At 61.7% G+C, this 57671-nt stretch carries 45 protein-coding genes (2 of these 45 cut by a window edge); 10 read left to right on the top strand and 35 right to left on the bottom strand.

Annotated elements, in window-relative coordinates:
- The 16 genes from SALLO_RS0111955 to SALLO_RS16930 all read right to left on the bottom strand — a co-directional run.
- Positions 1-358, bottom strand: the start of a protein-coding gene (locus tag SALLO_RS0111955) for a glycosyltransferase family 4 protein (protein WP_022836542.1). The gene continues 806 nt to the left of window position 1, outside the view; the window shows 358 of its 1164 coding nt (coding positions 1-358); its start codon is at positions 356-358; its stop codon lies beyond the left edge, outside the window.
- Between the two features lie 69 nt (positions 359-427).
- Entirely contained in the window at positions 428-1351 is a 924-nt protein-coding gene (locus SALLO_RS0111950) for a glycosyltransferase family 2 protein (RefSeq protein WP_022836541.1), read from the bottom strand.
- Between the two features lie 16 nt (positions 1352-1367).
- Positions 1368-2090: a hypothetical protein gene (locus tag SALLO_RS18500; protein ID WP_157621436.1), complete on the bottom strand. Its 723-nt coding sequence runs from the start codon at positions 2088-2090 to the stop codon at positions 1368-1370.
- A 319-nt stretch (positions 2091-2409) separates the two neighbouring features.
- Positions 2410-2826, bottom strand: coding sequence for a hypothetical protein (locus SALLO_RS0111940; RefSeq protein WP_228702811.1), 417 nt, complete (start codon positions 2824-2826; stop codon positions 2410-2412).
- A 375-nt stretch (positions 2827-3201) separates the two neighbouring features.
- On the bottom strand, positions 3202-4407 hold the full coding sequence (locus SALLO_RS0111935; protein WP_022836538.1) for a hypothetical protein: 1206 nt from the start codon (positions 4405-4407) through the stop codon (positions 3202-3204).
- Positions 4408-4409: 2 nt separating this feature from the next.
- Complete coding sequence (locus SALLO_RS18290) at positions 4410-5426, bottom strand: glycosyltransferase family protein (RefSeq protein ID WP_169577928.1); 1017 nt, start codon at positions 5424-5426, stop codon at positions 4410-4412.
- 311 nt (positions 5427-5737) lie between these two features.
- The gene (locus tag SALLO_RS0111925; protein ID WP_022836536.1) at positions 5738-6766 is read right to left on the bottom strand and encodes a glycosyltransferase; all 1029 of its coding nucleotides are present in this window, start codon (positions 6764-6766) and stop codon (positions 5738-5740) included.
- 66 nt (positions 6767-6832) lie between these two features.
- Positions 6833-7705 (bottom strand): sulfotransferase family protein, encoded by an 873-nt coding sequence (locus SALLO_RS0111920; protein WP_084696284.1) that lies wholly within the window; start codon positions 7703-7705, stop codon positions 6833-6835.
- Positions 7702-9174: an MOP flippase family protein gene (locus SALLO_RS16940; protein ID WP_022836534.1), complete on the bottom strand. Its 1473-nt coding sequence runs from the start codon at positions 9172-9174 to the stop codon at positions 7702-7704. Before SALLO_RS16940 ends, SALLO_RS0111920 begins: the two co-directional genes overlap by 4 nt.
- A 201-nt stretch (positions 9175-9375) precedes the next feature.
- Complete coding sequence (gene rfbD, locus SALLO_RS0111910) at positions 9376-10257, bottom strand: dTDP-4-dehydrorhamnose reductase (protein ID WP_022836533.1); 882 nt, start codon at positions 10255-10257, stop codon at positions 9376-9378.
- A 3-nt stretch (positions 10258-10260) separates the two neighbouring features.
- Positions 10261-10812 carry a dTDP-4-dehydrorhamnose 3,5-epimerase gene (rfbC, locus tag SALLO_RS0111905; RefSeq protein ID WP_022836532.1) on the bottom strand — a complete coding sequence of 184 codons (552 nt, stop codon included), beginning with the start codon at positions 10810-10812 and terminating at the stop codon, positions 10261-10263.
- Entirely contained in the window at positions 10809-11711 is a 903-nt protein-coding gene (gene rfbA / locus SALLO_RS0111900) for a glucose-1-phosphate thymidylyltransferase RfbA (RefSeq protein ID WP_022836531.1), read from the bottom strand. Before rfbA ends, rfbC begins: the two co-directional genes overlap by 4 nt.
- 45 nt (positions 11712-11756) lie before the next feature.
- Positions 11757-12809 (bottom strand): dTDP-glucose 4,6-dehydratase, encoded by a 1053-nt coding sequence (rfbB, locus tag SALLO_RS0111895; protein WP_022836530.1) that lies wholly within the window; start codon positions 12807-12809, stop codon positions 11757-11759.
- Complete coding sequence (gene gmd, locus SALLO_RS0111890) at positions 12802-13938, bottom strand: GDP-mannose 4,6-dehydratase (RefSeq protein WP_022836529.1); 1137 nt, start codon at positions 13936-13938, stop codon at positions 12802-12804. Before gmd ends, rfbB begins: the two co-directional genes overlap by 8 nt.
- 397 nt (positions 13939-14335) lie before the next feature.
- Positions 14336-14716 (bottom strand): HEPN domain-containing protein, encoded by a 381-nt coding sequence (locus tag SALLO_RS17910; protein WP_022836528.1) that lies wholly within the window; start codon positions 14714-14716, stop codon positions 14336-14338.
- Positions 14713-15060 carry a nucleotidyltransferase domain-containing protein gene (locus SALLO_RS16930; protein WP_022836527.1) on the bottom strand — a complete coding sequence of 116 codons (348 nt, stop codon included), beginning with the start codon at positions 15058-15060 and terminating at the stop codon, positions 14713-14715. The genes SALLO_RS17910 and SALLO_RS16930 overlap by 4 nt, the downstream gene beginning before the upstream one ends.
- Positions 15061-15543: 483 nt before the next feature.
- Between SALLO_RS16930 and ispG the strand changes: the two genes are divergently transcribed.
- Positions 15544-16704 (top strand): flavodoxin-dependent (E)-4-hydroxy-3-methylbut-2-enyl-diphosphate synthase, encoded by a 1161-nt coding sequence (gene ispG, locus SALLO_RS0111875; RefSeq protein ID WP_022836526.1) that lies wholly within the window; start codon positions 15544-15546, stop codon positions 16702-16704.
- A gap of 298 nt (positions 16705-17002) precedes the next feature.
- Here the strand turns inward: ispG and SALLO_RS0111870 are convergent, their stop codons facing one another.
- The 6 genes from SALLO_RS0111870 to SALLO_RS0111845 form a co-directional block, all read right to left on the bottom strand.
- Positions 17003-19480, bottom strand: coding sequence for a TonB-dependent receptor (locus tag SALLO_RS0111870; RefSeq protein WP_022836525.1), 2478 nt, complete (start codon positions 19478-19480; stop codon positions 17003-17005).
- A 138-nt stretch (positions 19481-19618) separates the two neighbouring features.
- Positions 19619-21706 (bottom strand): WD40 repeat domain-containing serine/threonine protein kinase, encoded by a 2088-nt coding sequence (locus SALLO_RS0111865; RefSeq protein ID WP_084696282.1) that lies wholly within the window; start codon positions 21704-21706, stop codon positions 19619-19621.
- 358 nt (positions 21707-22064) lie between these two features.
- Positions 22065-23105, bottom strand: coding sequence for an FHA domain-containing protein (locus tag SALLO_RS0111860; protein WP_022836523.1), 1041 nt, complete (start codon positions 23103-23105; stop codon positions 22065-22067).
- Positions 23106-23213: 108 nt separating this feature from the next.
- On the bottom strand, positions 23214-24635 hold the full coding sequence (locus SALLO_RS0111855; RefSeq protein ID WP_028567202.1) for a hypothetical protein: 1422 nt from the start codon (positions 24633-24635) through the stop codon (positions 23214-23216).
- A gap of 231 nt (positions 24636-24866) precedes the next feature.
- On the bottom strand, positions 24867-25700 hold the full coding sequence (locus SALLO_RS0111850) for a protein phosphatase 2C domain-containing protein (RefSeq protein ID WP_028567201.1): 834 nt from the start codon (positions 25698-25700) through the stop codon (positions 24867-24869).
- Positions 25701-25838: 138 nt separating this feature from the next.
- Positions 25839-26531, bottom strand: a complete 693-nt coding sequence (locus SALLO_RS0111845) for an HAD family hydrolase (RefSeq protein ID WP_022836520.1) — start codon at positions 26529-26531, stop codon at positions 25839-25841.
- A 144-nt stretch (positions 26532-26675) separates the two neighbouring features.
- Between SALLO_RS0111845 and polA the strand changes: the two genes are divergently transcribed.
- Entirely contained in the window at positions 26676-29450 is a 2775-nt protein-coding gene (gene polA / locus SALLO_RS0111840) for a DNA polymerase I (RefSeq protein ID WP_022836519.1), read from the top strand.
- 21 nt (positions 29451-29471) lie between these two features.
- Here the strand turns inward: polA and SALLO_RS0111835 are convergent, their stop codons facing one another.
- From SALLO_RS0111835 to SALLO_RS0111800, 8 genes are all read right to left on the bottom strand, one after another.
- Positions 29472-30239, bottom strand: coding sequence for an SDR family NAD(P)-dependent oxidoreductase (locus SALLO_RS0111835; protein ID WP_022836518.1), 768 nt, complete (start codon positions 30237-30239; stop codon positions 29472-29474).
- Between the two features lie 12 nt (positions 30240-30251).
- The gene (locus SALLO_RS18495; RefSeq protein WP_022836517.1) at positions 30252-30422 is read right to left on the bottom strand and encodes a hypothetical protein; all 171 of its coding nucleotides are present in this window, start codon (positions 30420-30422) and stop codon (positions 30252-30254) included.
- Positions 30423-30966: 544 nt separating this feature from the next.
- Positions 30967-31950: a Gfo/Idh/MocA family protein gene (locus SALLO_RS0111825; protein ID WP_022836516.1), complete on the bottom strand. Its 984-nt coding sequence runs from the start codon at positions 31948-31950 to the stop codon at positions 30967-30969.
- 45 nt (positions 31951-31995) lie between these two features.
- The gene (gene aat, locus SALLO_RS16925; protein ID WP_228702810.1) at positions 31996-32616 is read right to left on the bottom strand and encodes a leucyl/phenylalanyl-tRNA--protein transferase; all 621 of its coding nucleotides are present in this window, start codon (positions 32614-32616) and stop codon (positions 31996-31998) included.
- Positions 32617-32637: 21 nt separating this feature from the next.
- Positions 32638-32826: a zinc-ribbon domain-containing protein gene (locus SALLO_RS0111815; RefSeq protein ID WP_022836514.1), complete on the bottom strand. Its 189-nt coding sequence runs from the start codon at positions 32824-32826 to the stop codon at positions 32638-32640.
- Positions 32827-32841: 15 nt separating this feature from the next.
- Positions 32842-33024: a hypothetical protein gene (locus SALLO_RS0111810; RefSeq protein WP_022836513.1), complete on the bottom strand. Its 183-nt coding sequence runs from the start codon at positions 33022-33024 to the stop codon at positions 32842-32844.
- A 72-nt stretch (positions 33025-33096) separates the two neighbouring features.
- Positions 33097-33549 carry a hypothetical protein gene (locus tag SALLO_RS0111805; protein ID WP_022836512.1) on the bottom strand — a complete coding sequence of 151 codons (453 nt, stop codon included), beginning with the start codon at positions 33547-33549 and terminating at the stop codon, positions 33097-33099.
- A gap of 259 nt (positions 33550-33808) precedes the next feature.
- Positions 33809-34438: a porin family protein gene (locus tag SALLO_RS0111800; RefSeq protein ID WP_022836511.1), complete on the bottom strand. Its 630-nt coding sequence runs from the start codon at positions 34436-34438 to the stop codon at positions 33809-33811.
- A 594-nt stretch (positions 34439-35032) separates the two neighbouring features.
- Here SALLO_RS0111800 and SALLO_RS0111795 point away from each other — a divergent pair.
- From SALLO_RS0111795 to SALLO_RS0111785, 3 genes are all read left to right on the top strand, one after another.
- Entirely contained in the window at positions 35033-36316 is a 1284-nt protein-coding gene (locus tag SALLO_RS0111795; RefSeq protein WP_022836510.1) for an adenosylhomocysteinase, read from the top strand.
- Between the two features lie 97 nt (positions 36317-36413).
- Positions 36414-37109 carry a ribose-5-phosphate isomerase RpiA gene (gene rpiA, locus SALLO_RS0111790; protein ID WP_022836509.1) on the top strand — a complete coding sequence of 232 codons (696 nt, stop codon included), beginning with the start codon at positions 36414-36416 and terminating at the stop codon, positions 37107-37109.
- Positions 37110-37206: 97 nt separating this feature from the next.
- Complete coding sequence (locus SALLO_RS0111785; protein WP_022836508.1) at positions 37207-37575, top strand: Mth938-like domain-containing protein; 369 nt, start codon at positions 37207-37209, stop codon at positions 37573-37575.
- On the opposite strand, the gene SALLO_RS0111780 is transcribed toward SALLO_RS0111785, so the two are convergent.
- From SALLO_RS0111780 to hisC, 4 genes are all read right to left on the bottom strand, one after another.
- A complete protein-coding gene (locus SALLO_RS0111780; RefSeq protein ID WP_022836507.1) occupies positions 37560-38234 on the bottom strand; it encodes an HD domain-containing protein in 675 nt (224 codons plus the stop codon). The two genes, SALLO_RS0111785 and SALLO_RS0111780, sit on opposite strands and share 16 nt — an antisense overlap.
- Positions 38235-38244: 10 nt before the next feature.
- Positions 38245-39891 (bottom strand): bacillithiol biosynthesis cysteine-adding enzyme BshC, encoded by a 1647-nt coding sequence (gene bshC / locus SALLO_RS0111775; protein ID WP_028567198.1) that lies wholly within the window; start codon positions 39889-39891, stop codon positions 38245-38247.
- Positions 39892-39962: 71 nt separating this feature from the next.
- Positions 39963-40565, bottom strand: a complete 603-nt coding sequence (locus SALLO_RS0111770) for a bifunctional nuclease family protein (protein WP_022836505.1) — start codon at positions 40563-40565, stop codon at positions 39963-39965.
- Positions 40566-40622: 57 nt separating this feature from the next.
- Positions 40623-41735, bottom strand: coding sequence for a histidinol-phosphate transaminase (hisC, locus tag SALLO_RS0111765; protein WP_028567197.1), 1113 nt, complete (start codon positions 41733-41735; stop codon positions 40623-40625).
- Between the two features lie 316 nt (positions 41736-42051).
- Between hisC and SALLO_RS0111760 the strand changes: the two genes are divergently transcribed.
- Positions 42052-47751: an Ig-like domain-containing alpha-2-macroglobulin family protein gene (locus SALLO_RS0111760; protein WP_022836503.1), complete on the top strand. Its 5700-nt coding sequence runs from the start codon at positions 42052-42054 to the stop codon at positions 47749-47751.
- Between the two features lie 78 nt (positions 47752-47829).
- Positions 47830-51561, top strand: coding sequence for an excinuclease ABC subunit UvrB (uvrB, locus tag SALLO_RS18830; protein WP_022836502.1), 3732 nt, complete (start codon positions 47830-47832; stop codon positions 51559-51561).
- A 22-nt stretch (positions 51562-51583) separates the two neighbouring features.
- On the opposite strand, the gene SALLO_RS16915 is transcribed toward uvrB, so the two are convergent.
- A complete protein-coding gene (locus SALLO_RS16915) occupies positions 51584-54001 on the bottom strand; it encodes a DUF5686 and carboxypeptidase-like regulatory domain-containing protein (protein ID WP_169577927.1) in 2418 nt (805 codons plus the stop codon).
- Positions 54002-54330: 329 nt separating this feature from the next.
- Between SALLO_RS16915 and clpX the strand changes: the two genes are divergently transcribed.
- The 3 genes in view from clpX to SALLO_RS0111735 are tightly spaced (each overlapping or abutting the next) and all read left to right on the top strand, a layout consistent with a single transcriptional unit that may run on beyond the window.
- Complete coding sequence (gene clpX / locus SALLO_RS0111745) at positions 54331-55608, top strand: ATP-dependent Clp protease ATP-binding subunit ClpX (protein WP_022836500.1); 1278 nt, start codon at positions 54331-54333, stop codon at positions 55606-55608.
- Positions 55605-56696 (top strand): YihY/virulence factor BrkB family protein, encoded by a 1092-nt coding sequence (locus SALLO_RS16910; protein ID WP_022836499.1) that lies wholly within the window; start codon positions 55605-55607, stop codon positions 56694-56696. Before clpX ends, SALLO_RS16910 begins: the two co-directional genes overlap by 4 nt.
- Positions 56693-57671, top strand: the 5' end (the start) of a protein-coding gene (locus tag SALLO_RS0111735) for a BamA/OMP85 family outer membrane protein (protein WP_022836498.1). It continues 1253 nt past the right edge of the window; the window shows 979 of its 2232 coding nt (coding positions 1-979); the start codon lies at positions 56693-56695; the stop codon falls past the right edge of the window. The genes SALLO_RS16910 and SALLO_RS0111735 overlap by 4 nt, the downstream gene beginning before the upstream one ends.

Raw genomic sequence — 57671 nt, 5'->3', positions numbered from 1 at the left:
TGAGAAGTTGCGGAGGCTCTTCCCACACACCTCGCCACGTATTTATCTGTGCGGCGAGCGCTCCGTAAAGATTGGGCTTAATCGTGTCATGATGGATGAGATCGGGAGATTCCTGTTCGTAAATTTGTGCCAGCTTCCAGATGGCGTTCAGCTCCGCAAACAGGTTCAGGCTACGTCGCTCAAGCGGCCATTCAATCCATCGAAAGCCGTCTGCTTCCAATTCGTCGACATATTTACCATAGGGAGAGATGAGTGTAACATCGTATCCTTGCTGCTTAAGGGAAGCAGCTAATGCCATCCGAAAATTATAAATTACCCAGTCCCAGTTGGCGACTAAAAGTACGTTCTTAGTATTCATTCAAACATTCTATACTATATAGAGTAGAACAAAACTGTGATACAATAAAATCATGTCAAATTGTACATATTAATAACGATTCATGATGATCATGAAGCGGAGAATCAAATTATCAACCAGACGATTACGCTGAACATCGGGTTTAAGGGAGTAAAAGAAACGGGACAGCGATCCCTCCTTAGACCTCACAAACCGCTCCACTAACTGACAATCCACTGTATCTAACTCACTTCTAAAACATGACAAGAACTCTTCCGCCTGGTCGCGTGGGCGAAAGACATCATTTTTCCAGTTTCGGGTCAGAAAACGCTTGAACCGTCTCCGAAGCCGCTCAATTACGCTCGCTGTCGCCCCTAAGGTGTTGTTGCCATGTTGACGGTACTTCATCGTGGGTTCAGAGTCGTATATCACTCGTCCCATAGCCGCTACGGTCAGATAAATCCACCAGTCATGCATGATTGCATATTCGGGCTGGTGACGGTTCACGAGATCACGCGCACTCCGATTAATCACCGTTGTGCATCCAATTGCTACATTTTGAACAAGTGCATTTTTTAGACCAATGTAACGGGGTGTATCAGAGTAGCCGATTGTGGCGAGCTCTTCATCCACGTACTCCTGCTTGGCAAAGTATAAAAGGGGCTCGTCGTTCGTGCCTTTCATATCTTCCAAATATCTTACTGCACGACTAATTTTATTTGACTTCCATATATCGTCCTGATCACTGAAGGCGTAATAATCAACTTCGTCGGCAGTTTTTAACAGTTGGAAAAAGCTATCAACAACACCTAAGTTTTTTCCATTAATTAACTCAATGTTTTCGTGCTCAGATGTATACTCGCGCAGAATTGATATCGTGTTGTCACTCGATCCGTCATCACGAATCAAGAGGCGCACATCGGAATGATCTTGTGCCAGGATGCTTTCGATTTGCTCGCCTACGTACTTTTCGCCGTTGTACGTTGACATCAGTACTTGAACAGAATGACTCATAACTATTCAATTGATTTTAGCCAGTTGGTGTAGATTGATGGAACAGATCTTTAATCTGCCTGAATTGCCCAACAGCTTCCTTGTAAATGTCAAGTGACTTGATCGCTTCCAAAGCCCGCCTTTTTGCAACCTCTCGGTCTTCGTTCGGGAGCGGAATATCGCGTCGGTTGAACAGTGCGTCTCGCGAATCAGACCACTGCTCTTTCATCCGGCTCTGTACCCTCTCTTTGAGTGTACCGATCTCGCCAATTTCAAACTGGAGGTCAGTCGCTAACCTCACACGATGAACAACGCGGTCGACGTGTGAGGTCACCTCCTCAAAGCTAGCGAGCAGAACTTGGTCGGCGACCGTGCAAATGTACTGGTAGAACCGGACGTATCGAAGAACCGCTTCCCGCGGGTCCTTATCAAAGCGCGAGAGATAAGACGGAATCGCGTCCTCAGGATCTCGAAATACGACCACAGATGGAATTCCGTAGTAAAGAGACCGCTTGACGTTAGCAACGCTATGCGTGTGGTGACCAACGTCCAGGGATTGATTCGCACACTCTTTGAAGACAAAATACAGGTAACTATTTGCACAGGCTGGATAGCCCTCGATGCATAGATCCGTATCTGATGTACAAAATGCTTGACTGTGAATTTGCCCAAGCGCCTTTTGAAACGAACGAACCTGAGGATAGAGCCAGGGTCGCTCCGTAACCCACAAACGCAATTTTGACCAAGTAGTAGAGTTCATTTGCCACATTGTTTTAGCTATATTTTCCCGAAAGACCGTAATAATAACATTACTATTCCGCCGATATGTCAGTCTACGTCTACATTTTCACATCGGCAGTGCTACTCCGCACGAAGTGGTCAAGGACATAGCTGTAGACTTTCAAGGCTGTAGACTTTCAAGTCCGGTGCACAGTATGCCTCAACTCTTTCTCTGATCTCGCCGGTGATCATTTCTCTACGTTTCCTCTTTTCGACTGGACTTCTGTTGACATGTGGAATATCGAGTCTAACCCCAAAAATAGACTCGAATTTATCCGCGAACGCATCAACCTCCTCGATTACACCGACAAGATCAAACTTTTTATATTTTCAATTGCTTGCTCAATCGCCGCATCGGAATTGAGCTCGTTCTCTGGAATCTCATCGGTCAACTTGTGCACGAAATCTGAGCCAAGTCTTCGTCCTTCATCGGAGTGGGCGAATTCTTCAATACTGCTCTCAATTGCGAAGTGATCATGTTCTTTATATCGATTGTAAAAATATTGAGAGAACCAATTACTCACCGGGTCGCGAAGTATTGTCAGGTACCTCCAGCGGTTTGAGTGCTTTTCGTGCAGACGACTACTAAACCCGAAATGTCCTCCTATATACATCATCGACTCGTCATTCAGGTAATACGAGAGAATATGATTTCGGTAATCCATCAGACTCAGTCCCATATCGTCAGCAGCTTTCCGTGAGGGGGCGGCTTTCAAGTAATGATACCTTCCTGTGATCCATTTCCGAAACCCGATGGACTCTTCGAGAGCGCGTGTAATCGATGATCCACCGCACTTCGGAATGTGCAGAAAAAAATAGGCTCTTGAATTCCCCTTCCCTTCTTTAAAACACGCAAGAAACGTTGCAAATAATCAGTAGGATTTATTGAAACGCGCATTTACCTTTTGTCTTATTTCGGAGAGACTGTGGAGTGTGCCTGACTTTTGTACCTGTTGGGCAACTAATTTGGGCTAAGCCGCAGAGGCAACTTGCGAGGGTAATAGGCTCCAAAGGTGGACGGTTCCCAATCTGGGTAGATTCTACTTCGAAACCCAATCCATGCTGCAAACCTTTAAATTTTTTATTCCAGATTAGGCTCGACTTCTCGCGTAATGATAACATACCGCGAGCAACATCATAAAGAGCGGCGTAATCAGTAAGGGGTTTGTACCGGCAGCGATGAACAAGGCAATCATTGCATATCCCCATCCTTTGCTGGTCTGATTTTTCATTCGGATAAGCCGAAGTGCAACAACAGCGACACTCGCCGTGAAAGCAATAAACCACGGTAGACCGAATTGGCGAATTACATCTAAATGATCAAGCTCGATATTATAAGTTAATCTTCCCATTCCTTCGCTATAGAACTGTGTCCCTACTCCCTGTCCCCAGAGAAGGTACGCAGGATGTCCCCCCATAAGATCAAAGAATGAACGAATATGCCCGAGGCGAATCTTCGTTGTTTCGGCTTTTCCCGTGACTGTGGCAATAAGGTAATCAACATATGCCATTGTTACGTCGACGTTGACGATGTAGATGGCCACCGTGATGAGGATCGTCGTCATTCCGAAAACCCTCATTTGCACACGTAAAGATCCGTTTGTCAGAACGAACCAAGCAGTAAACAGACCGCAAAGAAGTATACCGGCCTTCGACACCGAAAGTGTCAAGGCCACAAAAAAGATTACACAGTAAACAAACTTGCGTTTGTAAAGGCAAAAAACATACGCAGGTACATAGAATAACGTCGCCTTAAAGTAGATGGAATGCCAAGTAAGGGGTCCTATCAAACGCTTGCCAAACTTTCCCTGTATGTCATCCAGGGTCCGAAGATAGTCGAAGGCAGCGCTTAGTGGCGGAAAGTCAGGAATCAAGAACATACCCAAGATAAGCACGATGGCCGTGACGGCAATCGCCAGAATCGACTTCAGAAAGACCCCCAAGGCCCATTTGCTTCCTCCTTTAGACAGAAGTAAGTAGTAGATGACTCCTACGTAAAACGGAGTGACCTGCGATGTCGCGACAGACAAGTTTCCTCCTTCAAGCATGCCTTTCAGCAACCCCCACGTTGGAATCACTCCAAAAACGAATATCACGACGAGAAAGGTGCCAAGGTCAACGCGTATCTGACTTGCGCTGAGCCCGACGTAGGCCCCGGCAAGAAGAATTGAAAGGTATTTGATCATCCATGCCCCACCCATGTCCACGACGTTGGAGAACATCATGAACCCGATGACGAAGGCGGAAGTCGTTCCGATTTCCCGGCGACGTTGTTGGGTGAGGTAATCGGCGTGCATTCCTATTCGGTCTGACTTTGCTTTTCGCTTTTCGAATCATCGACCGACGATCTCGATCTCGTGCTGGTATCAGGCGGAACGGTAGGGCTCAGAGCCAAAAGCGTGTCAAGGATTTCGTCGACACGGCTCTTCCAAGAGTTGGAATGAGCGTATGCAACTCGCTTCTGCGCCTTCTCTCCAGGTTCTTCTCGCAGAGCTTTTCGGAGTTGATCGGCAAACTGATCAGAAGTTTCAGCGATGTAGATAACATCTTCGAACCGGTCTACCGGGGACACCCGAGGACTAACTACGGGGTGCCCAGTCGCCAAGTACTCGTAGATTTTGAGCAAGTCATTTCCCGCTGTTGTATGGTTGGGGACCTTAAAATTAACGAGGATATCCGCTCGGCAGAGAGCATCTTGGAGATCGGCGTGCGGCACCGGGCCAACGAGTTCAACATTGGAGCGCTCACCGAGCCAAGTGGCCAAACGACGCCCTTTAGAGTCAGTGACAGGGCCGTAGAAACGAAACGTGAGATCGTCGCACGCTCGGATGACGGGTTTAACTAAGCCAGGATCAAGGGCTTGGTTCAACTGGCCCGCATACGCCACAACGGGGGCGTCGTTCTGTGTCACAGCGGCGGCTGGGGCAGCAGCACTAGCGTCTGGCATCACTACCCCATTAGGAAGCACATCGATCTGACAATTGGATGAAGCGAAACGTTTCTGTACCGCCTCAGACGTTGCAAACGCATGGTCAGTCCGATCGAGCACGCCGCGGTACACTGCACGGTACATTGACGCCAATCGCGGATTCTCGACACGGGCGAGGACATCGTCGACCAGATCTGCAACAACAATATCGCTATCGAGGAGAGGCATAGCTTGCGACAGATATAAACTGGGGGGGTACACCAACGTGCAAGTAGTCTTGCCTGATAGAGTGTCCCGAAAGCGCCGAATCGCCGCCATCTGCCAGCGAATCAGCCTGGTGTTGATGCGCCCCAGATAGGCCGGAAACGAACGATTGAGCACGGTCACGATCGATGTGACGTAGGTTCGATTTCCAACGGGTACGGGCGTGCGAGTAAGCAGCTTCCGAAGTTGCGTTGCGTATGCCGCCTTTATTGCTCCGGAAGCACGCCACCAGCGGCGCACTATACGAAGCGCTTCGGGAGCAGACACAGGTTCGACATGCAGGACGCTCTTGACACAGGAACGTCGCGCTAGTTCGCGAGCAAGCGCCTCATGACGCCGTCCGTAAAGTCCCCAGTCGGCGTGACGCCATAGTACCGTCACGTGAAGCGAGGCGCTGGAAAAGTCTGACATAACAACGAGACATCGAGATCAGATCAAAGGCGGCTGAAAAAATCGAGCGTCTGATGTGCCACAGGTGCCCATGCCAAGCCGTCGAGGGGTGCACGTGCAGGGCGCGGCGCTCGACTTCCCCACTCAATAGCGCGAGCAATATCGTCTGACTGCAATGGGGCATTGAACAACTGGACCCACTCACTCCCTAATCGATTCCGCAGGTCGGCCATGCTTCCTTGATTCGCTGCTAGCAACGGGCAATCGAACGAAAGGGCCAACAGCGCACTGCCTGAGTTTAGAAACGATCGCTGAGGTAGGATTACAACATCTGTCGCTTGGAAATACACTTGCACTCGTTCATTGGGGATGAACTCGAGAACGAACTGGATACGCGTGTCGCGTGAAGCAGCAGCTTGCACTCGTTGCTTCTCCTCTTCGGAGAGCGGATTTCCAACGATCAACAGACGCAAATCTTCCCCCTTTATGTTGCTGAAGGCGCGGATGAGATCCGGCACCTCCTTATATGGACGGATGGCGCCAAAGTAGAGCGCTACTCGATGCCTGGCCTTGAGTCCTAACCTCTCTCGTGCATCGCCGCGGTCCATCGTCTGAGGATAAACCGAGCGGTAATGACCATGAGGAATGACAGCAGCAGGCTTTTCCTGCAGAGCCGGATACGTCGCAAACGCACTGCGCTGTGCAGACCGAGACAGCGAAATTGATCCATGCACAAGCTCGGAAAATATTCTCCAGAATACAGGCTCTACCGTTGAATGTGTCGTCTCGTGCGCCATCAAGTTGTGAACTGTCCACACCACTCGTATTCCGCACAAACGGGCCCAAAGCAAGAGGCTAAGCAATCCGACCATACGGAGCACCGCAATGATGGGAGGATGCTTCTGAAAGAACCCCTCCGGCCAATGGAGGTGCCAAACTTCGTATTCTCCCCTAAAGAGCGACTCTAAACGAAACGGATCGGCCCGACATCCCTGCTGCTCCATTGCCCCGTACAGCAAATCACAGTAGGGGTTGCTCTCCTGTGAACGGGGTGTGGCGAGGATGCGCATCATTTCTTGTTTTGTTCGTGTGCGTTGGTCAATTCCCTATGCCGGTGGCCACTTCAACAAAGCCGCTCATTACGTTCCTCTTTGCTTACCCTCGCTGACTTCCGCTCGGAGTCCTTGCAGTTTCCGGTTTCCCTCCGCGACCCGCCGAGACACTCGGTCCTGTTCGTTTTCACTGAATATACGCTTGAACTTGTCTCCTCGACGAAGTTCGATGGGTCGTTCCGTTCGTTCCTTCCATACTTCGTCCTCCTGCACAACATCGGCGCTCACTGCCCTGTACTCCTTCAGCATTGCGGGATCGAACTCAAAACCGACCTCTTGCGCGATTTGACGAAGAACGACCTCCGTATTCTGGACGACATCTGCGTATGTGACGAGGATGTGCCCTGACACATTCCTATACGCGAGCGAGATCTCGATGTCCCGGAGCCATCGGTCGCAGCAAGCATCGATCGAAGCTGACTTTCCCCACTTCTCAGGATACATTTTGATTGCATGGTACAACGAAGCGACCGTATCTTCCCCGCGCCGCAGTAGGTGGACGACGTGGACTTTCGGGACCAACGCTTCGATGTCTGCAATAGAATACAGGTGACGCGGCGTCTTCTCCAGCCAAAACGAGGCGTCACGCTGCGATGCCAGTGCATCCAACGTTGCCACAAATGCCTCACAGATCGCAGAAGGTTTCAGCATCAGAGGGGACGCATGCAACCGATATGTATCCCACGCTCCGATGTTGCGGAAGTACGTTTCCATTGTTTCTCTCGCCTTTCGTGAGGCGAGCCCCAATCGATTTACCCACGGCCGCGCCGATCGCAGTCGAGGAAAGAAATGTGATTCGGGGAATGATGCCACATCTGGATGAGCTGCAATTAGCGACTGGAGCAGCGTCGTTCCGGATCGTGGGTACCCAACGAGAAAAATGCGTTTCTGAATACTCATGCTGTCTCTTCCACCTCGTGTGTCGGTTTGGACAGAGCCGTGATCTTGAGATGTCGTAGCTCGTCAATCAGTCCAGGACGAACGAGTAGAAGCACGCCTGAGAAAACTATAGCACCCAGACAAGCCCCCGCCGCAAGCATGGCGATAACAGATATATGCTTCGAGATACCATACGACAGCGTCAACACCGCTCCAGCTGCTATACCTGAGGCTACGATGGGGGGAAGGACTGCATCAATGTACCGCTTCCAGTTGATCTGTATGAGTCTGTGGACAACTCCTACTTCGACTGGCGCGAGAAGATACCCCATTGCAGTATATGTGACAGCAACTGCGAAAATACCCCACTGGACGGCAATCAGAAAAGCGGTAAAATTGACAATAGCTCGCAGCATCGTCAGACTCATGTTCAGTAGCGACCGTCCTTGCGAAAGAATCACTGGACTGTTGAAGTACAAAACAGAGTGCAAAATCCCAACGAAGCTGAGGACCTGCATGATTGGAACGCTGGCTTCCCATTTGGCCCCAAACGCTGTGGGAATGATGTATGGTGCAAGAACTGCTAAACCGACATAAATGGGGGCCGAGAGCATGACGGTATATTTGATCGCAGCATAGTAACTCTGCCGGAGTCGGTCGAGGTTGTGCTGAAGCTGGGAAAACACGGGAAACATTACGCGAGACCCGACGCTGGAGATCATCTGTGTCAGTGCTAACAGAATGCGGTATGCAACATTGTAATAGCCGAGAGCCGTAGAGCCTAGAAATCCTCCGATGAGTAGATCATCCATGCGTCGGTTAAAGAAGTTGAGAATGTTGGCCCCCAAAACTCCCAAACCAAAGCTGAAAAGATCTTTTGCGTGCAAGAAGGAAAACAAAAATTGGGGTGTCCAAGGACTCATCCACCACAGGATAATAGCGTAGATAATTTGATGTACGATTTGCTGAACGACTAAGCTCCACACACCGTATCCTGCGACAGCCATTCCAATACCAACACCAGCCCCACCACAGACTCCAATGAATCCACCGACGGAGAGAGCTTTGAACTCAACATCGCGCCGAAAAAGCGCTTCTTGCACACCGGTGAGGGCTCGAATTCCAAAGATAAGCGACATCCCCTGGAGTACATCTTCTAACTCCGGTTCATTGAACAGCACCGCAATCCACGGCGCGGTGAGCCACGTGACACCAATCAACCCAAGAGCCAGCGTCACATTGACCCAAAAGGCCGAGTGCACATGTAGATCATTCAGTGCATCTCGTTGAACAATGGCATCGGTAAAACCCTGATCAGCGATGACGTGAGCAAATGCAACAAAGACGGTCGCCAGAGCGACAAGACCAAACGCTTCCGGAGATAAGAGGCGCGCCAGTATCAAAAATGTGAGGAAGCTCGCAGCTTTGCTACCCCACTGATCTAATGCCATCCAGAGCAGGCCCGTAATGGTACGCTGCGCAATACTCATTGAAAGCAATGATTTTGGGGACAGGGTGTGTTCAAGCCGCAGGGACATCTACGCCAGAGCAACCTGCCATCGTTTCCAGCGGTTGACTTAAAGCGTTTTTCTGAAGCATGTGAAGGACAAAGTCGGACATCATTTCTCCCATATTGAAACAATTTATAACGTTCGCACACAGCCGCATCACACGGCGGAAATACGCAAAACCTAACGCGATGACCTCAAGAGAGACATAACTTTACGTAAAGATGTCCACCAATGACATGATGTAGTTTCGAGTGCGCACCAAGTTAAATTTTTATCCAGCACGCTATACGAGGGCCGCTTCGCTGCAGTCGAATATGCAGAACTGGGCACTGGCACAACCTCCGCTGGATGCTCAAGCATCCCACAGGAACGGGCCTCTTCTCGAATGGCTACGGCAAAATCGTACCAGGACGCCACGCCGGCATCGGTCCAATGATGAATACCTGTTGGCTTCCGTTCAATAGCTGCCCAGATTCCTCCCGCCAGACTGTCTGCCCCGGTCGGCGTCCCGATCTGGTCATCCACAACCTGCACTTCGTCCCGCTCATGCATGAGTCGGAGCATGGTATGGACGAAATTATTTCCATCCGCCCCGTACAGCCAAGCCGTGCGCACGATGAGTGCCTTTTCTCCTAACACCTCCTGCACACGCTGTTCTCCCGCCAGTTTGCTCTCTCCGTATACATTGATGGGGTTGGGCGCATCGTCCGTCTTGTAAGGACTGGACTTTTCTCCGTCGAACACAAAATCGGTTGACACTTGCACCATGCGTGTCCCGACGGACGCAGCGGCCTGGGCCAGATATGCTGCACCATCTGCATTCACGCGAAAAGCCTGCTCGGCCTCGGTCTCAGCTCGATCGACGTGTGTATACGCCGCGGCATTGATCAGCCACGTGGGCTGGATTTCATCCACCGCCTCAAAAACTGCCTCCCGATCCGTAATATCCAATGCTTCTCGGTCCATAGAATACAGATCGACGGCCTCCGGCACGCGGGCTTCCAATGCCCGGCCCAGCTGCCCTGCAGCACCTGTAAGTAAAACAGTGATCGGCGAGTGCATGGGCTAAACCATTGACGTCTGAAATGCATCAATCTCTCTCAGGCGCGGCGCGGCAGCATCACGATCTGAGAGGACGGGATCGCTCACTGGCCACGTAATGTCAATCTCCGGATCATCCCACCGTACGATCCCTTCGGCCTCGGGGTGATAGGCATTCGTGCATTTATAGTGGAAGAGGGCATCCGCACTCGTTACGACGAAACCGTGCGCAAACCCTTCTGGCACGTAGAGCTGCCGGCCGTTGTTTGCCGACAGCGTCACGCCTTCCCATGAACCAAACGTATCCGAGTTGGCGCGGAGATCAACAGCCACGTCGAAAACCTCCCCGCGCAACACCGACACGAGCTTACCCTGCGGATAGGGATTCTGGAAGTGCAGACCACGAAGCACACCATGCTTCGAAAACGAAAGGTTGTCCTGCACGAAGTCCACGTCCAGTCCGTGCTCGGCATATGTCTGTCGGTTCCACGTTTCCATGAAATAGCCGCGGCCATCCCGATAGACGTCGGGCTCAATAAGTAGTACTCCTGATAGGCTCAGTTCGGTTACCGTCACAATTCCCCCTCGGCAATCAATTCACGCTGTACGAGGTCGAGCAGGTACTGCCCGTAGTTGTTGTTTTTCATCGAATGGCCGATCCGGGCAACATCATCTGTTGAAATCCACCCCTTGCGCCAGGCGATCTCTTCGGGGCAGCTAATTTTGAGGCCCTGCCGCTCCTCGATGGTCTGCACGAAGTTGGCCGCCTGCAAAAGCGACGCATGCGTACCCGTGTCCAGCCAAGCCATGCCACGCCCCATATGCTCCACATGGAGCTGCTCCCGCTCCAGGTACCGGCGGTTGACATCCGTGATTTCCAGCTCTCCACGTGCCGAAGGCTCCAGCGAAGCCGCAATGTCGAGCACCTGGTTGTCATAAAAATAGAGGCCCGTGACGGCATAGTTCGACGCAGGATGCTTCGGTTTTTCCTCAATCGAGAGGGCGCGCCCTTCCTCGTTGAAGTCGACCACGCCGTATCGCTCCGGATCCTTCACCCGGTAGGCGAAGACGGATGCTCCTTCATCACGCGCGGTAGCGGAGTGCAACATGACTTGCAATCCGCGTCCGTAAAAAATATTGTCCCCGAGAATCAGGCAAGAGGGGTCATTGCCGACAAACTCTCGCCCGATGATAAAGGCCTGCGCCAGCCCCTCGGGGCGTGGCTGCTCGGCATATTGCAAATTCATGCCCCACTGGTTCCCGTCTCCCAACAGCTGCTCAAAGTGCGGCAGGTCGTGCGGCGTCGAAATAATCAGGACATCTCGGATGCCTGCCAGCATCAGCGTCGAAAGCGGGTAGTAAATCATCGGCTTGTCATATACCGGCACCAGCTGCTTGCTGAGCGCCTGCGTGACCGGGTAGAGCCGCGTACCCGCACCGCCTGCGAGAATGATTCCTTTACGTGACGAAGGCATAGAAGATAGCTTTGAATTAAATGTTGATGCAGTCGACGAGACCCCTTACGCTTCCACCTCGATTTCCTCCCTCTCTTGTAAGACGAGCCGGCACCAGTCCTGGTGGGCGAGATACCACCGCACTGTCTTTCGCAGCCCCGTCGCAAAGCTTTCTTCGGGCCGCCACCCCACATCCTGATCGATCTTCGACGCGTCGATCGCATACCGGTAGTCATGCCCAGGACGGTCCTCGACGAACGCGATCAGGTCGGCGTGATCGGACACGGCCGGCGCCTCGACCAGCTCGTCCATGAGCTTGCAGATCGCCTCGACGACCTCGATGTTGCGCTTCTCGTTGTGCCCCCCGATGGCGTACGTCTCCCCCACCGCACCCTGCTCCACCACCGCCACGAGTGCCCGCACGTGGTCCGCCACGTAGAGCCAGTCGCGCACGTTCTCCCCCCGCCCGTAGATCGGAATCGGCTTGCCTTCCAAGGCATGCTGAATCACCACCGGAATCAGCTTTTCCGGGTACTGGTACGGGCCGTAGTTATTCGAACAGTTCGTAATCAAGACCGGCAGCCCGTAGGTCCGGTGCCAGGCGCGCACGAGATGGTCCGATGAGGCCTTCGAGGCCGAGTACGGTGAACTCGGGTCATAGGACGTCTCCTCCGAGAAGTAGCCCGTTTCGCCCAGCTCGCCGAAAACCTCATCGGTCGAGACGTGCAAGAAACGGAAGGCTGCCTGTTTCGAAGCCGGGAGCGCCTCCCAGTAGCTCCGGGCTGCCTCCAGGAGCGTATACGTGCCCACGACGTTCGTCTCGATGAAGGCAGTCGGGCCGTCGATCGAGCGGTCGACGTGCGACTCGGCGGCCAGGTGCATCACGGCGTCGGGGGCATGCTCGGCGAAGAGGCGCCGCATGGCCTGGGCGTCGGCGATGTCAGCCTGCACGAAGTGGTAGCGTGGGCTGTCGGCCACCGGGGCGACGGTGCTCGGGTGACCAGCATAGGTCAGCTTGTCGACATTGACGACTGTGTAGCCGGTCTCCCCGATCAAGTGCCGTACGAGCGCCGACCCGATAAACCCCGCTCCGCCAGTAACTACAATTGTTTTACTCATGAGTGTGGGTAGAGGTTTGTACTGCCATTGATTGACGGGCTTCCTTGATGTCGTGCTCCACCATCTCGCGGGTCATCGCTTCGAGCGAGGTCGCCGGCGCCCACTCTAGGTGCTGGCGGGCTTTTTCCGCATCGCCGAGCAGCAGATCCACCTCCGTCGGACGGTAGTAGCGCGGGTCCACCTCGATGAGGCAGTCGCCGGTCTCCGCGTTGTAGCCCTTCTCGTCTTCGCCCGTTCCGTCCCAGGCGAGCTCGATGCCCGCGGCTGCAAACGCCAGGGTGCAAAACTCCCGTACGGTGGTCGTCTGCCCCGTGGCCAACACAAAGTCGTCCGGGGTCTCTTGCTGCAGCATCCGCCACATGCCTTCCACGTAGTCGCGCGCGTGGCCCCAGTCGCGCTGTGCGTCCATGTTGCCCAAGTACAAGCGCTCCTGCAGCCCGAGCGTGATCCGCGCCGCCCCCCGCGTGATCTTGCGCGTCACGAAGGTCTCGCCGCGCCGCGGACTCTCGTGGTTGAAGAGAATCCCGTTGCAGGCGTAGATGCCGTACGCCTCGCGGTAGTTCACCGTGATCCAGTACGCATACAGCTTTGCCGCCGCATATGGACTCCGCGGATAAAACGGCGTTGTCTCGGACTGCGGCGTCTCCACCACTTTGCCGTACAGCTCGCTCGTGGAGGCCTGGTAGAACCGCGTCTTGTCCGTCAGATCCAAAATGCGAATGGCTTCCAACAGGCGCAACGTGCCCAGCGCATCCACGTCGGCGGTGTACTCCGGACTGTCGAAGCTGACCTGCACGTGGCTCTGCGCGGCGAGGTTGTAGATCTCGTCCGGCTGGGTCTCCTGCACGATGCGGATCAGGTTCGACGAATCGGTCATGTCGCCGTAGTGGAGAAAGAACCGCACGTCGTCTTCGTGCGGATCGGCGTACAGGTGATCGATGCGGTCGGTGTTAAACTGCGAGGCCCGCCGCTTAATGCCGTGCACCTCGTAGCCTTTCTCCAGGAGCAGCTCGGCCAGATAGGAGCCGTCCTGGCCCGTGACGCCGGTGATGAGCGCAACCGGTCGCTCCCCGCGCGCGCCGGGACGATCTGCAGGAATCTTGCTTGTAATCTCTTTATCGGATGGCATACGGTACGTCCTTGCTTGAAATCAGTCGTGCGACAGAAGCGAGAGGGGGGAATGCAGCTACTTGTTAACGTACCCGCTGTAGGCACCGGTGTCCAGCCAACCGGCGTGTTCGCACCGAATCTTGATACAATCATGCAACCAACCTACAATGTCGGCGCTTGCTGCGGGAACGCTGTGCCAGTACAGTGTAGGACTCGCCAATGATACAAGCAATCGTGGTTCAACTTGCGTGAGCGGATGAGCAGTTGATGGGGGCTCTGTTTTCAGATGGCCTCAAGAGAAGACGCGCAGCATCATGGCCACCGATTGGTCACCGGTGCTCCGTGGATTTTGTAAGCTGTTGGTAATTCGTTGCCAATCCCGATCTAAAAAGCAGCTCACAGCGCCCATTTCCGGTTCAAAGCTGTTTGGCTACCGACGTGACAAGTTGCTCTACGTCGTGAAGCATATCGGTTGCTGCTTCGATGTCGAACACGGAGAACGCGTTGTAGTCTGCTCGATTCCGCATGTCTTCCGCGACAGCGAGCGTGCGTCCGTGCTGGCGGTCGAGTTGATTCGTGCGTACGAAGTGGTAGTTAAAACGCGCCTTCACTCCCGAATGAGAAGATGGCGATTCTCCTTTTGTGAGCAGTAGGGCCCGTGCCGCATCGAATGCTGCGTAGTACGTTCGGTTCACAGCTGCCTCGGCCCGCGCGTGCTCCACCAGCAACCGTGCGTCGTTTAATGCACGGTGCGCCTTCTGCATAAGAGCCTGAATCTCGTCTTCGGGTGGTTTCAAAGCGTGATGCCCTCGGCTTTGATCTTTTCAACCAATGAATGCTCCGTGATAGCAAATTCCTTGGCGCTCAGATGCAGCATCGACAGGGCCACGCCGTGATGAATCGCCGCATCAACCACCACGTCGCTCGTGCGGCAGGATTCCGCGTAGGCATCTACCGGTCCGTCGAGCACAATCGCTAGATCAACATCGCTGCTCACCGTAGCCTCGCCACGGGCCTGCGAACCAAAGACGATCAGGTGGTGCAAGCGGTCGCCGTAGAGGTCCTGGAGCGCAGCCCGCGCATCGTGGACCGCGGCGTGGGCCGCCGGTGTGAGGGTCGAACGAGCGTGTGGGTTGGGCATGCTGTAACTGACTTATTTGAGAGATTGCGTCCTCGTTTGCGGAGTCACTTCGCTTGGGCAACAGGAACGAATCTTTTCTTCTGATGCCGTCTACGGGTGGAAATGATCCGGGATGGAGGGTAACAGCCATCCAACGTTTCTTGCCATCGGGCTTGCACACAACGACTAGCACGCGCAGAGCCCCTTGCCGTACTATCGTACTATCCGTCTTGAGGTGAAGATCAGATCTCTGAGCTCTTCGGTGTGCACGCGTTCTAATGTAGTGAATTTCTAGCAGCGTGTGCAACTTCGGACGTTCGGTGTCGATCCAGCCGGGAATTGGTTGTTCGGGTTCGATTGGGCTGTGCTCGAAAAAGCAACGTGAGCGCGAGGGGCCCTGACGTTCAGATTCCGTAACATCGCACCCGGCCCAGTCGCGGAGCCTCTGCCGTTGGCCCTCGTACACAGCGCTGGAACTGCTTTTGTCATACACCTTCCCGCACCATGGATCGTCCACGCCGCAGCACGCGCCCCGTACAGGTTGGCGACGTTCAGATTGGGGGCGACGCGCCCATCTCCGTCCAGTCCATGACGGTCTCCAAGACGCATGAGGTTGACACCTGCCTTGACGAGGTGCAGCGCCTGGCCGATGCCGGCGCCGACATTGTGCGTGTGGCTGTGCCCCGCCCCGAGGATGCCGACGCGCTGCCCGACATCGTTCAAGGCAGCACGGTGCCCATCGTGGCGGACATCCACTTTAACTACCAGTACGCCCTCAAGGCCATCGACGCGGGCGTCGCCAAGGTGCGCATCAATCCCGGCAACATTGGCAAGCCGGAATGGGAGCGCGAGGTGCTGCTCGCTGCGAAAGAGGCCGGCATCCCCATCCGCATCGGCGTCAACTCCGGCTCGCTCGAAAAGGACCTCATGGACAAGTACGGCTACCCGAAGCCCGAGGCCCTGTTCGAAAGCGCCATGCGCCACGTGGAGGTGTGCCGGCGCAACGACTTCGAGGACATCGTCATTTCGGTGAAGCACTCCGACGTGTTCTACATGATTCAGGCCTACCGCTTGGTGGCCGAACGCACCGACTACCCGCTGCACCTGGGCGTCACCGAGAGCGGTTCGCTGCAAACGGGCACCGTAAAGAGCAGCGTAGGCATTGGCACGCTGCTCGCGGACGGCATCGGCGATACGATCCGCGTGTCGCTGGCGACCGATCCGGTGGAGGAGGTGAAGGTGGGCCACCGCATCCTCAAGAGCCTCGGCATCGGACGGCCCGGCGTAAACATTATTGCGTGCCCCACCTGCGGCCGCCTGGTGGGCGATTTGTTCTCCATTGTGGAAGAGGTGGAAGAGGCCGTGATGGCGCAGAACTTCGATAAAAACCTGAACGTGGCCCTCATGGGCTGTGCCGTGAACGGTCCGGGCGAGGCGGCGGGCGCCGACCTGGGCGTGTCGCTAGGACGCGGGCGCGCGCACCTGTTCAAGCACGGCGAGGTGGTGCGCACGGTCCCCGAGGAAGAGATCGTGGACGCGGTGCTGCATGCCATTGAAACGTGGGACGACGACGCGGCCCCCGCGGGCGATGGCGCTGCCTCGTCATCTGAAGAGACGAGCGGCGAAGCGGCGGCTGTCAAATCACCGGAGCTGCCTACGGGATAGGCAGTGCGCGACAGATCGCACAGATCGAGGGGCTTTTCGGTTGCGCGAACCGAATCGAATGGCCCCCTGAACCACCAGCACTCCTCTTGATCAACGCTTGATGTCATTGCGAGGAGCCGGAGGCGACGGGGGGCCTTTAGGTCATCCCGGAAGGGGGGCCGAAGGTCATGCCTGTGGCGAGGCCGCAAGGTCATCCTGGAAGGGGGGCCGAAGGTCATGCCTGTGGCGCAATCTCCGCAGTCGGGCCTTTCTGTCCGTACCTGGAGATCGTACTACGCGCTCACGTTTCAGGCACCGCTTAGAAGGACAGCTTCGCTCCTACGTTGATGGCACGCGGGGTAAGGTGCTTGGGCACGCGCGTCCAGGTGTCCCGGCCGTCCACAAACCACGAGTAGCCCACCGTATTCGTCATGTCGAAGAGATTCAGGATCTCGAAGCTGAGGCTTAGGTGCATGGGGGCGCGGGCGTCGCTGAGGGCAATCCGCTTCACGGCGCCCACATCCACCCGACGGTACGCCGGCAGCCGCCCGTTCATGCGCGGCCCCGGCACCTGAATCACCTGCCCCGTCGATGGATCGCGCGGCCCCGGCACGGGCGGCGTGTAGGGCAATCCGCTGCCGTACAGCAAGCGCATGTGCAGCTTCCACGTCTTGTCGCCCGGCACGTAGTCCTGGATGAAGGCCGAAAAGGTATGCCGTTGATCCGACGGCCGCGGATTCAACCCCTGGTTAAACGCCGTTTGAAACGGGTCCTTAAAACGTTCCCGCGTCACCAAGAAGCTGTAGTTGAACCAGCTCTCCAGGCCCGGCACAAACTCGCCACGCAGCTGCAGATCGAGCCCATAGGCATAGCCGCGCGTGTCATTCTCGCCCGAATACTCCACGCGCACATCGTCGATGCGGTACGAGATAAGGTGGCGCAGCCGCTTGTAGTACGTTTCAGCGCGCAGGTACAGACGCTTGTCGGGCATGAAGTAGGTACCGCCCAGGACAAACTCCATCGCCCGCTGCGACCGGATATCGCGGTTCAGCGCCCCCAAGATTGACTCGCCGGGATCGGGCGCGCCGCGGAGCTCGCGATACGTGGGCTTTTGGTGGTAGATGCCCCACGCCCCAGTGAGCGTCAGTTGATCGGAGTGCGTGTAGCGCAGCGACAGGCGGGGCGACACGGTCCACGCATCATTAAACGAGAAGTAATCCGCCCGCAACCCGCCGGTGAGGGTCAGCTTGTCACGGTCGGGCAGTACGTCAATGGCATCCTGCACGTACAGGCCGCTCTGGTACTCGCTGAACGACGCGCGATCCTGCAGGCTGTCGATTACGATGCGCCGCTGCACGGTCCGTCCATTGTCGCGCACGCGGGCGGTTGCGATGGTCCGTTCGTTGATTCGATCGTTGAACGAGAGGCCGCGCAGGTGCCATCCGGCCTCCAGGACGTGGCGGTCGAGCGTGTACTGGTAGCGGCCCCGGCCGGTGAGCGTGTTCACCGAAACGGTGTTATGGGCGACGTTTGTGGTGAGTGAGCTGCCGATGCCCACATGGCCCGCACCGGAATCGGGGTCGCCGGTGGGATCCACCTGAAACAGATCGGCTTGGCCGGTGATGTTGAAGTCCTCCGTCTCCTTCGTCCCAAAGTACGCGAGCGCATGCTCCGTGGAGAAACGGTCCGTCCAGTCGTCCGACAACCGGATGCCGCCAAACTGGGTGGTGTAGCCGTCGCGGCGCGTGCCCTCGTAATCCACCCACAACGCCTGGAGGTTCGAGGGAATCTCCGGATCGAGACTCAAGATGCCGAAGTAGGTCTTGCGGTTGCCCGGCTCCAGCCGAAACGTATGATCGGCCCAAATGCCCAGCGCATCGATCTGATGGCCCGGTGCCAGCCGATACGTCAGCGCGCCCTGCACGTCCGTAAACTGCGGATCGTAATCGCCCTTCAACTCCTGCGTAGCAAAGAACTGCCCCGGCCGCGCATGGCGAACGCCCAGCGTCCACCCCAGATCGCCGTTGAGGGCCGACGACCGCGCATTTGCGCTCACGTCAAACAGCGACACCTCGGCCTGTCCCGTCAGCGGCTGATCCTCCGGCCGGTAGTATTGCACATCGAGCGCCGAGGACAGTTTGCCGCCGTAGCGCGCCGGGAAGCCGCCCGCGTAGAAGGTGACGCTTTGCGCGAGCGCCGGGTTGACGAGGCTGAGGCCTTCCTGCTCGCCCTGCCGCGGCCGAAACGGCATGAACACCTGAAAGCCATTGATGAACACCAGGTTTTCGTTGTATCCTCCGCCGCGCACCGAATATTGGTGGGACAACTCGTTGTTGGTTGCCACGCCAGGCACCACCTTCAGCGCCCGCAAGCCGTCGTTGAGGGGCGAGGGAATCCGCTCAATTTCTTCCGGATCGAGCGTGTATACGCCCGCTGCCTTCGGCGCTTCGTCGCTTTCCACCGTCAGCTCCTGCATTTCCACCGTGCGGGGCTGCAACGCGACGTTGTGCGCAACCGGCGTGGTTTGCTCGGTGACCGTCACCGAATCGTAGACGGTTTGGTACCCCACCGAAGAGAAGCGCAGGCGGTAGCTGCCGGTGGGCACGCGCAGGCGGTAGCGTCCGGCGCGGTTGGTGGCCGTGCCGTAGTTTGTGCCCTCCACGAGCACCGTGGCCCCGGGAAGCGGTGCTTGGTTGTTGCTGCTGCGAATCGTTCCTTCTATCGTGCCCCAGGTTTGAGCGGCTACAGGCATGGGGGCCATCCCCAAAAGGAGGATGAGCCAGGCAAAGCGTTGCATAGCGTACGGTCGTGCATTAGAAGCTATAGCACGCAGATCGTGCAGTACCATCAACCCATACAAAAAGAAGGACGTTTCAAGAAAGTAAACGATACGGCGGCACGACGGGCGAACCGGTAGTTGCGGCGCCGATGCGCACTACGGCGTCCAAAGATGAACGTTGCTGTCTTTGCTGCCCGAGAGGATATAGCGGCCGTCGGGCGAAAAGGCAATCGCGTTTACGCCGGCGGCGTCGCCGTCAAACACGTAGCTCAGCTGGCCGGTGTCTACATTCCACAGGCGCACCTTCATGTCGCTGCTGCCCGAGAGGGCAAACTGACCGTCGGGCGAGAAGGCCACCGCAATGACAAGCCCGGAGTGCCCCTTAAACGAGCGCAACAAGCGTCCGCTCTCCACATCCCAAAGGCGCGCCGCCATGTCGTCGCTGCCGGACAGGGCGTATTTGCCATCCGGCGAAAAGGCCACCGAAAAGACGTAGGTTGCCTCCCAGTCGCCCTGCTCAAAGGTGCGAATCATTGCGCCGGAGGACGCATCCCACAGCGAGAGCTTTCCGCTCTGGCCGCTTCCGGAGAGTACGTACCGACCATCGGCAGAAAACGTGAGCGAGAAGATGGCCTCCATGTGATCGTCAAAGGCCACCGCCTCCTTACCCGTCGCGGTTTCCCAGAGGCAGAGCGAGCCGTCGTTGCCGTTGCCCGAGAGCACATGCTTGCCATCGGGCGAGAAGGTGGTGGCGAGAACAGCTTCGGAGCCTTCGGCAAGCGTACGCACCAGGTCGCCCGACGCCACATCCCAGAGCTGAATGCCCCCGCTGGAGCTTTGCGAGACGAGTTGTTCGCCATCGGGCGAGAGCGCCATAGAGATGGGCTGGCTTTCGAGGTCGTTGAAGACTTGTACCTCGTTGCCCGTCACCACTTCCCACAATTTGATGTTGTCTTGGCCGCCGCCGGAAAGGGCGTACTGGCCATCCGGCGAAAACGTCACCGCGTTCACCCAGTCGGCGCTGCCCTCGAGCGAACGCACAATGCGCAGGCGCTGTCGCTGCGTTGCGGCATCGGGCTCGGCCGTGGAGGTCTGCGGGTCGTCGTCGGACGGCATGGTATCTGTGGCCACGTCGCCGTCTTGGGCTGCAGGCGCCTCGGGGGCTCCGTCGCCTTCGTTGCGGAATACCTGCGTCTTGCTGGGCTGCCCGTTGCCGTCGTCGCCCAGCTCAACCGGTCCTGTCGCAGGCCCGTCACCGCTCGATGCGGTGGGAATAGGCACTGCTTCGCCCGGATCTTCCGACTCGAGCGCCTCGGCGAGTTCTTCGCCCGTCTGATACCGCTCATCGGCATCCTTGAGCAAGCACTTCGCAATGACTTGCTCCATCCACTCCGGAATGTCGGGGTTGAGCTGCCGCGGCGGCGTATACGATTCATGCAGCACCTTGTACACCACACTCATGGGGTGGCCGCCGGTGTGGGGCAGGCGCCCCGTGACGGCTTCATACAGCACCACACCCAGGCTGTAGAGATCGCTGCGGGCGTCGACTTCGTTGCCCCGCGCCTGCTCCGGACTCATGTATTCTGGCGTGCCCAGAACGGTGCCTGTTTGCGTGAGGCGCGACTCGGACGAGGCATAGGCAATGCCAAAGTCCATCAGTACCGGACGGCCGGTGTCCGTGACCATCACGTTTGAGCTCTTCACGTCGCGGTGCACCGTGTCGTTGCGGTGCGCATACCCGAGGGCGCTCGCGATGGGCGCGATGAGTCCCACCGCTTCGCCTGGATCGACCGGCCCCGACTCCTGCACAATCTCGTGCAGGTCGCGGCCCGTCAGGTACTCCATCGCCATGTAGTGAACGCCCTTCGTTTCGCCCTCATCAAAGATCGTGACGATGTGTGGGTGGCTGAGCATCGCCGCCGACTTCGCCTCGCGGTGGAAGCGTTCCAGCAGCTTCTTGTCGTGCGTCATGCCCTGCGGAAGAACCTTGAGCGCCACGGCACGCCCCAGGTTGCGCTGCACGCCTTTGTAGACGATCGCCATGCCGCCCCGGCCCAGCTCGCGCTCAATCTCGTACTGCTCCGAAAGGGCCTCACTGACCATCGTCTCGGGGTTGGCAAACGACCCGGTCGTAGACGTGGTCGGCGGGTCTTCCAGCCATTCGCCACAGTGCTTACATTTTCGGGCCGCCGCCATGATTTCCTCATGGCAGTACGGACAGCGCTTTCGGGCTTCTTCAGACATGTTCAAGTAAGAAGATTAGTGCGAAGCTGCACCAGCGAGCGGGCACACTCGCTTGGATAGGGTGCGATGCACAAACGGTGAGGCCCTCAGAGGGGCGCGGATCCTTGGCCGCGACGCCCTGCTCCGTACCCCCACGCGTTGGAGGCCTCAGCCGGCGGCAAACAGCAGCGCGCGCATGCTGCGTACAAGAGCGGGCAAGTCTAATGCCAATACTGAACCCTTCAACGTATCGTTCCTGTGATTACGCCGACGCTTCGTTACGACGGCCCCTTCCAGCAGCATCGGCCTGCCGCGTCAGGAGAAACGGGCAGACCGATGCGCAGATGGTCATCACACCATGGAACGATGGATGCTCAAACTACTCGGTCTCGTACCGCATTACCAGCTCGCCCATCCGGATCATGTCGCCGTCTTTCAGCTCCACTTTCGTATCGGCCGGCACTTCGCTGCCGTTTACAACCGTGGGGTTGGTGGTGCTCTTGTTGCGGAAGTAGACGTCCTGGTCCTGCTGGATGATTTCGCCCTGAATCCGCGAAACGGTGCGGTAGGTGTCGCCCAGTTGGATGTGCGAGAAGGCCCGCTCGCCATCCACTTCGGAGCGGCCAATGGTTACCACATTGCCCTCGGGCGTGGGGTGTCCGGCGATCCGGAACTCCTTGCCCTGGTCGGGGCCCGCGGTAACTACCAGCTTGCCCGGAATGAATTTCATGGTTTTGGGCGGCGCCTTAAAGCGTAGCGTTTTGGGGCCACCGTCCTGGCTGCTCACCGAGCTGCTCGACTCCGACTTAATGCGGGCCGGCGCGCCACGCTGTGCGCCACCGCCTGACGAGGGCGCGCTCTGCTGGGGCGCTGCTTCTTGGGCCTGCTTCTTGCGCTTCTGCCGCTCCTCGATGGCCGTGAGCTCGGAGGAGGTGAAGGCAAAATACCCAATGCCCACGACGATGGTCGCGCCCACCAAGAACATAAGGAGCAGTGCCCACAGCGGGATGCCTTCGCCCTGCACCTCTTCGCCGCTACTTTGCTGCGCGGCCGTCGTGGCGGGTGTGGTGATGGGCGTTCGGCTCTGCTCCACAATCACGGGCACCCGGTTGATGGGGCTAATGGACACGAGGCCGCCCACGCGGTACTTGGTGCCCACGGCAGGCAGCGCATCGGTCGTCTTCACACGCACTTGCTCCCCAGACTGCCCCTGCAGCATGTAGTGCTTAGCATCGGTTGTTGCGCCGGTGTTCACGTGGCGCGAAACGGTCCCCTCCACTTCAACCGACGTGTCACTAAATTTTCCGGGGTTGCTTGCGATATCTGAAATGGTGGCTTGCCCAAAGGAAGGCGTTGCCAGAAGCAGCCCCCAGCACGCAATCCACAGCAGCGCCTTAACACGGTGTACGTCTTGGTTCATGAGTCGGTTGTATCCTATGAAGCAAAAATTAGCGTTGCAGAAGTCCTGTTGTGCCGCTGGGATGCGTGATAGAGCCGCTGGTGTGGCGACCGTTCATGCATCTCTTGGCTACACAGGTTCAGGCACCGCGATACCAATACGAATGACGCCCTTCCATGTGTCTCCATCATACAATGGCCACACAACCTCCCGAATCGGTGCTCCTTCGTATTGAACGGTTTGATAAAAGAGTGCAGGTGTTTTAGAGGTCCGGTCCCAGGCCCCCTCGGGGTACTGCACACGATCGCGCGAAAATTCGTATGCTCTCGTCACGGTCCCGTCGCTGGTTTGAATGGCAGAGTACAGCAACAGCGCGCTGTTGCCAAACACCGGATGATAACGAGCCAATGATGTATTTGCAAGGTAAGAACCGCCGAGTAGCGTCGCAACCGTGCTTCCCATGGAGGGGTACACGGTTTCGAACACCGTCTCGTACAGCGCCCGCCAAAGGGCGGTTCGGTTTACATCCTCAAGCAAATTTTCAAGTAAAACGGTTTCTTCAGGCGTCGTCGACGTCCCGTATTGGACGACGAAATACCCGGCATCGATGGGCGTCAAGAGCCATGCGCGGCCGGTTGCCTTGTCTTCAAGCAACGACACGTTGCCCACTGCATTGTCGAGCAGCGTTGGCGCAGGCGTCGCGGTTGCGTCTTGCCCCATCAGGATGGCATCTGAGGCACCACCGCTCGTCATGAGGTAGATGCTTTGGATATACGGCGGATATTGGATGCGACGGATCTCGCTGTTGATATAGCTCAGTGCCGCCGATGCCGTCATTCCATCAAACACGACCCGTCCCATCTCGACGATTGGCTCCAAGAAGCGCCCGCGCACCGAAGTAAGGGTGGCGAGCAAATACGACGGGTTGGTGTTGCGAATCGCCAGACGCTTCGAAAGGGCAAAGGCCGCATCGAAGCGCGTGGTAATCATGTACACCTCGTTGAGGTGGTCGGCCACTTGCGTCCAGGTCGTAAACGATGCGCCGCTGTTCCAATTGTCGAGGGCGGCCTCGTAGCGCTGGATCGCCGAGGCATACGCCTGTACTTCGCGGGCCGCGTTCCCGCAGTAGATGCGCATCCGAAAGGTGTCGGTGTACCTCGGATACGACCGGCACAGCCGGTGGGCACCGGCGTACGAGCCATTGGTGTACCGCGCCGCGACCAACGAACGCAGCAGGCCCGCCGCGTTGCGCGTGATTTGGCCTACGGAGGCCGCGGGTAGATTGTCGGCGTTTGTAGCGGTCGATATAAAGTTGAGCTGCGCGGCGGCACTGCCATTTTGTATCGCCTGATACCACGCGGAAAAGAGATCCCCCATCTTTTCCTGCACGGGCGCGCTGTCGCACTGCGCAATGGTCGTATTGAGTACCCGAAGGGCCCGCTCGAAGTCGTTGCGGTCCAGCAAGTTATCAACGAGCCCTAGCTGGCGGTTGGCGAATCCCTCGCAGTTCGATTGCGCGCCCGCAGCGGGCGGTGCCCATGCAACAGCCATACACAGCAGCAGGAGCCCCACCCCCATACGCCATCGCCGAGCCCCTCCGGCTATCCTCCCGAAACCCCTAGTGTGCGGCATAATATTGATGTGCGGTTGTAAGCTGTTGGGACATTTCTATGGTTGCAGGTTCAGCACCTCGGTGAATGATACACATACGCTGGCAAAAAATACAGCTTTACCTCGCATGCAATTGGCACGCCTGCATTGAATGCCCAAACGCGCTCTGTTCTAGGCGTGTTCTTCCTCTTGGCGCGGCGGGAACGGATAGGTGCGTACGCGGCCCAGGTCGCGCTGCAACTCGCCGGCCTCGACAAGCACGACCGAGATATTATCCATCGACCCTGAGTAGTACGCTAGCGATACGAGCGACTCGGCTGCCGTTTGCAGGTCGGGGGTTCCCATCATGTACGACTTGAAGAGCTGGGCCTGGTCTTGCAGCTGGTCTACAATCAACCCGTCAGAGCAAAGCAAAAAGCCGTCGCCCGAGGCTAAGGTGTACGCCGTGCGGTCTTGCGGAAAGAAATCGGGCGTGTCGTCGCTGCCGTCCAGGGTTTTATTGATGATGTGGCCGTACTGCGCTACAAAATCCGGGTCGAGCGGTTGTCCGCCGGACTTCTTCTTGAACTCGTTGAGGTAGGAGTGATCTTCGGTCACTTGCTCCATCTGGCCCTCATGCAGCCGGTAGACGCGGCTGTCGCCCAGATTGCCAATGATGTACTGCCCTTCATAACCCAGCATGCACGTGAGGGTGGTGCCCATGCCTTCCAGATCGGGGCGCTCGTCGGTTACGGCCCGAATAGCCGCCTGACAGCGGCTGTACATCTCCCCCATAATCTCTTTCAGATCGCTCGGGGCCACTTGTTTTTGCATGCGCACCGCGAGGTACTCATTGCACGTATCGAGCACCGTTTCGCTGGCAATCTTTCCGCCGGCCACGCCGCCCATGCCGTCGGCCACCGCAAAGAAGAACGCCCCCGGGCCGGGATAGCAGTGCAGCACATCGTCTTGGTTGACGTCACGGCGCCCAGGAAATGTTGTGCCGTGTGCAGTAAGGGGTATCATAACGAAAGAGTCGTCAGTCAGGCGGTAGAGACGCGAGGCCAAGTGGGCCCGTTACGCGATACAAAACGAAACGGTACTCACCAAAGAACCGCAATGAATACAATACGCAACAGGCATGCGAGAAAGCAACAGCGGCTGTTAGGCGCGCAGGGCATGTAGGACATCGGTTATAAAATGGGAGGGACCATCGAAAGCGTCAAGGAGCACATCGGGGCCGGCTTGCGCCAGCTGGTCGCGGCTGTGTGCGCCGGTGCACACGCTTACCGCCCGCACCCCCGCGGCCCGCGCACATCCGATGTCGTGGATGGTATCGCCCACAATAATGGTGCGGTGCGGCGCAAACGCACGCCCCGCATGCACCGCCGCCCGCTCCTGTGCAAGCGGCGGAAGGTCGTTTCGGTCGGTATGTTCATCGCCGAACCCGCCAAAGGGAAAATAGGAGGCACAGCCGACGAATGCCAACTTTTGATAGGCCACCGCCTCCACGTTGCCCGTCACCAGCCCCAGCTGCACCTCCGGATGCGCAGCCAGCGCCTCAACCAGGGCCACAGCACCCGGCAGCGCGCGCACATCCGGCGCCGCAAACGCCTCGCACGCCGCCCGCCCATACACCGCAAGGGCCTCGTTGAGCGCGCCCTCGGTGGGGGCAATGCCGTTGCGCTGCAGCACCGTCTGCATGATGAACCGATCGGTGCGGCCCGCAAAGTCGACGCCCGTCGTATCCAGCCGGCGGCCGCTCCACGTGTGCAGCGCGTCCTCCACCGCCGCGCGGGCCACGCGGTGGTCGGCCGTCACCAACGTGCCGTCGATGTCAAATAACAGTAGGTGCATAGCGCAAGATAAACCGTACAGTGTCCCCCTTTCCACACGACGGCGCGCCGCGCTGGTTCGGCGAACCCGCTCTTGCGCGTGGCATACCACCATCACGTTTTGTGCTTATCACGTTTTGTGCTTGCCCGCAACCTCCTGCTTTGCATGGCTACCTCCTCCGACCGCACGCTGTACCTCATCGACGCCATGGCGCTGGCGTACCGTGCGCATTACATCTTCATCAGCCGCCCGCTCATCACCTCGAACGGTGAAAACACCTCGGCGGCGTTTGGCTTCACCAACTCGCTGCTGAAGCTCATCGACGACCACTCGATCGAGCACATCGCCGTTGTGTTCGACGCGGCCGGCGAGGAAGGGACCTTCCGCGAAGACATCTACGAGGAGTACAAGGCGCACCGCGATCCGCCGCCCGAGGAGCTCCTCGAAAACCTGCCGCGCATCAAAGATATCGTGCGGGCCATGGACATCCCCGTGGTGGAAGTGCCCGGCGTGGAGGCCGACGACGTCATCGGCACGCTCGCGCGCTCGGCCGAGGCCGATGACACCGATGTCGTCATCGTATCGCCCGACAAGGACTTCAAGCAGCTCCTGTCCGATCGCATCTCGATGTATAAGCCGGCCCGCGGCGATCAGGATTTTGAGGTTATCACGGCCGAGTCGTTCCGCGAGGAGATGGCGCTGGACCCCGCCCAGTTCATCGACATGCTGGCACTGTGGGGCGATTCGTCGGACAATGTGCCGGGGGTGCCGCTCATCGGCGAAAAGACGTCCGCCAAATTTCTGCGGGAATATGACTCGATGGAAAACATCATCGCCCATGCCGACGAGATTGGCGGCAAGCGCGGCGAAAACCTGAAGGAGTACGCCGAGCAGGCCCGCATGAGCCGGCGCCTCGTGCGCATCAAAACCGACCTGGACGTGCAGTACGACTGGCACGAGCTGCGCCGCGCCAACCCCGACGAGGCTGCACTGCGCCAGCTCTTTCAGCGCTTCGAGTTTACCTCGCTGATCGACCGCATGGACCTTAACGGTGCGGAGACGGACGCGCCCATGAGTGACGACACGCCCGACGACCCGGCGCTGTCGTTCGACTTTGGCCCGTATGAAGAGGTGCAAACGATTGATGCCGGGGCGGTCGACTATGCGTTTGTGCAGACCAAGGAGGAGCTGGAAGACTTTGCTGAGACGCTACGCGAGAAGACGCGCTACGCGTTCGATACCGAAACCACCTCTACCGACCCGCACTACGCGAGCCTCGTGGGGATGTCGTTCGCATGGGCCGCGCAGCACGCGCGCTACGTCCCCACGCCGCTCCCAGACGGCACCACGACCGAGGACGTGCTCGCCGTTTTGGGGCCCGTGCTGGAGCGCGACACCACCAAGATAGGCCACAACATCAAGTACGACTGGCTCGTGATGAAGCGCCACGGCGTGGTGCTGGGCGGACCGGTGTACGACACGATGGTTGCCCACTACCTGCTCGCGCCCGAGGAGGCCCACAACCTCACCGACGTGGCCCGCGCCCTCCTAAACTACAAGATGGTGCCCATCAGCGACCTCATCGGCGAGGGGGCCAGCCAGCGCTCCATGCGCGACGTGGCCGTCGACGACGCGGCCCGCTATGCCTGCGAGGATGCCGACATCACGTGGCGCTTGGCCGACACGCTCGACGACAAACTCGACGACGTGCAGGCGACCGCGATTGTGCACGACATCGAGTTCCCGCTCGTGCGCGTACTGGCCCGCATGGAGGCCCGCGGCATCCGCATCGACACCGACATCCTCGACCGCATCTCTGCCGAGCTGCAGGAGAAGCTGGAACGCATTGAGGCCGAGATTTTTGAGCACGCCGGCGAGACGTTCAACATCAACTCGACGCAGCAACTCGGCGAAATCCTCTTCGAGAAGCTCGACCTGCCGGTGATCTCCAAGACCGCCACCGGCCGCCCCTCCACCAAAGAAAGCGTGCTGCAGGAGCTCTCCACCGAGCACGAGATTCCAGGCCTCGTGCTCGACTGGCGCTCCACATACAAGCTCAAGAGCACCTACCTCGACACACTGGGCGAGCTTGTGCATCCCGACACCGGGCGCCTCCACACCAGCTTTAACCAAACGCGCACGGCCACCGGACGGCTCTCGTCGAGCGACCCCAACCTTCAAAACATTCCGGTGCGCACCGCCGTGGGCCGCGAGGTGCGCAAGGCGTTTGTGCCGCAAGACGACTGGCAGCTGATGGCGGCCGACTACGCCCAGATCGAGTTGCGCATCCTGGCGTCGATGAGCGGCGACGAGGCGATGCAGGAGACCTTTCGCACCGGCGGCGACATCCACACCGACGCGGCGGCCCGCGTGTACGACATCGCCCCCGACGAGGTGACTGCCGACCAGCGGCGCAAAGCAAAGGAAGTCAACTACGGCATTCCGTACGGGGTGTCGCCCTGGGGGCTTGCGCAACGCCTCCGCATTGAGGTCGACGAGGCCCAGACGCTCATCAACCAGTACCGGAAGTCGTACCCCGGCGTCTCGCAGCTGCTCAACCGGCTGGTGGAGGACGCGCAGGAGAAGGGCTATGCCGAGACGCTGCTGGGCCGCCGTCGCTACGTGCCCAACATCAATGCCAAGAACAGCAACCGCCGTGGCGCAGCGGAGCGTGTGGCCGTTAACATGCCCATTCAGGGCACGCAGGCCGATATGATCAAGATTGCAATGAACCGCATCCAGGAGCGGCTGGACGATGAGGGCCTCCACAGCCGCATGCTGCTGCAGGTGCACGACGAGCTGGTGTTTGAAGTGGCCCCCGCGGAGGAAGACGCCCTGCGCGCGCTGGTGAACACCGAGATGAAGGACGCCCTGCCGCTGCAGGACGTACCCATTGTGGTCGACATTGGCGTAGCCGATAACTGGCTCGACGCCCACTAACGCTCCCAGGGCCTGCCCAGCTCAGGCGGTCATGCCGCCGTCCACCATGTGGCGGGCGCCGGTGATGTAGGCGCTTTCGTCGCTCGCCAAGTAGAGCATCGCCCGGGCGACATCGTCGTTGTCGGCGTAGCGGTTGAGCGGGATGGCTGCCTCAAACTGTTTTTTCGCGGCCGCCGGGTCGTCGGGCGCAAACCCAGATTCCAACGACCGCATCATGCGGTTGTCCACCGGTCCCGGATGCACCGTATTCACGCGGATGTTGTGCGGCGCGCCCTCTCGGGCAGCCTCGCGCATGAGCCCCACCACGGCATGCTTGCTCGTGGTGTACGCCGACACCTGTCCGGTGCCCTGCACGCCCGCCACCGACGATGTGATGATGATGCTCCCACCCCCGCGCTCTGTGAGCGCAGGAAACGCGTGGCGCAGTCCCAAAAACACGCCGCGGACGTTCACCGCAAGCACCTGGTCAAACGTCTCCAGTGGATAGTCGGTGAGGGGCGCATGCACACCCTCAATCCCGGCATTGGCCACGAAGATGTCGAGCCCGCCAAACGCGTCACGGGCCGTCTGCACGAATTGGGCGTTGGCCTCTTCCGTGGATACGTCGCCCGCTACGGTGGCGACGTGATCGGGGGCACCGAGGGTTGCTGCCGCTTCTTGCACTGCTTCTTCGTCGCGGTCCGCCAGCACAACACGTGCGCCCTCATCCACAAAGCGCTGCCCCGTGGCGCGTCCAATGCCCCCGGCGCCGCCTGTAATCACCGCAACTTTTCCGTCCAGTCGTCCCATGGCCTATAGTCCTCATTCGTTGTTGGTGGCTTCGCTCGCTTCGTCCTCCGCCTGGGGCGTGTAGCGCGGCGGGTCGCTCGCCGGAAACGTCTCGCGGGTGGCCTCCGCAACTTCCTCATCCGTTGCTTGCGACGCCTCGTCTACGTCAGCAGATTGATCCTGTGGCTCGTCGGTATCAGGCATAGTGGTATCCATGGTTTGGAATGATGCAGATGCTGTGATGATACAGCCCTTGGCCGGTCGGTTTGTTTCCCACAAGAAGTGAAGAGAAGCCGTTGGCGTATATTGACAAGCGATTGTTACACATATCCACCGACGAAGCGGCCTAACCAGCCACTGTGGCGCTGCACGCTTGCCTCTCACCCGGCGTACCGATCAGCTTCTGAGCGTACGGCTTGCATTCCACACGCCCGGGTATGACATTGACTGGACTGCCAACAGCCGCAATGATTGCATGAATCGCTTCCAGCGCCGGTTGTCTTACGTCCTTCTGCTTGCGCTGCCCGCGCTTGGCGTGCTCCTGTGGCGCACGACGCCCGCGCCGTCTCCAACCCCTGCTGCCCAGCACCGCCCCAGCACCGACACGCGGGTGGGCCTGGGCTACAGCGCGCATCCCACACAGCCCATGCCCCTCGCCGTGCTTCCCGAAAGCCTTGCGGCAGGGACGCGCGTCACCGTTCTTCCCTTCGGGCGTGCGCCTACCGGCGGACTGCTGCCGTCGCGCCGGTTACGCTTCTTGCGGGTACTCCACGCCCCAGCCTGCACGCAGCGCATCCATCACGGCCGCCATGGCCCGGCTTTCGTCCAGCGGCAGCACGGGACTTTCGGTGCGGCCCTCGCGCAGACATCTCATCACGTGGCGCGCCTCAAACTGGTAGCCGTTGCCTTCAAACGGCGCCGCGATGCGCTGGGTGGTGCCGTCAGCACGCGTCCACGTAAACGGAGCGCCTTTCCACCAGGCCCGCGTGCCTTCGAGGCGTCCATCGGGGCCCGCGATGCTGCACGTGCGCCCAAGATCGGCGCGGAGGGAGGCATGCCATACGGCCTGCGCACCGCTATTGTACGAAAAGACGGCGCCGCACTGCGCATCTACGCCTGTGGGCGCGAGCGCGGCCGTGGAGGTGTGGGCGTCGGGCGGGCCCAGCACATCGAAGGCGAGCGCAATCGGGTAAATGCCCAGGTCGAGCAGGGCCCCGCCGCCCAGGGCCGGATCGTACAGGCGGTGGCGGGGGTCAAACGGCGTAGGCGCGCCAATGGTCGCCTGCATGGCCTGCACAGCGCCCACCGCCCCATCGCTCAGCAGCGTGCGCACGCGGTGCATCACCGGCAAAAAGCGTGTCCACAGGGCTTCCATCAGAAAGACGTTGTGCGCCCGGGCGCTCGCAATCAGCCGATCGGCTTCCGACGCATTCAGGGCCAGGGGCTTCTCGCACAACACCGCCTTTCCGGCTTCGATGGCGCGCATAGCATGCGTCGCGTGAAAGACGTGCGGCGTGGCGATGTGCACCACGTCAACGGCCGGGTCCTCCACGAGGGCCGCGTAGGAAGCGTGCCGGTGCGGAATATCGAACCGATCGGCGAACGCGTCGGCGGTTGCTGCCTTCCGCGATCCCACGGCCACCACGTCGGCCGCGGACAAGCGCTTCAGGTCGTGCGTCACATCGGAAGCGATGCGGCCGGTTCCCAGAATGCCCCAACGAATGGTGTCCATAGCCCTTGTGTTGTGACGGTTAGTGACGCTGAAACGACATAGGGGCTACGTGTGGCGGACGTCTGCTGCAATGGCAGATGCCGCTTTGGGCCACCACGTCGCATCGATCGTCAGGGCATGCGCGAGGCGTTGCATGTAGTCGGTGCGCGGGATGTCGACCACCCCAAACTGCTCCAGGTGCGCGTTGCTGTACTGCACATCGAGCAGCGCAAATCCCCCGGCGCGTAGCTGCTGCACCAGGTGGACGAGCGCGACCTTCGAGGCGTTGCTCACCCGAAAGAACATCGACTCGCCAAAGAACGCACCGCCCAGCGCCACGCCGTAGAGCCCGCCGGCAAGCGTGTCGTCGTCGGTCCAGCACTCTACGCTGTGCGCCGCTCCCTGCTCGTGCAGCGCCGTGTACGCATCAATGATGGGGGCGGTGATCCATGTGCGCGAGCGATCGGCGCAGGCCCGGATGACGTCGGGGAAGGCCGTGTCGGTCGTTACGCGGAAGGGCTGCCGTGCCACGCGGCGCGCGAGATTGTGCGGCACGTGGAACGCATCGAGCGGCAAAATGCCCCGCGGATCGGGGGCGTACCAGTGGATGCCGCCGTGCGCATCGTCGCCCATCGGAAAGATGCCCTGCGCGTAGGCCTGCCGGAGGAGATTGGGGGTAAGCGTCACATCTTCAACCATACGAACCAGCTATCCGAACAAGTAGAGCAGCCCCTTGATGGCCGGCCAGGCCAGCAATATCGCCAGCACCCATGCAATCCACGAGGCGTTGCCCAGCGGCCGCCCCGGAAATTCGTAGCCGCAGTAGGGACAGGTGTCGTCGACGTCGTCGGGGAGTTCGAGCCCGCAGGCGGGGCACGCATCAGGGACAGAAGGCATGCCGAAGCGGTTTGGTTAGAGTTGCGCCGCCAGCTCGCGCAGCAGCATGTTCACGTCCTCTTCGGGCATCTCGTCGGGGTCGAGGGCCGCGGGGCCACCCGACGCGCGCGGCGGATCCCAGTCGATTTGGCGCAGCACAAGCGCCGCCGCGCCGGTAGCCGCGGCGGTGAGCAGGAGGGCTTTCGTCAGTTTACGCATGGCGACACAGCAGTCTGCAAGGAAACGGGCCGTTGCCAACGCCGCCTTGTGCCGAAAGTTCGGCGGCCCGACTCACGGCCGAAAACGGCGATCGGTGAGTTCACGCGCCTCCGCATCCGTAATAACGCGCCAGTACGGGGCACTGAGCCGGCCGCTGTCGGTGCGCCGGAAGGTGGCCCGAATGAGCAGGTGCTTGTCGGTTGCCGCGGCCTCGGGGAACGAGAACGCGCCCCAATGCAGGATCCAGTAGGCGCGCGCCGGATCGATGCCGAACTGCCGCCCCACGCGGTCGGCCAAGAAGCGGAGGTCGCTCACGATGGTGGGGCCTTCGTTGCGCGCCAGTTCTTTGAGGACGACGGTGTGCACGCGCGTTTCGGCATCGGGCGGGGCCGGGTAGAGCTGCACGCGGGTGATGCTGGTGTTGCTGTAGCCGCGCCACGTAAACAGCGTATCGGCCCGCGGTTGCGCGGCCGCCGCGGGGCACAGCAGGCCCAAGAGCATGAGTCCTCCGACCAAAGAGCGCATGGGGCAGCGTTGTTGGGGAACGGGCGTGCACCGGTGCAGACACACGCGAGGCCCGCGGCGCAACGTGCCGGGATGCTTCGGGCCATCGAGGCGAAAGCGACGCGCCGTTCGTTGCAGGCCTGTTCCCAAAGGGAACGCACACTGCAGCTGTGAAATGGACGGCCGCAAATCATTGGCGTGCGCCCACCATCCAAAAAAAAGCGGCACCGGGCGTTGTGCGCCCCGTGCCGCGTGGCTGTTCATTGTAACGTCGTTGCGCCTACAGGCCAAACCGCAGGCTGAGCGACGACGTGAACGTGCCGTTTTTAACGTCCAGCTCGCCGGCGGTGTCGTCGAGGGCAACCAGCCCCAGCCCATAGCGGGCGTCGAGGGCGATCTCATCGAGCACGCCGCCCGTGAAGCTCGACACGTCGAGCCCAATTTCGCCACCGGCCACGCCGCCGAAGTCAACCGACTTCAGGCTGTCGTCGACGTCAACGCCATTCTGCTCAGCGCCAACCAGGAAGCTCACCTGCGGGCCCACATACAACCGTGGCGTAATGACGCCATTCAGCGGGGCGCTCAGCTTGAGGAGCACCGGCACCTGGATGTAGTCAAGGCGCCAGCGGAGGTCCGAGGTGGTGCCCTCAAATTCGATGTTTTTGCCGCCCTTCACCGTGTACAGCACCTCGGGCTGAATGGAGAACGCGTCGTTGACGACGTACGTCGCAAAGAGGCCGCCCGAGAAGCCCGGACGATAATCCGACTGCGCCACATCATCGCCATACACCGTAGACTGCGCAAATCCGCCGCGCAAGCCAATTTTTAGAGGCGACTCCTGCGCCTGCGCCGGGAGCGCAAAAAACGCGAGGAGAAGCAGGGTTGCAATCGTGCGTGTTATCTTAGACATTGTGTTGTGTGTCTGTGGAAAGAATTCGTTCGTTTCACAGAGCCCAGCGCTTGCTTCTGCCCAACAGCTTGGTCCCTGGTGTGGCAGAGCGGGCGCTTTTTTGTGGGCCCCGTCGTCGTGTCTGCAAGGTGTACACAGGCGTTTGCACAGAAGATCTGTGTCAAAACACATTTTTACATTCTTGCAGGTTCATCTAAAAGCCAGGCGCGCCTCATTCCCCAGCGGGCTTTTGACGATTCAAAAGCTTTTTCGGAATATTCTAGTCCGCTCCATCACCGTTAGCTTCCTTCTATAATCAACCACGAAAGAATATTTCATCGCGCATATCAGTGGTGCAGCAGACGCATTGCTACCTGGCACCTGGTACGTACCCCTGTGGGGGTTCTCGTTACATGGCGCGTTCCCACAACCTCACGGACCGTGCCGAGACCAGGCTCTCATGCTTTCAATGCGCCATCGGCCCGAACGTCTGATTGTAGCACACCGTTTATCGTAACGGAGGGGTTGAATTTTAACGGAATCGTGGAGCATTCCGGTTGCCCCCCTGGTAGAGGTGTTAGACCAAACTCTTTTTGACGCAATAGCCACGCAACAATGGATCACAAGGAAGGGGCGTACAAAGTCCGCGACATCAGCCTCGCGGACAAAGGGCGCAAGCGCATCGAATGGGCCGAGAGCCGCATGCCCGTGCTGATGCAGCTGCGCGAGAAGTTCTCCGAGAGCAAGCCGTTTGACGGCTACAAAATTGCCGGATGCTTGCACGTAACCAAGGAAACCGCCGTGCTGGTGGAAACGCTGGCCGCCTGCGGCGCCGAAGTGGCCTGGAGCGGCTGCAACCCACTGTCGACGAACGACGAAGTGGCCGCCGCGCTCGCCGAAAACGGCATGGCCGAGATCTATGCCTGGTACGGCCAGAGCACCGAGGACTTCTACTGGAGCATCGACCAAACCATCCAGCCGAAGGCGCCCCACCTGACGCTTGATGACGGCGCCGACCTCATCTTCCGCGTCCACTCCGAGTACCCCGAGATGGCCGACACCATCGTGGGCGGCTCCGAGGAAACCACCACCGGCGTGCACCGCCTCCGCGCCATGGACGACGACGGCAAGCTGCTCTACCCTGTCTTTGCCGTGAACGATGCCGAGACGAAGTGGGACTTCGACAACGTCTACGGCACCGGCCAGAGCACCATCGACGGCATCCTGCGCGCCTCCAGCGTAATGCTTGCCGGCAAAAACTTCGTGGTTGCGGGCTATGGCCATTGCAGCAGCGGCGTAGCGATGCGCGCGAAAGGCATGGGCGCCAACGTCATTGTAACGGAAGTGAAGCCGACGGCCGCACTTAAGGCCACCCTCGACGGCCACCGCGTCATGACGATGGACGAAGCCGCCGAGATTGGCGACATCTTTGTCACGGCCACCGGCATGAAGGATGTCATCCGCGGGCGTCACTTCGTGAAGATGAAGGACGGCGCCGTGGTTGCCAACACCGGCCACTACGATGTGGAGCTCAACCTGAAGGAGCTGGCCGAGCTCTCCATCGACACCCGCCAGGTGCGCGATAACAACCGCGAGTACACGCTCGAAAACGGCAAGCGTATCTTCGTGCTCGCTGACGGGCGCCTCGTGAACCTTGCAGCGGCCGAAGGCCACCCGAGCGAAGTGATGGACATGAGCTTCGCCAACCAGTTTATGGCCCACCTCACGCTGGTGCGCAAGCACGAAAGCGGCGACCCGCTCGGCCCGCACGTCATCGACCTGCCCGAGGAGCTCGACCAGCGCATCGCGCGCATCAAGCTCGGCACGATGGGCATCGACATCGACGAACTCACCGACGAGCAGGAGGCGTACGCCACGGATTATTCCGCGGGCACGTGAGCGCCCTGTGACGTTGCTTCAAGAAGGACCCAAGCGCCTGTCTTTGCGGACGGGCGCTTGTTTTTTTGCTCCCCCTGACTTGTACAAACCAGACACCATGAGCGATCAGGAAACCGCCAAGCAGGCCGCCGGCACGCAGGCCGCCGCGTGGGTCGAATCCGGAATGGTGGTGGGCCTGGGCACCGGCTCAACCACCGCCTTTGCCCTCAAGGCGCTGGGCGCGCGCATCCAACGCGACGGCCTGTCGGTACAGGGCGTGCCCACGTCGTTTGCTGCCGAGCGCCTGGCGCGCACCGTCGGCATTCCGCTGACGACGCTCGACGCACACCCGACGCTCGACCTCGCGCTTGACGGTGCGGACGAAGTGGCCCCCGGCGGGGCGCTCATCAAGGGCCGCGGCGCGGCGCATACCCGCGAGAAGGTGGTGGCCACGCAGGCCGATCGCTTTGTCGTGCTCGCCGACCCCTCCAAAACGGTCCAGCAGTTGGGTACGCAGGCGCCGCTGCCGGTGGAGGTGCTCCCCATGGCTGCAACGCCTGTGCAGCGCCGCCTGGAGGCCCTGGGTGCCACCGTGGAGCTGCGCATGGGCCGCGGCAAAGACGGCCCGGTGGTCACCGATCAGGGCCTGTGGGTACTGGACGCTACGTTTCCCGCGGGCATCGACGATGCACCGGCCGTCCGGCGCGCACTCAACGACCAACCCGGCGTGCTGGATCATGGCTTGTTCTTGGACCTCGCAACGGATGTGCTGATCGGCCAGCCGGACGGCAGCGTGCGCCACGAGACGTGGTAGCGCGGTTCAGGCCGCCGACGCGCCCACGGCCTGAACCGCCCAACCGGCACGTGCGTTGGGGGTTGGCATGGTCTGTTGCACAAACCCATTGCGCATTATGGATCACGCACCCCGCATCACGCACTGCGCCTGGGGCACCATCGAACTGGACGGCTACGAGACGCCGTTCAAGGACGTGAAGTGCTACCCCGGCGGCGCCCGCGCGTGGGACTGGACGGAGACAGGCACTCACCACACGCCCGGGATTCAGCCGGCCGACGTCGAGGAGCTCGTGGCCCACGGCGCAACCGTCGTGGTTCTCTCGCAGGGCATGCACGAACGCCTGCAGGTGATGCAAGAAACGCGCGACTGGTGCGCGGCCCGCGAGGTGACCGTGCACGTGCTGCCCACCGACGCGGCCGTCACGAAATACAACGCGCTACGCACCGAACGCCCAACCGGCGGCCTCTTTCACTCGACGTGTTGAGCCGTAAGCAGCCCCTGGAAGCGATCCACTTCCACCTGTAGCCGTTCGTGTTGCCGGACGAGCCGCGGATCGGAGCGGGCGGCGGTGCGCGCCAGCATCTGCTGATAGAACCACTGCTGCTGTCCGGGACCCGCGCTGAGGCCCGCGCGCTGCGGCCCATCCGAAAAGATGTCGATGCCGCGGTCGAGGCTCTGGTTCATCGTCCACAGGTTGTGCAGCTTGTCGGCCAGACTGATGGCCACCGCCGCATCGGGGGCATCCGCAATCTGCTGGAGGTAATCGTCCTTTCGCGGCTTCCAGGCGCGGGGCTCTCCCTGCGCGCCCAGCTTCTGCTCGCTCACCCAGGCCACCAGCGTCGTCACCTCGGTGCCCATGGCATCGCGGAGCTGCCGCCGCGCCAGCCGCTGGCCGTGCCGGTTGCGGTCTTCTACCGCATCGTGCAGGTACGCAGCAGCCACCGCCGGATCGGGCCATCCGGCCCGCTGTACGATGTGGGCCACGGCCGTAAGGTGTGCAAACGCCGGGGTGCGCGGGGCCTCGTGGGCCTCGGGTGCAGAAAGGGGCGGGCGCCAGGTGCCTTTTCGGTACGTAGCATCGTGCCACTGGGCCGCGTACTCGATGGCACGCTCCACCAGCGGATTGAGCAAGTCGTCCTCCATAAACCGGTCGCTATAAATCCACAATTTGATGCGACGACGTGTCCAGCGCAAGCGCTGCACGTAGCTGGTCAATCAGCGCCGGGCTGTACTTGTTCAAAAAGTACAGGATGGAGAGCGTGCGCTCTTGCAGTTGGCCGGCCGGCCGCAAATTGTGGTAGGCCTTGTCGAGCTGCGCGCGCACCTCTTCCTGCTGGCGCTTCTCGGCCCGCACCACGCGTTGCTTCAGGTCGTTCAGGTCGTCCATTAGTGCCGCGCGCGTGGCTTCGGCCGACGACACGAGGGTACGGTCAACCGCCTCTACCGCGGGCTTCAGCGCATTGATGGCCTGATGCAACTGCCGCGTCGCGTCGCCAAACACCGCGTCGACGTCCACGTCCATCTGCTCCAGGACCACCGACTGAAACAGCTGCTCCGGGTCGGCCGACAGGTCGGGCACGGCAAGGTCGAACTTGTCCAGCACCTTGCGCACCTTCGACTCGACGAGCGACACGCTGGCGCGTGGATAGATGAGCGGCATGTGGAGCTCGGCCCAGTCGTACACGCCCTTGTACTGCGCAAAGTAGGATACCTCGCCCGGGCCGGCCACGTAGGCCGTGGTGGGCAGCAGCAGGTCTTGCATGAGCGGGCGCAGCACCACGTTGGGACTAAAGCGCTCGGGGGCCGCTTCCAAGTGATCCAGCAGCTCGGAGCACGTGAACGACCGCTCGGTGTCGCGCAGCACGAACCGGTTGTCGCCCACGTAGTCGATGGGGCGGCGCGCGTCGTCGAGCCAAAAGAGGTTCGTGGGCCGCGCGTGCACCTGGGCGTGGTAGCCCGCCTCGGTGAGCGCATCGCTGGCCGACCGCACGCGGGCCACGGGCGTCTCGGGGTCGGTTAGGTCGCGCCGGAAAAGGGGCGCCACGAGGCGCTTCAAGCGCGCGTCGTCGGGGTTCAGCAGCACCAGGCCGGCCCCGCCAAAGAGCTGCTGCATGAGCTTGGCAAACGCATCTTCGATGGACGTGCCCGGGGCGTAGGCCGCATGCACGAGATCCATGACGTCCGGCTTGAAGTCGGACGGCGGGAGGGCCGCATCGAGCGCATCGAGCACCGGCGCCAGGGCATCGTCGGTGAGCGGCAGGCGCCCCACCGCCCCCGGGTTCTCGGGCAATCCGTCGGGCGCGTAGGTGAGCGTGCGCAGGTCGTTGCGCTCCAGCACATGCGCCTGGGCAATCTCGGCCATGTCGTGGTCTTCGCCCTCGACCCAAAACACCGGGACCACGGTGCGGCCGGTTGCCTCGGCCATGCGTTCGGCGAGTTGGAGCGCCGTGAGCGTTTTGGTGATGGTGTAGAGCGGGCCGCCCAGCAGGCCCACCTGCTGACCGGTGACGACTGCCACCGTATCGGGCGCGCGGAGCGCTTCGATGTTCGCGGCCGTCGCGGGGGAGCAGCCCCAGGCGTCGTTTTGCTCGGTGAGCACGTCGGCCAGCACGGCCCGGTCGGCCGGTTGCCCCGCCGCCCGCTCGGCTGCGCGCGCCCACGCCGCCTCGGCGCGCCAATCGTCGGCATAAAAAGACGCGACGGCCTCGAAGCGCGTCGCGTAGTCCACAAACAATTCCGGAAAGGCCCCGAGGGCATCAAGGGCACATCGATCAATAGCGGGCAGCGTGTCGGCAGGCATACAAGAGCAGACAGATGGGCACGAAGCGAACGCGCGCGGCCCCGCAGCCATACGGCCGGGCCGCCGTACGTCTAGTTTTGGTTTTGCTGGCTTTTCAGTTGTTCAATTTCGTCGCGCAGCTCGGCCGCGCGCTCATAATCCTCCTCGTCGATCGCCTTTTGGAGCTTCCGCTCCATCCGCTCCAGCTTCGTTCCGCCGGTTTCTTCCTCGCTTGAAGCCGTCGACTCGGCTTTCTCGGCAAGCGACGACATGCTCGTCTCCTCGTCTTCGGCCACGATGCCGGCCTCCTCAAGCACCATCGGCGCCACAAAGATGGGCGCGCCGACGCGCACCGCGAGGGCCACCGCATCGCTGGGACGGGCGTCTAGCTGCTCCTCGTCGCCGTTGTGCGCGTACCGGATCTTGGCAAAGAACGTCCCTTCGCGCAGCTCGTCAATCACGATTTCGCTGACATCGACCTCGAACGACTCGAAGGTGTCGCGCAGCAAATCGTGCGTCATGGGCCGCGGCGGCTGGATCTTTTCTAACTCCAGGGCAATCGCCTGTGCCTCAAACGCCCCAATGATGATAGGCAGACGGCGGTTGCCATCCACCTCGCCCAGCACCAACGCATAGGCGCCGCCGCTGGAAGGACTAGTCGAGAGGCCGATAATGTCTACGCGGATAAAATCCATCGCGTGGGAACTGTGGAAATAAGCAAAATACGAAGCAAGCGACCCGGCGGGCGTACATTATGCGCCGCGTTCATGTAGCGCATCATCCAACGCTTCCAGAAATGCCTTGTTCTCCGCCGGCGTGCCCGCCGCAACGCGCAGAAAGCCCGCCAGCGACGCGTAACCGCCCATGTTACGCACCAGCACGCCCCGGTCGGCCAGGCGTTCTTGCAAGCGCGTGGCCTCCCCCGGCGGCTCGAACAGCACGAAGTTGGCCTGGGAAGGGACCACCGTAACGCCGCTTCGTGCGGCGAGCGCCTCGGTAAGGCGGGCGCAGCTGTCTTTCATCTGCTCCACGCGCTCGGCAATGAGCGCCGGGCGCTCCAACAGCGCGAGGCCCGCGGCTTCCGCGAGGCGGTCCACCATAAACGGGAGGCGCGACTTCGTGACCTCGCGCACCAGGCGCGGATGTGCCATGATGTAGCCCAGGCGCAGCCCCGCCAGGCCGTACGCCTTCGAGAAGGTGCGCATGATGACCACGTTGGGATGCGCGTCGAGCAAGGAAAGGGCGCTGCCCTCAGGGTTGAACTCGACGTACGCCTCATCCACGACCACAATGCCGGGGGCTGCGTCTACCACACGCTCAATTTCTGCCAAGGGCATGGCCAGCCCGGTGGGATTGTTGGGCGACGTAAGCACGGTAAACGCCGCGCCTGTGCGCTGCACGGCGTCTACGAGTGCGTCGGTGTCAAAGGAGAGGTCGTCGCGCGGCCCCACGCTCGTGAGGTCGGCGCCGTAGAGGTGCGCCACCTTTTCGTAGAGCGAAAACATGGGGCGCGGCAGCACCACCGGCGTGCCCGGGTCGATAAAGCACAGCCCAAAGGTGTAAGTGAGTTCGTTCGATCCGTTGCCCACCAGAATGTGCTCCGGCGTTATGCCGTGCGCCTCCGCGAGGGCCGCGCACAGCTGATGCGGCTGCTCGGCCGGGTACCGGTTCGCCTGCAGGGCGGCCAGGTGCTCGTGAAGCTCGTCGCGCACGTCGGCCGGCAGGTCGTACGGGCTTTCGTTTTGGTTGAGCTTCACCTCGGCCCGCGAGGGCGCCCCCACCACGTACGCTTTTTCGTTGCGCACCGCCGAACGCACGTGGCGCAGCACGTCATCTACCGAAGAAGAAGGAGCCGATGTAGCCATAACGCAGCCGAAGGTTATCCATGAGAGAAACGAACCGAGCCACTTCGCATCCGGAAGGCGCCCCCGCGCACAGGGCGGATGCTGCCTGACCAGCCGAATGGTTGTTGGCAAGTATAAGACACAGCAGGGACAAGCGCGGGTCCGTCATTGATTTTTTGAACGCCCGCTCCATGCCGCCACGCGACGCGCAATCTTTCTAAGATGGTGCATTTGCGTGCTTGTACGGTCACGCAAGCATAAGATGCACATGGTTTCTTTAGTGTCGCGTCCTCGTTACATTGTCGGGCAACGATCTACTGCCCAGCGCTCACCGCCCATGCGCCTCCTCATTGCTTCCGCTCGCCTGTTCGCTCTGCTGATCGTGGCCGCTGGGCTTACGTCGTGCACGGGCTCCTCCTCAGAGCAAACCTCTGTGCGCACCGTTGCCTTAGCGCAAGCGAACGAAGCGCCCAACTACGTACCCACGCTCGACGGCCCGCTCCGCATCCTGAGCGCCACGCCCATCGGCGGGCACCGCACGCTGCCGCCCCAACAGCCCCTCACCGTAACCTTTACGCGCCCGATGGTGCCGCTGGGCGATGCGCCGCCACCGCCGCCGGACGTGCTTACCACCCGCCCGGCCCTCACCGGCACCCTGCGGTGGGAAGGCACCCAAACGCTCGTCTTTACGCCCGACCGCGCGCTGCCGCCCGCCACCGCGTTTGAGGTGACGCTGCGCCCTACCCTAACGAGCGTTGACGGGCAGACGCTAGACGCGCCGTTCACGTGGTCGTTCGAGACGCCGCGCCCCCGCCTCGTGTCCTCTGTACCGGCTCGCGGAGCAGATTTTGTGGCACCCACCCAGCCGCTACGCCTGCACTTCAATCAGCACGTGGTGGCCAAAGCGGCGGCGCCCTTCCTCCGGCTTTATCAACGCCGATCGCAGGCGCGCGGCCGCCGGTCGTATGCCATCGACGTGCGCAATGCCAGCGACAGTACCCTCGTGGTTACGCCCACCCGGCCGCTGCCCTCCGGCGCTTCGTTTGTCCTGCGCGTAGAACAGGGGCTGCCCAGCGCTGAAGGCCCACTCGGGACCGACGAGGCCACGACCCTTAACTTCGAAACGTACGGCCCGCTCCGCCTGACGGAAGTCGACCAACCGAGGTACTACCGCGATCGCCCCACCCGGCTCGATCCCAATGGGAGCCTCACGCTCTCATTTAGCACGCCGGTGCGCTTCGAGGCGCTGCGCAAGGCGCTCTCGTTTACGCCCGCCGTGCCGTGGCCCGCGGGCATCGAGGCGCGCGATGCCAACGTAAGCACCTCGCACACCCTGCCGCTTACGTTTCAGCCCGAAACGCGCTACACGCTCACGCTCACCACCCTGCGCGACACGATGGGGCAAACGCTGCCGCGGACTTCCGCTACGTTTGGCACCCGCGCCTACGAACCGGCGCTGAATGCCAAAACCGGCCTGCTCGTGCTCGAAGCTAATGGGATGACCACCCTCCCGCTACGCGCGACCAACGTCGCCTCGGTGCGTGTGGGCATGGAGCGCCTCACGGCCCGCACCCTGGTCCCGGCGCTCTGCCCGTACATGCGCCCCTATGCCACGTGCGAGCGGTCGGCCGTACCGGCGCGCCGGACGGTAGACTTGGACCTACCGCGCAACACCCCCGGCGTGGCGCTGCTGCCGTTCGACTCTTTGCTCACGGGCGGCACCGGGCTGATTGGCATGCATCTGCGCGGGCCGGCGGTGCTCGATGACCGCTCCCACCGTGCCCTGGCGCAGGTCACGCGCCTGGGCGTCACGGGCAAGTTCAGCCCACACCAAATTCTGGTGGTCGTCACACGCCTCGCGGACGCCACGCCCGTTGCCGGGGCAACCGTCACCCTCCGCAACGAAGCAAACGACGTGCTGTGGACCGGCACCACCGACGCGCAGGGACGCGCACAAGCCCCCGGCTGGGCGGCCTTGGGGATGACATCCGAGGGCCGCTGGTCGTCGCCCACCGTGTACGCCGTCGTGACGCACAACGGCGACGTCGCTTTTACCAGCAGCGCGTACGACGACGGCGTGGAGCCCTACCGCCTGGGCGTAGACTACGATTGGAGTCCGGAGCCGCGCACCCGCACGGCCACGCTGTTTACCGATCGCGGCCTGTACCCCGCGGGCAGCACCGTGCACTTTAAGGGCATTGCCCGGCAAAAGACCGATGGCGACTGGGCGCCGATCCGCGATTCGTTGCGCCTCGTGATTCACGGGCCCCGCGGGGCCCTGGTCTACGACGGCTCGTTTCAGCCGCGCCCCACGGGGACGCTGCACGGGCAGTGGACCGCGAGCCCAAGTGCAACGCAAGGACGCTACGTGATGCGCCTCGGCTTTGCCACCGACACGACCCTCGCCGCGGAGGACTCCTGGGACCGCGGCGGCTTTGCCACCGGCAGCTTCCGGGTGGATGCCTTTCGCCGGGCGTCGTTCGCGGTTGAGGCACACGCCGTCGCTCCGCAGTACGTGGCGGGTGACTTCTTCGAGGGGACGATCTCGGCGCGCTACCTCTTTGGGGCGGGCATGGCCGGACAGCCCGTCGACTACACGCTCCGCATGACGTCGGGGGCGTTCGACCCGGACGGCTTCGACGGGTACCGCTTTGGGCCGATGGACGGGTACCTGTACGCCACCATCGCCGAAGGCGATACCCTGCTCAACGCCAACAGCGCCGCCCGCGTCCGCACGCCGCTGCCAGGCAACGAACACGGAGCGCCCGCTACGCTGACGTTTTCCGGAACAGTGACGAGCCCCACGCGCCAGACGATTTCGGCACGCACCCGCGTTCCGCTGCACCCCGGCCTCTTTTACATCGGGCTGAAGCCGGGCACCTCGTTCCTGGATCTGTCGGAGACGAAGACGCTCACCATTGACGCCGCAACGGTCGACCCCAACGGCGCGTCGGTGGGGGGCAAAACGGTGACCGTGCAGCTGGTGCGGCAGGAGTGGAACAGCGTGCGCGAGGTGGGCGCCGACGGCCGCCTGCGCTGGCGCAGCGAACGCACCGAAGCGGTTGTGACCGAGCGCACCGTGACCACCGAGCGCGGCCGCGCCACGCGGCTTACCGTGCCGGTGGCACAGGGCGGGCGGTACGTCATTCGGGCCACCGCGCGCGACGTGCGGGGCAATGCCATCCGGAGCGAGACATACCTGTACGCCTCGGGCGCGGGCTACGTGGCCTGGCAGCGCTCAAACGACGACCGCATTCCGCTCATTACCGACCAAGATCGCTACGTGCCCGGCGAAACGGCCGAGGTGATGGTACAGTCGCCCTACGAGACCGCCTCCGCGCTGATCACCGTCGAGCGCGAAGGCATTCTGTCGAGCCGTGTGACGACCCTCACCGGCAGCACCCCCAGCATCGAGATTCCGCTGGCCGAGCGCCACCTGCCCAACGTCTTCGTCAGCGTCATTTTGTGGAAGGGCCGCACGGCCCCGCCCGAAGCAACCCACGACCCCGGCGCGCCCGCGTTCAAGATCGGGTATGCCGAGCTTCGCGTCGACGCCGCCCAAAAGCATCTTCAGGTGACCGTTACGCCCTCACAAGACACGTACCGCCCCGGCGAAACGGCCACGGTAGACCTGCAGCTCCGCACCGCAGCGGGCGAGGGTGTGCCCGGCGAAATTGCCTTTAGCGCCGCCGATGCGGGCGTGCTCAACCTGATTGGCTACCGCCTGCCGGATCCGTTTGAGACGTTTTACGGCCCGCGCCCGCTGGGCGTAACCACCACCGACACGCGCGGCTACCTGGTGGAGCAGCGCAGCTTCGGACAGAAGGCCGAAGCCCTGGGTGGGGGCGGGGGCATGGTGGGCAACGGCCTGCGCACCGACTTCCGCGCACTGGCGCACTGGGATCCGGTGATTACCACCGACGGCTCCGGCCATGCCACCGTGTCGTTTACGCTGCCGGAGCGCCTCACCACCTTCCGCCTCATGGCTACCGCGCTGACGTCCGAGCAGCAGTTTGGCGCGGCCCACACCGATGTGACGGTGACGCAGCCGCTGGTGCAGCAGCCGGCGCTCCCCCGCTTTGCGCGGCGGGGCGACACGTTTTCGGCCGGCGTGCTGGTGAGCAACCGCACGGGCCAGGCCGGTGCCGTTACCGTGCGCGCTGCGGCCGAGGGGCTGACCCTGCGCAGTGCATCCGAGCAGACCATCCGCCTCCCGGCGGGCGCGACCGAGGAGGTCCGGTTTACGTGGCACGCGCCCCGTGCCGACACGGCGCGGCTCCAATTTCGCGCGGCCCTCGGCGGCGCCCGCGATGCCTTCGCAACCACGTTGCCCATCCTGCGCCCCTCCACCAAGCAAGTGAGCGCCACCGTTGCCGCCACGCAAGACCGCGCCCAACAAACCCTGCGCCTGCCGCCCAACCGCCTCCCGGAGCTCGGGACGTTCTCGGTGCGCCTGTCGAGCACGGCCCTCGTGGGCCTCGACGGCGCGCTGCCCTACCTGTTCGACTATCCGTACGGCTGCATCGAGCAGCGCACCTCGCGCATCCGTCCGCTGCTGCTGGGGCGCGCGCTGCTGGACGCCTTCGACCTGCAGGTGCTTGGCGGCACGCGCGAGCAGCAGGTGCGCGACTGGTTCAACCGGCTGCCCAACTACTGGGTGGGCGACGGCTTTAGCCTGTGGGACAGCGGGACGCGGGCGCATCCGTACGTGAGCGCCTACGTGGTGCTCGCCCTTGCCGAGGCGCAGGCCGCCGGGTATGCCGTGCCCCAGCCGCTCACCCAGCAGGCCGTCGCCGCGCTGCGCGCCACGGTGCGCAACCGCAGCGATCGTCCGGAGCCCTACAGCGACGCGGTATGGACCGACACCCGGGCCTTCATGCTCTACGCCCTGGCGCGCCACGGGGTGGTGCTGGAAAGCGAGGTGGCCGCCCTGGCCAGCGACCCGCCGTCCAGCCCTGAAGCCGTGAGTCACCTGCTGCGCACCGTGGTGCACGCCAACACCGCAGCGCTGAACCGCTACCGCGACGCCCTGACGCGCGCGCTGCGGGCGCAACTTCGGGTGGAAGCCACCGAGGCCTACCTGCGCGTGCCCGACACCGGAGCCTACGGCTGGATCTTTGGAAGCTCGGTGCGCGCGACGGCCCACGGGCTGACGGCGCTCATCGAAGCGGGGCCCACCGACGCCTTCCGCTCCCTCGCGCAACGCATGGTGCGCTACCTCATCAATCAGCGGCAGAACGGCCACTGGGCTTCCACGCAGGACAACGCCGCCGTGGTGGATGCCTTGCGGGCCTATGTTGAAGCCTACGAAGCGGCAGCGCCCGACTTTGCGGCGACGGTGCAACTGGCGGGCCGCACAATTTTGGAAGAGGCCTTCCGGCAGCGGACGCTGCGCGTGGCGTCTCGCACCGTGCCCGCCGCCGACCTGCCCACCGGGCGCACGCTCCCGCTTACCGTCACCGCAGACGGCACCGGCACGGCGTACTACGCGGCGCAGCTCATCACCTACACCGACGCCCCGCAGCCCGCGCGGGCCCAGGGGTTGCGCCTCGAACGCACCATCCAGCGCCTCAACGACCGGGGCGACGCCGTGGGCGCCCCGCAGTCCACCGGCCGCGACACCCTGCGCCTGGCCGCCGGGCAACTGGTGCGCGTGACGCTGCGCCTCTACAGCCCTGCCGACCGCAACTACGTGGTCGTCGATGACGCCCTGCCGGCCGGGCTGGAGCCCGTCAACGCCGCCTTCGAGACGTCCGACCAGCAAGCACTCGGCCGTGCCGATGTTGGGGCCAGTCGCTGGTGGGGCTCCTTCAACCACACCGAGCTGCGCGACACCCGCGTCCTCCTCTTCGCCGATTTCCTGCAGCAGGGCGCGCATACCTACACCTACCTCGCCCGCGCCACCACCCCCGGCACGTTCATCCACCCGCCGGCCACCGCCGAGGAGATGTATCAGCCGGCAATCCGCGGACAGACCGCGACCGGCGCGGTGATCGTGACGCCTCCTTTACCATCGACGGCCGCGCGCAGGCCCTGACGGCGCAACTTTCGGGCGGCGCGCGCCGTTTTATCACGGCTTTGTGCGCTCGATGCCTTTGCCTGATCTCCCGCTCCGATGGACGTCATTACCGACCGCGCGTTTGACTTGGTCTCCGACTTCGACCCGATGGGCGACCAGCCAACCGCCATCCGCGAGCTGGTGGCCGGCCTTGAACGGGGCGACGACTACCAGACGCTGCTGGGGGCGACGGGCACCGGCAAGAGCCTAGGCTACCACGATCCGGTGTACGTTACCCCACCGGCCGACGATGGACCGCGTGTTGCGCCAATTGGCGAAATTGTTGACGCACAGATAGAGCGCGGGCGTCGCGTGGTGGAGCATCCCAACGGAACCGAGGAGGTCATCTTTTCGGGGGACGCGTGCACCACGTTAGCTTTTGATCCGGAGACCGGCGACGTGCGCGAGGCCCCGGTGCGCGCAGCAATTCGGCACGAGGCGCCGGACACCATGTACCGCCTCACCACGGCATGCGGGCGGCAAGCCACGCTCACCGGCGATCACAACCTGTGGGTGCTCCGTGACGGGCAGTTGTGCCTTATTGACACGGCCGATGCGCGCCCGTCCGATCACATCCCGCTGCCGGAACGCATTCCAGAACCTCGCGGCCGCACCTCCATCAACGTGCTCGATGCCCTTCGCGACAGCAGCCTGTATGTGAAGGCCGCGCCGCTCCTGCGCGCCTATCTGCAGGAGCACGGCGCGGGGGCGCTGGCTCGCCCGCTGCGAGACGCGGGCCTCCAGCAGCCGTACGCCAAGTTGGCATCGATTCGCGGACGAACACACGGCGACGGAGGGTTAACCGCCACGACGCTCGCCTCTGTACTGGCTGCCACCGATAACCTCGGCGGAACGTGGACTCCTGCGAACGCCGAAATTGGTGGGAAACAGGCAGCCCACCGGCTACCGGGCACCTTACCACTGACGCCCGATGTCTTGCGTCTCTTTGGATACTACGTCGCAGAAGGCCACGCCACGGACCGGTACGTCGTGCTGGCCAATCGCCACCCGGGCGTTCGAGCCGATATCGAGGCGGCGCTTCACCATCTGCAGCTTCCGTTTCTTGAACGGCCTTCGAGCGATTATCAGATCGGATCGAAAGCGCTCACCGAGCTGCTTGCGGGGTCCTGTGGGCGACGCTCCCGCACGAAGCGCCTGCCGTCGTTCTGGCCTCAGCTCTCTACCGACGGGCTGGGCACACTCCTGCGCGCCTACTTCGACGGCGACGGAACCGTAGCCCGCGCGAACGCCGTGACGGCCACTACAGCAAGTGAGGGCCTCGCCTCCGATCTTGCCTATGCCCTGCAGCGCATGGGCATTTGGGCGCGCATCCGAACCACAACGAAGCGCGCCACGAACAGCGCCCATGCGGGAGACACCTACTACACGGTCACGATCTCGGGGCAGACCGACCTCCAACGATTCGCGAAGCATGTCGGCTTTTCGATCGACGCGAAGCAAGGCCGTCTGAACGCGCACCTGAGCGCTACCGAGAACTCGAACGTTGATGTGGTCCCGATTGATGGCGCAATGCTTCGCCGCCTGCGCCGCGCGGTTGGCCGCTCCGCAAGCGCGCTGGGCGCACGTTGCAACCGGTCGCGCAGCGCCATACAGTACTACGAAACCGGCGCGCGCCGCCCGCCGCGATCCGTTCTGCACCAAGCACTCACCGCACTTCGGGGATGGGCCGCAACGGCGTCCGTAGACGACGCGTGGCACGCCGATTGGCAGGCGCTACGCCGCCTCTGCACGGCACGGTGGACCCCCATCGCATCGGTTGACCCTATCGCGTACGACCATCCGTACGTGTACGACCTGAGCGTGCCGGGGCCCGAAACGTTTCTGGCAGGACACGGCGGCCTGTTCGTCCACAACACGTTCACCGTGGCCAATGTCATCGAGGAGGTGAACAAGCCCACCCTCGTGATGAGCCACAACAAGACGCTGGCGGCGCAGCTCTACGGCGAGCTGAAGCAGTTCTTTCCCAACAACGCCGTCGAGTACTTCATCTCGTACTACGACTACTACCAGCCCGAGTCGTACGTCGTCCCCACCGACACGTACATCGAAAAGGACGTAGCCATCAACGATCGCATCGAGCGGCTGCGCCTGCGCGCCACATCGGAGCTCATTAGCGGGCGCAGCGACGTGATTGTGGTGGCCAGCGTATCGTGCATCTACGGCCTCGGCTCGCCGGATGAGTTCAAAAAAGAGATCGTGCAGCTGCACCGCGGCGAAGAAATGGAGCGCAACGAGCTGCTCCGCCGCTTTATCGACCTGTTCTACCAGCGCAACGACCTCGACTTTCAGCCGGGCACCTTTCGCGTGCGCGGCGACGTGGTGGACATCTTTCCGGCTTACTTCGAGGATCGCGCCTATCGCATCGAATTTTGGGGAGACGAGATCGACCGCCTCAGCCTGATCGATCCGCAGGAGGGCACCGAGATCGAAGCGATCGATTCGTTCCTTACGCTGTATCCGGCGCAGATTTTTGTGACGCCGGAGGACCGCCTGCAGGCGGCCATCGACAGCATCAAGGAAGAACTGAAGTGGCGCCTCGCCATTCTGCGCAATGAGGGAAAGATGATGGAGGCGCAGCGCCTGGAGCAGCGCACCATGTTCGACCTGGAGATGATGCAGGAGGTGGGCTACTGCTCGGGCATCGAAAACTACAGCCGGCACCTCACCGACCGCGAGCCCGGCGAGCGCCCGTACTGCCTGCTCGACTACTTTCCGGACGACTTCCTGCTGGTGGTGGACGAGAGCCACGTGACCATCCCGCAGGTGCGCGCCATGTACAACGGCGACCGGGCCCGCAAGCTGAAGCTGGTGGAGCACGGCTTCCGGCTGCCCTCGGCGCTGGACAACCGCCCGCTCACGTTTGAGGAGTTCGAAGAAATCACCGACCAGACGATTTACATGAGCGCTACGCCGTCCGATTACGAGCTGGAGCAAAGCGGCGGCGTGTTTGTCGAGCAGGTGGTGCGCCCCACGGGCATTCCCGATCCGGAGGTGGACGTGCGTCCGAAGGGGAACCAGATTGACGACCTGCTGGAGGAGATCCAGCAACGCGTAGAGGCCGGCGAGCGCGTGCTGGTTACCACGCTCACGAAGCGCATGACCGAGGACTTGGCCGACTACCTGGACGACTATGGCGTGCGCGTGCGATGGATGCACTCCGATATTGATGCGCTGGAGCGCGTCGACATTATTCGCGGGCTGCGGCTGGGCGAGTACGACGTGCTGGTGGGCGTGAACCTGCTCCGCGAGGGGCTCGACCTGCCGGAGGTGTCGCTGGTGGCCATCCTGGATGCCGACCAGCGCGGCTTTTTGCGCTCGGAGCGCTCGCTCATCCAAACCGCCGGCCGCGCCGCCCGCAACGTCAACGGCGAAGTCATCCTGTATGCCGACGAGGTGACCGACGCCATGCAGCAGATGATTAACGAGACGGAGCGCCGCCGCGAGATTCAGCTGGCGTACAACGAGGAGCACGACATCACGCCGGCGCCCATCAAGAAGTCCAGCGACCAGATTCGCCGCGGCACGGCCATCGCCGACGAAAAGGCGCGGGACGAGCGCGGGCCGCAGGGCTTCCGCTACGAACCCGACGAGCGCATGACCGCCGCCGTGGCCGACCCCGTCATCAAGTACCTCGACGACGACCAGAAGCGCGACCTCATCGACCAAATGACCGAGGAGATGCGTACGGCGGCCGACAACCTGGAGTTTGAGCGGGCGGCCGAGCTGCGCGACAGCATCGACGAATTGAAGGCCCAACTGGGCGCGTGACGCGCGGGCCACGCCGGCGGCCTCAAAGGAGGCGCGCCGCTCCAACGCCAAGGGAGAACGCCGGTTGATCAAGGCGCCAGGTCGCGTCGATGCGCAGCAGATCGAAGAGTCCGCTGAGCGATACGCCGATTTCGTGATGCCAGCCGTTGGGCACCGGGAGCGTGATGCCGCGGGCCCGCAGGTTCTGCAGCCGCTCGGTGCCCACCCACGACCGGGCGTGCGCGCCGTACAGAATGACGTTGTAGTTGGCCGCGGCCGGCGCCCGCCAGCCCAACAGCTCGAACGGCACGGTGCGAAAGTTGTGCTCCCAGAAAAACGCCGCGTGCTGCTCGCCCTGGTAGGGCTGCCCGTCGAGCGTGCGCAGCGTGCCAAACGGCGTAAAGCCGTCGATGCCGCCCTCCACGATGCCAAAACGGGCCAGCGGGAGCGTGCCGCGGAAGGTACCGCCGCTAAAGCGCACGTCGAGCGTGTTGCTGAGGAAGCGGCGCGGGAAGAACGTCTCGAAGCGCCACGTGACCGACCCGCGCACGCGGGTGAACGAGAAGCGTGCCGGATTCCACGCGGCCGGTGCGTGCTCCACGAGCACCTTCACCCGTTTCTGCCCGCCAAAGCCCAGCGGCACGTTGTCTTCGGAGGCCCAACGCGCCCTCAGATCCACCGACTGTAGCACCCCGCGGGCCACGGGCGGGTTGGGCGGAAACGGCTCGTCGACGCCCAGCAGGTCGTAGCTTGTGGTGCGCGCCACCGGAAAGTGGCGCTCGTGGTTGTAGCGGGCGCGCAGCTCCGCATTCCACGGCGACAGCTGCTGCGTCACCGTCGCCCGCCAGCGCTCGTTGCCGAGGTAGTCGTAGTAATCGGATTCGCCCAGCAGCGCGCTGATGCTTGTGATGAAGCGGCCGTAGGGGTCCGAGGGAAAGCGCGGGTCGATGCCGTAGCGGTACGTGCCGCCCACCTGCGTCGTGGCGCCCACGTCGAGAGACGCGCGGCCCTCGTAGGTCCATCGTGTGGGGCCGGTACGGCTGGTGTTGTACGCGCCGCCCGCGGCCACCTGCACCGGCCCCGCCTCCATCGTCGCGCGCCCGCCCAGGTGCCCGCCCTCCACGCGGTTGTACCAGAGCGACGGTTCAAACCCGAGATTCACCGGCCCCGACGCAGCGGTGTCGACGGCGCTGACCCGCGCCACCTCGTTACGGATTTCAAGGATCCGCGCCAGCGGCCCCGTCGGCTGGAAGGCATCTTCGAGCGTGTCGCTGCTGTCGATCTGCGTGTAGGCGCGCTGCTCGGCCCGCGAGAGGGGCACCGCCCCCATGCGAAGCGTATCGGCCCGCATCGAGTCGATGGCGGCCGCCCGCGGCGCCCGCGTGGCCACGGCCCGCTGGGGCTGCGCGAACAGCGAGTCGGGGACGGGCCCGTTCACGCGGTACTCCGAGAGGCGCGACACCTGGCGCACACGCACCGGCGGCACGTCGAGGAGCGCGCTCAGCCCCACCTTGATGCGCATCGACGCCCGAAAATCGACCGGCAGCCAAAACGGCCCACCGAATGCGTCGAACTGCTGCTGCATGCGCACATCGAAGGCCTGCAGCGGCGGCGGAAACCGAAACGCCGCGCTGGGCCGCAGGTCGGCCGCAATCATGGCGTAGGTAGAGTCGAGCACCGAGATGGTGCCCCGAAAGCCGCTCATCAGGCCGGAGGCTGGCGTGACGCGCAGGTCGTACACGCGTTGCCCGTCGCGCACGCGGACGCTGTCGATGCGAAAGCGATACCGGTCGACCGCGTCGGGATGCGTGACGCCCACCAGCCGGTGGCCACCCAACGTGATGTTATCGGCGTAGAGGTTGGCGACGAAGAGGGCCGCGGGGACGGCGCCGTCAATGGCTAGGTTGGCGGTCTGCCGCCGCGCGCGCATCACCTCGCGGAAGCCTTCCCCCTGCTTCCAAAATGCCCGCGTCTGGGTTTCAATGATCGATACGATGCCCGTGTCGTTGCGAATGGTAAAGCGGTTGTACGCCTCCACGGCGTACGTTTCGAGGCGCGGCCACCACGAGCGCTTCTGCCGGATGACCTTGCGCATAATGTTTTCGGCGAAATTCGGCCCGGTCACCGTCAGCTCGGGCAAGGCCACGCGGGTCGGTTGCAGGGTCAGCGCATGCGGACCCGGCGTGGTCACGCGGCGCGCCAGCGTCTTGTAGCCGATGTGCTGTACGACCAGCGTTACCGGAAGCGAATCGACGCGCAGTTCAAAGCGGCCCTCGGCGTTGGTGATGGTACCTGTGTAGGTATCTTGCACCTGCACCGTAGCCGCCGTCAGCGGCGCGCCCGTGCGTGCATCGGTGATGCGGCCGGTGAGCACCTGCGCCTGCGTCGGACGCCCCAGCACGCCCATCATCAACCCGCACAAGCACCACCCGACAAGGCCAAGCCGTAGATTTGCAATCATTGCGCTGCCTGCAATCATGATCCGGTACACACGTGATGCGACAAGGCGTATTGTTCAGCCTCGGTGCCCAACATAATGAGCCTCCGTGCGGCGTGCACGTTCGTTTCGGCGAGCGGGGCTATGCCCTGACGAGCGGCAACGGACTGCGGTAGCGCCTGAAGCTTTCCGCGATTTGCGTAGCCATTGCCTGCCTTGCGTCGGATAGCGACGCATACGTTGCGGTTTTGTACGTGCAAGACGCTTGACGTTTGGGCCATGGGCACATAACGGGGCGTGCCGCGTAGATTTACTTTAAGAGCTCAAATCTCCCGTAAGGTGCGAGGCAAGTCATGGGCAAACAATCGGGAAATGACGTGATACGCTGCTCGTTTTGCGGGTCCAGCGCCCAGGAGGCCGCCTCGATGGTGGCCGGTCCCGATGTGTACATTTGCGACCGCTGCATTCAGGAAGCCGCGAACATCGTGGATGGCGATCAGCGCGGGGGCTCGCGCGCTGCTACGTACACGCACAGCCCCAAGGTGCGTTCGCTAACGCCGCCAAAGATTGTGGAGGCCCTCGATCAATACGTGGTCGGGCAGCACCAGGCCAAAAAGGCGATGGCGGTGGCGGTGTACAACCACTACAAGCGCGTATCGGCCGAGGCCTATGCGCCCGAGTTTCGCGACGTGGAGCTCGAAAAATCCAATATCTTGCTCATCGGTCCCACCGGCACGGGCAAGACGCTCCTCGCACGCACCTTGGCCCGCATCCTGGAGGTTCCGTTTTCCATCTCGGATGCTACGGCGCTTACCGAAGCGGGCTACGTGGGCGAAGATGTGGAAAGCATTCTCTCGAACCTGCTGCGGGCCTGCGACTTTGAGGTGGAGGAGGCCGAGCGTGGCATCGTTTACATTGACGAGATCGACAAGGTGGCACGCAAAGGCGAAAACGCCTCCATCACGCGCGACGTCTCGGGCGAGGGCGTGCAGCAGGCGCTGCTGAAGCTACTGGAGGGCACCGAGGCAAACGTGCCGCCCAAAGGCGGGCGCAAGCACCCCGAGCAAAGCCTAGTGCCCATCGACACGACCAACATCTTGTTCATCTGCGGGGGGGCCTTTGACGGGCTGGGCGACATCATTGCGCGTCGGCGCACCTCGGGGGCCATGGGCTTTCGCGCCACGGCGCGCGCCAATCATCCGCCGCGCATCGACAAAGACGACCCGCGCATCTTTCAGCACGTAGAGCCCGATGACTTGCTGCGCTTTGGCCTGATTCCCGAAATTGTGGGCCGCCTGCCCGTAACCACCGCGCTCAACGCGCTGACTGTCGACGAGATGCGCCGCATCCTGGTGGAACCCAAAAACGCGCTGGTGAAGCAGTACCAAAAGCTGTTTGCGCTCGACGGCATCGACCTCCACTTTGAGGACGCCGCCCTGACGGCCATCGTGGAGCGCGCGCGCTCGCTGGGCACGGGCGCGCGCGGCCTGCGGTCGGTTATGGAACGCGTGATGCTGGACATTATGTACGATATCCACCGTTCGCCCGCAGCCGACGCTTGTCTGATTACTGAGGCCACCGTTTGCGACGGACGCCCGCCCGTTGTTGAATCACGAAAAGCAAGCGCGTGAGCACCAATGCTGAACAGGAGGAGCCCTCGCGCTTGTATGAGCAGTTGTACAAGCGCCTCGCGCACTCGCGCCGGTGGCAGGCCGCACAGGCCACGCTGGGCTACTATGCGCGGGGCCTCTACCACGAGATCTCGCAAAAAAACCTGTTCCTATGGGCGCAGGCGATCGCCTTTAAGGTGCTGGTGACGGTGGTGCCCATCGTGGTGCTCTCGACCGGTGTCGCGGGCCGCGTGCTGCAAAGCAATAATGCCTTTTCCACCGTCGCCCGCTTCATCCGCGACTTTCTGCCGCCGGCGCAGAGCACCCAGCTCATCGAGTTTCTCAACCAGCTGCAAAGCGCCAGCGGTACCGTCATCGGCCTGGGGGGCGCGGGCCTCTTTCTCTCGGCCGTCTCGCTCTTTATCACGCTGCGCATCGCCGTAAGCAACGCCTTCGAGCAAGATTGGCACGAGAGCCGATCCGTACTGGGCGGCTACCTCTTCGATGTGCGCATGGTGGTGCAGGTGGGCATCCTCTTTACGCTCACCATCGGCCTCTCAACCCTTGTCGGTCCGCTCCTCAACGAAATCAGCGGCGCAGTGCCGGGCCTCGATGCCGTCATTCGCCGCACGCAAGCGCTCTTTCATGCCCTGAAAGTATTTGTGCCGCTGCTCATCACCGGCGCCATGTTCTATCAGTTGTACTACTTCGTGCCCAAGCCGCCGCCGAGCAAAACAAGCGCCTTGATCGGCGCAGCCGTCGCCGGCGTGCTGTGGGAGGGCGCCAAGCAAGCATTTGCCTATTACGCCACCTACGTGGGCCACTTCGACCAATACGCGGCCAGCGGCGCCGGGCTCAGCGCGCTGGGCAACACGTTTGGGCTTATTATCGCTTTCGTCTTTTGGGTGTACTTCTCGGGCATCGTCCTCATGCTAGGGGCCGTGGTAGCCTCGCTGCGCGAACACCGGCACGTGACAAGCCGATCCCAAACAGCGAATGAGGCGCCGGCGGCCGAGGCTGCATCCCATGGCCCCGCGCCGCCGCCCGCGGTTCCCCCGGCGTCCCCCCCCGACATCTCGTCTCGCCCGTCGTCCACTGCCGATTCATGATTCGTACTGCTGCCGTCTTGCTGCTGGCCCTGCTCGGGGGGTGGGGTCTCCCCCATGCCGCCTGCGGCCAATCCGCGCGATGGAGCGAGGTCAATGAGGAGACCACGGTTCGCGCCATCTCGTTTCTTTTTCCCGGCGACCAAACGTTTACCGCCGAACGCCTAAAGGCCCAGATTGAAACGCAGGCGCCGTCGTTTTGGGATCGGCTGCGCGACCGGCTCGATGGAGTCCTGTGGTTTCTGGACCCGCCGGTGTACCGCTTCGACCCCGTCACCCTCCAAAAAGACGTGGTGCGCCTGCGGCGCTTCTATCAGCAAAACGGCTTCCTCAACCCGTTTGTCGACTACCCGGCCTCGCAATACAATCCCAAAACCAACACCTTCCACGTCATCTTTACCATCCGCGAGGGGCCAGCGCTTACCATCCGCAGCGTGTCGTTTCGCGGACCGGACGCCACGACGGCGGTTCAGCGTGCACTCGCCCCGTCCCTCCACGACGCCTGGCAGTCCTTTCGCCAGACCCTGAACGTGTCGGTGGGGCGCCGCTACACGACGTTCAACGAGCTTCAAATTGCGGATCAAACCGCCACGTGGCTGCAAAATCATGGGTATGCCTTTGCGCGTGTAAGCAATACCGCGCACATTGACTCGGCCGCTACAGCCGTCGACCTCCGGTTTACCGTTCGCCCCGGACCGCGCGGCACATTTAGCGAACTCATCGTGGATGGAAATGAGTCGGTGACCGCGGCGGTGGTGCGGCGGGAAGTTCCATTTGCACTGGGCGACACGTACGCGAAGGCCAAGCTGCAGCGCGGGCAGCAAGAGCTCTTTTCGCTGAACTTGTTTCGCGTGGCCCTGGCCGATTTGCCGCCCCAGCCCGAAGACAGCACCGTGACGGTGCGCTACCGCGTGCGCGAGGCCGAGCTGCGCTCTATTACCGCACAACTTGGCTATGGCGCACAGACGGGTGTGCGCG

This window comes from Salisaeta longa DSM 21114 (assembly GCF_000419585.1).
Taxonomy (GTDB): Bacteria; Bacteroidota; Rhodothermia; order Rhodothermales; family Salinibacteraceae; genus Salisaeta; species Salisaeta longa.
This window is presented reverse-complemented; position numbering and strand designations above follow the sequence as displayed.

Excerpts from the sequence above, each read along its gene's own strand:
- SALLO_RS0111950 (WP_022836541.1), bottom strand. The coding sequence starts at position 1,351 with ATGAGTCATTCTGTTCAAGTACTGATGTCAACGTACAACGGCGAAAAG.
- SALLO_RS18500 (WP_157621436.1), bottom strand. The coding sequence starts at position 2,090 with ATGAACTCTACTACTTGGTCAAAATTGCGTTTGTGGGTTACGGAGCGA.
- SALLO_RS0111935 (WP_022836538.1), bottom strand. The coding sequence starts at position 4,407 with ATGCACGCCGATTACCTCACCCAACAACGTCGCCGGGAAATCGGAACG.
- SALLO_RS0111925 (WP_022836536.1), bottom strand. The coding sequence starts at position 6,766 with ATGATGCGCATCCTCGCCACACCCCGTTCACAGGAGAGCAACCCCTAC.
- SALLO_RS0111920 (WP_084696284.1), bottom strand. The coding sequence starts at position 7,705 with ATGAGTATTCAGAAACGCATTTTTCTCGTTGGGTACCCACGATCCGGA.
- SALLO_RS16940 (WP_022836534.1), bottom strand. The coding sequence starts at position 9,174 with ATGAGTATTGCGCAGCGTACCATTACGGGCCTGCTCTGGATGGCATTA.
- rfbD (WP_022836533.1), bottom strand. The coding sequence starts at position 10,257 with ATGCACTCGCCGATCACTGTTTTACTTACAGGTGCTGCAGGGCAGCTG.
- rfbA (WP_022836531.1), bottom strand. The coding sequence starts at position 11,711 with ATGCCTTCGTCACGTAAAGGAATCATTCTCGCAGGCGGTGCGGGTACG.
- rfbB (WP_022836530.1), bottom strand. The coding sequence starts at position 12,809 with ATGAGTAAAACAATTGTAGTTACTGGCGGAGCGGGGTTTATCGGGTCG.
- gmd (WP_022836529.1), bottom strand. The coding sequence starts at position 13,938 with ATGCCATCCGATAAAGAGATTACAAGCAAGATTCCTGCAGATCGTCCC.
- SALLO_RS16930 (WP_022836527.1), bottom strand. The coding sequence starts at position 15,060 with ATGCCCAACCCACACGCTCGTTCGACCCTCACACCGGCGGCCCACGCC.
- ispG (WP_022836526.1), top strand. The coding sequence starts at position 15,544 with ATGGATCGTCCACGCCGCAGCACGCGCCCCGTACAGGTTGGCGACGTT.
- SALLO_RS0111870 (WP_022836525.1), bottom strand. The coding sequence starts at position 19,480 with ATGCAACGCTTTGCCTGGCTCATCCTCCTTTTGGGGATGGCCCCCATG.
- SALLO_RS0111865 (WP_084696282.1), bottom strand. The coding sequence starts at position 21,706 with ATGTCTGAAGAAGCCCGAAAGCGCTGTCCGTACTGCCATGAGGAAATC.
- SALLO_RS0111860 (WP_022836523.1), bottom strand. The coding sequence starts at position 23,105 with ATGAACCAAGACGTACACCGTGTTAAGGCGCTGCTGTGGATTGCGTGC.
- SALLO_RS0111855 (WP_028567202.1), bottom strand. The coding sequence starts at position 24,635 with ATGGCTGTTGCATGGGCACCGCCCGCTGCGGGCGCGCAATCGAACTGC.
- SALLO_RS0111850 (WP_028567201.1), bottom strand. The coding sequence starts at position 25,700 with ATGATACCCCTTACTGCACACGGCACAACATTTCCTGGGCGCCGTGAC.
- SALLO_RS0111845 (WP_022836520.1), bottom strand. The coding sequence starts at position 26,531 with ATGCACCTACTGTTATTTGACATCGACGGCACGTTGGTGACGGCCGAC.
- polA (WP_022836519.1), top strand. The coding sequence starts at position 26,676 with ATGGCTACCTCCTCCGACCGCACGCTGTACCTCATCGACGCCATGGCG.
- SALLO_RS0111835 (WP_022836518.1), bottom strand. The coding sequence starts at position 30,239 with ATGGGACGACTGGACGGAAAAGTTGCGGTGATTACAGGCGGCGCCGGG.
- SALLO_RS18495 (WP_022836517.1), bottom strand. The coding sequence starts at position 30,422 with ATGCCTGATACCGACGAGCCACAGGATCAATCTGCTGACGTAGACGAG.
- SALLO_RS0111825 (WP_022836516.1), bottom strand. The coding sequence starts at position 31,950 with ATGGACACCATTCGTTGGGGCATTCTGGGAACCGGCCGCATCGCTTCC.
- SALLO_RS0111815 (WP_022836514.1), bottom strand. The coding sequence starts at position 32,826 with ATGCCTTCTGTCCCTGATGCGTGCCCCGCCTGCGGGCTCGAACTCCCC.
- SALLO_RS0111810 (WP_022836513.1), bottom strand. The coding sequence starts at position 33,024 with ATGCGTAAACTGACGAAAGCCCTCCTGCTCACCGCCGCGGCTACCGGC.
- SALLO_RS0111805 (WP_022836512.1), bottom strand. The coding sequence starts at position 33,549 with ATGCGCTCTTTGGTCGGAGGACTCATGCTCTTGGGCCTGCTGTGCCCC.
- SALLO_RS0111800 (WP_022836511.1), bottom strand. The coding sequence starts at position 34,438 with ATGTCTAAGATAACACGCACGATTGCAACCCTGCTTCTCCTCGCGTTT.
- SALLO_RS0111795 (WP_022836510.1), top strand. The coding sequence starts at position 35,033 with ATGGATCACAAGGAAGGGGCGTACAAAGTCCGCGACATCAGCCTCGCG.
- rpiA (WP_022836509.1), top strand. The coding sequence starts at position 36,414 with ATGAGCGATCAGGAAACCGCCAAGCAGGCCGCCGGCACGCAGGCCGCC.
- SALLO_RS0111785 (WP_022836508.1), top strand. The coding sequence starts at position 37,207 with ATGGATCACGCACCCCGCATCACGCACTGCGCCTGGGGCACCATCGAA.
- SALLO_RS0111780 (WP_022836507.1), bottom strand. The coding sequence starts at position 38,234 with ATGGAGGACGACTTGCTCAATCCGCTGGTGGAGCGTGCCATCGAGTAC.
- bshC (WP_028567198.1), bottom strand. The coding sequence starts at position 39,891 with ATGCCTGCCGACACGCTGCCCGCTATTGATCGATGTGCCCTTGATGCC.
- SALLO_RS0111770 (WP_022836505.1), bottom strand. The coding sequence starts at position 40,565 with ATGGATTTTATCCGCGTAGACATTATCGGCCTCTCGACTAGTCCTTCC.
- hisC (WP_028567197.1), bottom strand. The coding sequence starts at position 41,735 with ATGGCTACATCGGCTCCTTCTTCTTCGGTAGATGACGTGCTGCGCCAC.
- SALLO_RS0111760 (WP_022836503.1), top strand. The coding sequence starts at position 42,052 with ATGCGCCTCCTCATTGCTTCCGCTCGCCTGTTCGCTCTGCTGATCGTG.
- uvrB (WP_022836502.1), top strand. The coding sequence starts at position 47,830 with ATGGACGTCATTACCGACCGCGCGTTTGACTTGGTCTCCGACTTCGAC.
- SALLO_RS16915 (WP_169577927.1), bottom strand. The coding sequence starts at position 54,001 with ATGATTGCAAATCTACGGCTTGGCCTTGTCGGGTGGTGCTTGTGCGGG.
- clpX (WP_022836500.1), top strand. The coding sequence starts at position 54,331 with ATGGGCAAACAATCGGGAAATGACGTGATACGCTGCTCGTTTTGCGGG.